A 41,613-nucleotide genomic window follows, 5' to 3' on the forward strand; every position below is an offset into this window, starting at 1 on the left:
GAATTACGTGTTCACTCTTGAGACTTGGTATTCATTTTTCGTCTTGCGACGTCAAGAATCCGTATCTTCGAGTGCCCACACAGATTGTCTGATAAATTGTTAAAGAGCAGTTGCGACGCGGTTTTCAGCTCACTGTCGCGAGGTGGCGTATATTACGCTTTCCTCTTTCAGAGTCAACCCTGAATTTCAGGATTTTTCTCTTTGTTGTTACGACTATCTTGTGAAGTGTTTCACGTTGTCGTCTCAACGGAGGCGCATTATAGGGATCCCAATTTTTTGCACAAGTACTTTTTTGATCTTTTTTTCTGTTTGTTGTTTTTTCACCCTTTTTGCTGCATTCGCACACAAAACGGTGCTTTTTTGCATACTAAAAGACTTGCACAAGGCCAATAATGTACCCAAAGTCATTAGTAAATCATTTATTGTTGAGGTGAGTATGTCTGAGGTTTTACGCCCATACCGCGATCTTTTTCCACAAATCGGTCAGCGCGTAATGATCGACGATAGCAGCGTCGTGATTGGTGACGTTCGTCTGGCTGATGATGTGGGGATCTGGCCGCTCGTTGTGATTCGTGGAGATGTACATTATGTACAGATCGGAGCACGCACCAATATCCAGGATGGCAGTATGTTGCACGTCACTCATAAATCCTCGTACAACCCAGCTGGCAACCCATTAACCATTGGCGAAGATGTCACTATTGGTCACAAGGTGATGCTCCACGGCTGCACCATTGGCAATCGAGTTTTGGTTGGGATGGGCTCAATTTTACTTGATGGCGCAATAGTAGAAGATGATGTGATGATTGGTGCAGGTAGCCTGGTCCCACAAAATAAACGGCTGGAGAGCGGATATCTGTATCTCGGTAGCCCCGTCAAACAGATCCGCCCGTTAAGTGATGAAGAGAAGGCTGGGTTACGCTATTCCGCAAATAACTACGTGAAATGGAAGGACGAATATATGGATCAGGGTAACCACACCCAACCTTGATCATCTTCACTTTGTTCCTGAATTAAGTTTTCCGCTTCTTCTTCCAGGTCCCAGCGATGCTGACGAAAACTCTCTAACCACTGTTCTGGTGTATCTCCAGTAAAGCGATACGCCAGACTCTCGCCAGAGATCGCACATGTCAGTTGCATACCATTCACGAGAGCGGGAAAACATACACATTTTTTATTCTCGTCCCACTCTTCCCTATCCGGAAACTGGATGGCCTGATTCACGCTGACAACTCCTGTTGCAATAGTTTGATGACCGGTTCTACATCAGGCAGAACGCCATGCCAAAGAAGGAAGGCATGAGCCGCTTGTGCCACCAGCATTCCTAAACCATCAGCAGTACGCTTTGAGCCTCGCTGCTCACACCATGCCAGAAAAGGAGTTTTTCCTTTCTGATAGAACATGTCATAGCAATAAATGCCTGGATGAATGAGCGATGACGGGATCGCCGGAATATCACCACTGATGCCACTGGATGTTGCATTAATAATGAGATCAAACTCATGACCTTCCAGTTCGTGCATACCCAACGCGTGAATACTGCCAGTGTGCGCAAACAATTTAGCCAACTCTTCCGCGCGGGATACCGTCCGATTAGTGATTGTCACCGCACAGTCCAGGGAAAGGAGTGGCAGTAGTACGCCGCGAGATGCTCCACCAGCGCCGATGAGCAAAATACGTAAACCAGGACGGATAAAAGACAGACGTTCCAGATCGCTTAACAAACCTATACCATCGGTATTGTCACCCAGCAAGCGTCCATCTTCTAACCGCTTGAGGGTATTAACAGCACCAGCCAACGCTGCCCGTTCAGTAAGCTCATCCGCTCTGGCAAAAGCCTCTTCTTTAAAAGGCACCGTCACATTCGCACCTTTACCACCAGCACTAAAGAAAGTGTTCAGTGTGTTGATGAAATCATTGATGGGTGTCAACACACGCCCATAGGGATGTTCAATATTCAGTTGCTGAGCAAATTGCTGATGAATGAATGGCGATTTGCTGTGGGCTATCGGATTACCAAAAACAGCATAGGTTTCCATTATGTTACCCCTGTCGAAACAGTTCACCCGTCAGGGCATCGCGGATTTCTGAAGGATTTAAACGCCCCCCCGTTTCACCAGGCACAACCGGGAACGCAGCGCCAAATTGTGCGCGAACTTCGTCTACTGTTCGACAAGGTGGCAATCCACTCAAGTTGGCACTGGTAGAAACCAGCGGTTTACCATAAGCCTGGCACAAAGCAACCACCAACGGATGGTCGGTGACTCGTACAGCAAGCGAATCAAAGCGGCCCGTCAACCAGCGCGGTGTTGTCGCAGGCGCGGGAAAGACAAAGGTTACAGGACCTGGCCAGCGGGAAAAAATGGTTTCACGCTGCGCGTCAGTCAGCATGGTGTCATCAATATAGGGTTTAAGCTGCTCGTAATTTGCCGCGATTAAAATCAGCCCCTTATCAACCGGACGCCGTTTTAACTCCAACAGTCTCATCACTGCTGTTTCGCTATCAGGATCGCACCCGACACCGAAAACGGCTTCCGTTGGATAGGCGATGACACGTTCTTCATTGAGGACATCTATCGCAGCTGCGATAGCGTCTCCTTGCAGGTTATTATTCACGTTATTATTCCGCCGAAATCGGCTTTCCACATTGTTTACTGGCACAAAAGTGTTTTACACCCTGCGCGGTTTTCTTTTCGATGAGTAGCGGATAATGGCACTCAGGGCATTCTCCAGCTATGGGTTTGAAGTTAATGGCAAATTGACACTCCGGGTAGCGATCACAGGAGTGAAATGTTTTGCCATAACGGGAGCGGCGCTGAACCAGATGGCCCGTCCGGCATTGGGGGCATGTAATTGCTGTTTCGTCCGGTTTATCGATAAGTTCGGTATGTTCGCATTCAGGGTAGTTACTGCAACCAATAAACATACCAAAGCGTCCCTGGCGTAATACCAGATTTGCGCCACATGCAGGGCAAACCTGCCCCTCCAGAACTTTGACAATATGTCCATCCGCTGAAGATTTCAGAGGACGGACGTAGCCACATGCCGGATACTGTGAGCATCCAAGAAACGGACCGTGTTTCCCGGATCGAATAACTAGTTCAGCCCCGCACTTTGGGCAGGACTCATTATTACGCACCGTGAACAGTGCTGATTTCGCCATAACAACTTATGCTGAATTAAAGAAATGATTAATGCAGCATACCTTCATTCACTTCAAAGAGTAATTCTTCCATTTGCTGGTACGCATTTTCGCAACCCGGAATATTGAACAACACCATCAGGATTACCCATTTCAGGTCTTCCAGGTCGAACTCTGCGGTATCCAGCGCGAGCACTCGCTCTATCACCATTTCACGGGTTTCAAGGCTAAGCACCTGAATTTGCTCAAGGAAAAGCAAAAAACCACGACAGCTGGCATCCAGTCTTTCACACTCTTCAGGGGTATAAATACGCATGGAGAGTGGATCAGAGGCCAGTTGCATCGGTTCTGCCAGTCCTTCCTGATAATCCGCAAGCTTTTCCAGCCAAAGCAGGGCATTGTAGATATCTTCTCGATCAAATCCTGCGTCGGTAAGATCCTGTTCAAGTTTGTCTTGATCCACACGCAACTCAGCTTCTGTGTGAATATAGGTTTCAAACAAATACATTAGTACGTCGAACATGGCATGCCCTCCTCAATCGGACATAGCCGCCGGGTACAGCTGCGATCCATCCTGCTAACTCCAGTTCGAGTAGTTGAGTAACTACCTCTGGCACAGGTTGGCCGGCACGTTCAGCGACGACGTCAACAGGTGTTACCTCATCTCCTACGTTAGCCAGGAGCTCAGGAAATGGCAATGCCACGTCTTCCTGATCTGGTGAATAAAATGAATTTTCAGGGGCGTCTGGCAACCAGTGCAATCCAAATTGCAAGTTTTCCAGAATTTCTTCCGGTTCCGTCACAAGAATCGCACCTTGTTTTATTAACCAGTGAGGCCCTTCGCTTCCCGGATTCCCTATTGGACCTGGCAAAGCAAAAACTTCACGCCCCTGCTCAAGCGCACAACGTGCTGTCACCAGCGAACCACTGCGCAAAGCCGCTTCCACCACCAGTACACCCTTACTTAGACCACTGATAATGCGATTTCTTCGTGGGAAATTGTAAGCAAGGGGTGGAACATCGAGGGGAAATTCCGAGACGAGAGCACCACCTTGCTCAAGTAGACTGGCAGCCAGTGGAGCATGGCGGCGGGGATGAATGGTATTAAGTCCATTCCCCAATACAGCAATGCTAACGCCATTTACCTGTAAGGCCGCTTTATGCGCCACACCATCGATTCCACGCGCCAGTCCACTCGTAATTGTCACTCCACGCGTCGCCAGAGTTTCGCAAAATAATCGTCCCCATCGCTCGCCATACCATGAATGCGCCCGACTCCCCACTACGGCAAGCTGAAATGAATGCAACGCGTGCAGTTCTCCTTCAACAAACAGTGCGCCGGGGTAATCTGTCGTCGCCAGAAGTTGAGGAGGATAAAATTCGCTGTCCGCAGGGATTAAATGATGGTTGGGTTGCTCCAACCAACAAAGTGAGCTTTCGATACTCTTTCGCGGAAATGAAAGAAAGCGTTGTGCCTGCCGCAATGTAAGCCCTGTTTGCTGCAATACAACCGCATCAATATGCGACTGTTTTGCCAGCCAGTGAGCTATACGGACCATATCATCGCCATACAAGCTGCTGATGCTCATTAAACGCAGCCAAATTTCTGTATCGACCATCCTTATCTCCCTGCCATAAGCAGCCTTAGCAATCTTTGCGATTGGTCAGTGATGCTGTCAATCAGAGGGGGATTTGTCTAGAATAGAAGAAATAATCTTTCTAACTCCTGAACACATCTCTGGAGATTTATGTCAGTTTTGCAAGTGTTACATATTCCGGACGAGCGGCTTCGCAAAGTTGCTAAACCGGTAGAAGAAGTGAATGCAGAAATTCAGCGTATCGTCGATGATATGTTCGAGACGATGTACGCAGAAGAAGGTATTGGCCTGGCGGCAACCCAGGTTGATATCCATCAACGTATCATTGTAATTGATGTTTCGGAAAACCGTGACGAACGGCTGGTGTTAATCAATCCGGAGCTTTTAGAAAAAAGCGGCGAAACAGGCATTGAAGAAGGTTGCCTGTCGATCCCTGAACAACGTGCTTTAGTGCCACGCGCAGAGAAAGTTAAAATTCGCGCCCTGGACCGCGACGGTAAACCATTTGAACTGGAAGCAGACGGTCTGTTAGCCATCTGTATTCAGCATGAGATGGATCACCTGGTCGGCAAACTGTTTATGGATTATCTGTCACCGCTGAAACAACAACGTATTCGTCAGAAAGTTGAAAAACTGGATCGTCTGAAAGCCCGGGCTTAAGGATAAGAATTAACGTGTCAGAATCACTACGTATTATTTTTGCGGGTACACCTGACTTTGCAGCGCGTCATCTCGACGCGCTGTTGTCTTCTGGTCATAACATCGTTGGCGTGTTCACCCAGCCAGACCGACCGGCAGGACGCGGTAAAAAACTGATGCCCAGCCCGGTTAAAGTTCTGGCTGAGGACAAAGGTCTGCCCGTTTTTCAACCTGTTTCCCTGCGTCCACAAGAAAACCAGCAACTGGTCGCCGATCTGCAGGCTGATGTTATGGTCGTCGTCGCCTATGGTTTAATTCTGCCTAAAGCTGTGCTGGAGATGCCGCGTCTTGGCTGTATCAACGTTCATGGTTCACTGCTGCCACGCTGGCGCGGTGCAGCACCAATCCAACGCTCACTATGGGCGGGTGATGCAGAAACTGGTGTGACCATTATGCAAATGGATGTTGGTTTAGACACCGGTGACATGCTCTATAAGCTCTCCTGCCCGATTACTGCAGAAGATACCAGTGGTACGCTGTACGACAAGCTGGCAGAGCTTGGCCCACAAGGGCTTATCACCACGTTGAAACAACTGGCAGACGGCACGGCGAAACCAGAAGTTCAGGACGAAACTCTTGTCACTTACGCCGAAAAGTTGAGTAAAGAAGAAGCGCGTATTGACTGGTCACTTTCGGCAGCACAGCTTGAACGTTGCATTCGCGCTTTCAATCCATGGCCAATGAGCTGGCTGGAAATTGAAGGGCAGCCGGTTAAAGTCTGGAAAGCATCTGTCATCGATACGACAACAAAGGCTGCGCCAGGAACAATCCTTGAAGCCAATAAACAAGGCATTCAGGTAGCGACAGGTGATGGCATCCTGAATCTGCTCTCAATGCAACCTGCAGGTAAGAAAGCGATGAGCGTGCAAGACCTCCTGAATTCTCGTCGGGAATGGTTTGTACCGGGCAACCGTCTGGCCTGATAGTCCACTCTTCTAAGCCCGGTCTTACCGGGCATCTTTATATTTATACTTATGAAAAAACAACGTAATTTACGTAGCATGGCGGCCCAGGCCATTGAACAAGTCGTTGAGCAAGGGCAATCACTGAGCAACATTCTGCCACCGCTCCAGCAAAAAGTTTCCGATAAAGATAAAGCTCTTCTCCAGGAGTTATGCTTTGGCGTACTGCGTACGCTCTCACAGTTAGACTGGCTGATTAATAAGCTAATGGCCCGTCCGATGACAGGCAAACAGCGTACTGTTCATTACCTGATTATGGTTGGTTTGTATCAACTGCTTTATACCCGCATTCCACCTCATGCCGCGCTGGCTGAAACGGTTGAAGGCGCAGTTGCAATTAAGCGCCCGCAACTTAAGGGATTGATTAACGGTGTATTACGTCAGTTCCAGCGTCAGCAAGATGAGTTATTAGCCGAGTTTAATGCCAGTGATGCACGTTATCTGCATCCTTCCTGGTTGCTGAAGCGTCTGCAAAAGGCGTATCCCGAGCAGTGGCAATCCATCGTCGAAGCCAATAACCAGCGTCCGCCAATGTGGCTGCGCGTTAATCGTACGCATCATTCCCGCGACAGCTGGCTTGCATTGCTGGATGAAGCAGGAATGAAAGGTTTCCCGCATGCGGATTACCCTGATGCTGTACAGCTGGAAACACCTGCACCTGTTCATGCGCTACCCGGTTTTGAAGAAGGATGGGTTACCGTTCAGGATGCTTCAGCACAAGGTTGCATGACCTGGCTTGCTCCACAAAATGGTGAACACATTCTGGATCTTTGCGCCGCCCCAGGCGGTAAAACAACGCATATTCTTGAGGTTGCTCCAGAGGCGCAAGTTCTGGCGGTCGATATTGATGAGCAGCGCCTCTCTCGCGTTTACGACAATTTAAAACGCCTTGGTATGAAGGCGACCGTGAAACAAGGTGATGGCCGCAACCCTTCCCAATGGTGTGGCGAGCAACAGTTTGATCGCATTTTATTAGATGCGCCTTGTTCAGCAACGGGGGTGATTCGTCGCCATCCGGATATTAAATGGTTACGTCGTGATCGCGATATCCCGGAACTCGCGCAATTGCAGTCTGAAATACTCGATGCCATTTGGCCACATTTAAAATCCGGTGGAACCCTGGTCTATGCCACCTGTTCGGTGTTACCGGAAGAAAATAGCCTGCAGATTAAAGCCTTTTTGCAACGTACCGCTGATGCCGAACTTTGTGAAACAGGAACACCAGAGCAACCGGGTAAACAAAATTTGCCCGGTGCCGAAGAGGGCGACGGCTTCTTTTACGCTAAGCTAATCAAAAAGTGATGAGATAACGGGTCGCGACTGATGAAAATTATCATTCTGGGTGCCGGCCAGGTTGGCGGCACACTGGCGGAAAACCTGGTTGGCGAGAACAACGATATTACTGTTGTCGATACCAACGGTGAGCGTCTGCGGACCTTACAGGATAAATTTGACCTGCGGGTCGTGCAGGGGCATGGCTCTCATCCACGCGTATTGCGGGAGGCAGGTGCCGACGACGCCGATATGCTGGTTGCTGTAACCAGTTCAGATGAAACCAATATGGTTGCCTGCCAGGTAGCCTACTCACTTTTCAACACCCCTAATCGCATCGCTCGTATCCGCTCACCAGACTACGTGCGCGATGCCGATAAACTATTTCATTCAGATGCTGTACCGATTGATCATCTGATCGCACCAGAGCAGTTGGTTATCGATAATATTTACCGACTGATTGAGTATCCCGGCGCATTGCAGGTGGTGAACTTCGCTGAGGGTAAAGTCAGCCTGGCTGTGGTTAAAGCCTATTATGGCGGCCCGCTGATTGGTAATGCACTTTCGACCATGCGCGAACATATGCCACATATCGATACTCGTGTGGCAGCAATTTTCCGCCACGATCGCCCCATTCGTCCGCAAGGTTCGACCATTGTTGAAGCTGGTGATGAAGTGTTCTTTATTGCCGCTTCACAGCATATCCGTGCGGTGATGAGTGAATTACAGCGACTGGAAAAACCGTATAAGCGGATCATGCTGGTTGGTGGCGGTAATATCGGTGCAGGGCTGGCGCGTCGTCTGGAAAAAGATTACAGCGTTAAACTCATCGAACGTAATCAGCAGCGCGCTGCCGAACTGGCGGAAAAGTTGCAGAATACGATCGTCTTTTTTGGTGATGCGTCGGATCAAGAACTGCTGGCCGAAGAACATATCGATCAAGTTGATCTGTTTATTGCCGTCACCAACGATGACGAGGCCAATATCATGTCCGCCATGCTTGCCAAACGTATGGGTGCGAAAAAGGTGATGGTATTGATCCAACGTCGCGCTTATGTGGATCTGGTTCAGGGGAGCGTGATCGATATTGCGATTTCACCACAACAAGCAACTATTTCTGCGTTGCTTAGCCATGTGCGAAAAGCAGATATTGTTGGTGTTTCCTCATTACGCCGCGGCGTAGCAGAAGCTATTGAAGCCGTTGCTCACGGTGATGAAAGCACCTCACGCGTTGTCGGCAGAGTCATTGACGAAATCAAGCTACCGCCAGGAACGATTATTGGAGCGGTGGTACGTGGAAACGATGTGATGATTGCCAATGACAATCTGCGCATTGAGCAAGGCGATCACGTAATTATGTTCCTCACAGATAAAAAGTTTATTACCGACGTCGAAAGACTCTTCCAGCCAAGTCCTTTCTTCTTGTAATTAATAAGGCGTCTAATGACGCCTTATTATTTCCCTTTGATTATTAAGGATTAATTAAATCCATTCCTGGCAGGAAAATGGCTTAACATTTGTTAGACTTATGGTTGTCGGCTTCATAGGGAGAATAACATGAGCATTATTAAAGAATTTCGCGAATTTGCGATGCGCGGGAACGTGGTGGATTTGGCAGTGGGTGTCATTATCGGAGCGGCATTCGGGAAGATTGTATCTTCACTGGTTGCCGATATCATCATGCCACCTCTGGGCTTATTAATTGGCGGGATCGACTTTAAACAGTTTGCTGTCACGCTACGCGAGGCCCAAGGGGATATCCCTGCTGTTGTGATGCATTACGGTGTCTTCATTCAAAACGTCTTTGATTTTCTGATAGTGGCCTTTGCCATCTTTATGGCGATTAAGCTAATCAACAAACTGAATCGGAAAAAAGAAGAACCAGCAGCAGCAACACCTGCACCAACTAAAGAAGAAGTATTACTGACAGAAATTCGTGATTTGCTGAAAGAGCAGAATAACCGCTCTTAACAAGCGTCTGAAAGCAGAAGGCCAGTGGTAAAAAAGTGATTTACTTTCTTGCCACTGGCCTCCCAGTTCCCCCGATTGCCATGTTTTCCTTTTCGCATGTAACTGCCTTTCCCTTTCTTATTTTTCTCTACTCGCTGTCGGAATAAGGGATCATGTAGTAATGCTTCTATCGCATTATCCTTTATCTGCCCTTTAGTATGCTGATATCGGCTCATAAAAACTCCAATTGGTTATTTAACGGCGCGAGTGTAATCCTGCCAGTGCAAAAAATCAACAGCCACTCTTAACGCCACTCGCCCCTTGTTCAAGAGCTTCAAGAATCGAGCAATAAACACTGCTATGGGCGGTCCCACAACAGGTATCATTAAGGCGTTGCAAGGAACGCTGCATACTCTGCAACTCGGCTATACGAGCTTCGACTTCCTGCAATCTTTCCTGCACAATGCCTTTTGACTCCTGACAGGTATGGTGTTCAGGATCGATACGGATCGACAGCAACTCGCGGATCGACTCCAGACTGAAACCTAGTTGTCTGGCATGGCGGATAAATTTCAATCGCTGGAGATCGCTTTCGGTATACAGGCGAAACCCACCTTCGGTGCGTACTTCATGCTCCATCATCTGCTGCTTTTCGTAATAACGAATCGTGTCGGGTGTTACTTCCGCCATTTTTGCCAGCTCACCAATGCGATACATACATACTCCACTAGTTATCGTTGATTTTGTTCAACAACTTGTCAGCATAATCGCCGCGTAAAAAATCGGTACTCAATCCAGCTTGTCGCAGCTTCAATTCCAGTAATGACAATCGACGACTAACCTCTTGATATTGCGGATCATCATGACGGATACCTTTGAGAATATCCAGAAGCTGTATTGCTTCCCTCCTATGCTCAAGTTCTGGCGGTAAGCAACCAGCATTCTTCAGCAAGCGATACCCCGCACGTAATTCCGGTGGCACATGAGAATCATCATCCAGTATCAATGGTTCGCCGCTACCTACCAGGTTATCAAACTCACCTTTCGCTTGCGCTTCTGCTATATGACGCTCTGCCCACTGGTCAAGTAACCACATAAATACTCCAGGGGATGAACAAAAAGAGTACAGCTATTGTAGATAAGTGGGGATGCTACGGGTATAAAAAAACCCGCCGGGGCGGGTTTTTTTACGTTGCTTCAGATTACTCTGCAGCAGCTTCTGCTTTCTCTGAACGATCAACCAGCTCGATGTAAGCCATCGGCGCATTGTCGCCTGCACGGAAGCCACACTTCAGAATACGAGTGTAACCACCGGCACGGCTCGCGAAACGCGGGCCCAGTTCGTTAAACAGTTTTGCCACGATCTCGTTATCACGAGTACGGGCGAATGCCAGACGACGATTAGCAACGCTATCAGTCTTGGCAAGAGTAATCAGCGGCTCAACTACGCGGCGCAGCTCTTTCGCTTTAGGCAGAGTCGTCTTGATGATTTCATGACGAACCAGTGAACCTGCCATATTGCGGAACATAGCCTGGCGATGGCTGCTGTTGCGGTTCAGTTGACGACCACTCTTACGATGGCGCATGACCTTATCCTTCTCAGTAAAACCTTAACCTGTGATCCGGTTACTCGTCAGCGATGCTTGCCGGTGGCCAGTTTTCCAGGCGCATGCCCAGAGACAGTCCACGGGAAGCCAGCACGTCTTTAATCTCAGTAAGAGATTTTTTACCAAGGTTAGGCGTTTTAAGGAGCTCAACCTCGGTACGCTGTACCAGATCACCGATATAGTGGATAGCTTCTGCTTTAAGGCAGTTAGCAGAGCGGACAGTCAATTCCAGATCGTCAACAGGGCGCAGCAGGATCGGATCGAACTCTGGTTTCTCTTCTTTCACTTCAGGCTGACGTACATCACGTAAGTCAACGAAAGCTTCCAGTTGTTCAGCCAGAATGGTTGCCGCACGACGAATCGCCTCTTCAGGATCGATTGTGCCGTTGGTTTCCATTTCGATGACCAGCTTGTCCAGGTCGGTACGCTGTTCTACACGCGCTGCTTCAACATTGTAGGCAATACGCTCCACAGGGCTGTAGCATGCGTCGACCAGCAGACGGCCGATTGGGCGCTCATCTTCTTCCGAATGAATTCGGGTAGAAGCCGGCACATAACCACGACCGCGCTGAACTTTGATACGCATGCTAATAGACGCGTTCTCATCGGTCAGGTGGCAGATCACGTGCTGCGGCTTGACGATTTCGACATCACCGTCGTGGGTGATATCGGCTGCAGTCACAGGGCCAATGCCAGATTTATTCAAGGTAAGAATAACTTCATCTTTGCCCTGAACTCTCACCGCCAGCCCTTTCAGGTTGAGCAGGATTTCCAGGATATCTTCCTGAACGCCTTCTTTGGTGCTGTACTCATGTAGTACACCATCAATCTCAACCTCGGTCACCGCGCAACCCGGCATCGATGAGAGCAGAATACGGCGCAGTGCGTTACCCAGAGTATGGCCAAAGCCACGCTCTAAAGGCTCAAGGGTCACCTTGGCGTGCGTCGAACTCACTTGCTCGATATCAACCAGGCGCGGTTTTAGAAACTCTGTCACAGAACCCTGCATTGTGTCCTCTCTTTGGTACTAAGCTTTACTTGGAGTAAAGCTCGACGATCAGGTGTTCGTTAATGTCCGCAGACAGATCAGAACGCTCCGGCTTACGCTTAAACGTACCTTCCATCTTGCCAGCATCAACTTCCAGCCAGGTTGGCTTTTCACGCTGCTCAGCCAGCTCCAGAGCGGCTTTCACGCGAGACTGCTTCTTCGCTTTCTCACGAATGCTTACAACGTCATTCGGACTAACCTGATAAGAAGCGATGTTAACAACACGACCGTTTACCATAATTGCTTTATGGCTAACCAGCTGACGTGCTTCTGCACGAGTGGCACCGAAGCCCATACGGTATACAACGTTGTCCAGACGACCTTCCAGCAGAGCCAACAGGTTTTCACCGGTGTTGCCTTTCAGACGTGCTGCTTCTTTGTAGTAGTTACGGAACTGACGCTCCAGCACACCATAGATACGGCGAACTTTTTGCTTTTCACGCAACTGCACACCATAGTCAGACAGACGCGGTTTACGCGCACCGTGCTGGCCAGGAGCTTGTTCAATTTTACACTTGGTATCGATCGCGCGAACGCCAGACTTAAGGAATAAGTCGGTGCCCTCACGACGGCTCAGCTTGAGCTTAGGACCCAAATATCTTGCCATTTTCTTTCTCCAACAAACCTGGAAAACGAGGCGTTATACGCGACGTTTTTTCGGCGGACGACAACCGTTATGAGGGATCGGAGTCACATCAGTAATGTTAGTGATGCGGAAACCTGCGGCGTTCAGAGCACGAATAGTAGATTCGCGGCCTGGACCCGGACCTTTAACCATAACTTCCAGATTCTTGATGCCGTATTCTTTCACGACGTCAGCGCAACGCTCTGCTGCAACCTGTGCTGCAAACGGAGTGGATTTGCGAGAACCACGGAAACCGGAACCACCGGCTGTTGCCCAACCCAACGCGTTACCCTGACGATCAGTGATAGTCACGATGGTGTTGTTGAAAGAAGCATGGATATGAGCCACGCCGTCAGAGACTTGTTTTCTTACACGTTTACGTGCACGAATTGGTGCCTTTGCCATTATTCAATCACCCCGATTATTTCTTGATCGGTTTGCGCGGACCCTTACGGGTACGTGCGTTGGTCTTGGTACGCTGACCGCGAACCGGGAGACCACGACGATGACGCAAACCGCGATAGCAACCAAGATCCATCAGGCGCTTGATGCTCATGCTGATTTCACGGCGCAGATCACCTTCAACGACAAATTTGGCAACTTCGTCACGCAGCGTGTCGATTTGTCCTTCAGACAGCTCACTGATCTTAACATCTTCAGCGATACCCGCTGCAGCCAGGATGGCTTTAGAACGGGTCTTGCCGACGCCATAAATCGAAGTTAATGCGATTACGGCATGCTTATGATCAGGAATGTTAATGCCTGCTATACGGGCCACTATGCACTCCTACTATTTAATATGTACGTTCCATGCTGAAAAGCCCGTTTTCAGGATACTCAAATGGAAACGCACAGACATACAAAAGATTGGCTGGCTAATCTAGCCAGCTCAACCCAACTTTGCAAGAAAAATATGCGAAAAAATCAGCCTTGGCGCTGTTTATGCTTCGGCTCGGCACTGCAAATCACACGGATGACACCATCACGCTTAACGATTTTGCAGTTACGGCATAATTTCTTGACGGAAGCACGAACTTTCATTTTTACTCTCCGTAACTTCTCGGGCGACCAATTATCGGCCGTAGCCTTTCAGGTTCGCCTTCTTCAATGCAGACTCATACTGACTGGACATCATCAGAGTTTGCACTTGAGCCATAAAGTCCATAATCACGACAACAACGATAAGCAGTGAGGTCCCACCGAAGTAGAACGGTACTTTCATTGCATCACGCATGAACTCCGGGATCAGGCAGATAAAGGTAATGTACAGCGCACCAACCAAGGTCAGGCGGGTCATTACTTTATCGATATACTTCGCCGTTTGCTCTCCCGGACGAATTCCTGGTACAAATGCACCGGACTTCTTCAGGTTATCTGCTGTTTCACGCGGGTTGAAAACCAACGCCGTGTAGAAGAAACAGAAGAAGATGATTGCAGACGCATAGAGTAACACATAAAGCGGTTGCCCAGGCTGCAAATACAGCGAAATTGTTGTCAGCCAGTTCCAACCAGTACCGCCCCCGAACCATGACGCGATGGTCGCCGGGAACAGAATAATACTGGAAGCGAAGATTGCCGGGATTACCCCCGCCATATTCACTTTCAGCGGTAAATGTGTGCTCTGTGCAGCATAGACACGACGACCTTGCTGACGTTTCGCGTAGTTTACCACAATGCGGCGTTGACCACGCTCAACAAATACAACAAAGAACGTCACTGCAAATACTAATACTGCAACCAACAGCAACACGAGGAAGTGCAGGTCGCCTTGACGCGCTTGCTCGATAGTATGGGCAATGGCTGGCGGGAGTCCCGCGACAATACCGGCGAAGATAATGATTGAAATACCGTTGCCGATACCTCGTTCAGTGATCTGTTCGCCCAACCACATCAGGAACATGGTTCCTGTGACCAGACTTACAACAGCGGTGAAGTAGAATGCAAAGCCCGGGTTAATCACCAGGCCTTGCATACCAGGCATATTCGGCAGACCAGTAGCAATACCGATCGACTGGAATATTGCCAGCACCAGAGTACCGTAGCGGGTGTACTGGCTGATCTTACGACGACCAGACTCCCCTTCTTTCTTAATTTCTGCCAACGTTGGATGAACCACCGTCAGTAGCTGGATAATGATCGACGCCGAAATATACGGCATGATCCCCAGAGCAAAGATAGAAGCACGGCTGAGAGCACCACCAGAGAACATGTTAAACATCTCAATGATGGTGCCTCGCTGTTGCTCAAGCAGTTTGGCAAGTACAGCGGCATCAATACCAGGGATCGGAATAAAAGAGCCAATACGGAACACAATCAGCGCACCGATAACAAACAGCAGTCTGCGTTTCAGCTCGCCTAAGCCACCTTTGGCACTTTGAAAATCTAATCCCGGTTGTTTAGCCATCTGCTACTTATTCCTCGATTTTACCGCCAGCAGCTTCGATAGCAGCACGAGCGCCTTTAGTAACACGCAGGCCACGAACAGTTACCGGAGTCGTTACTTCGCCAGCCAGGATCACTTTCGCGAACTCGATCTGGATACCGATAATGTTAGCCGCTTTCAGCGTGTTCAGGTCTACAACACCGCCTTCTACTTTAGCCAGGTCAGACAGACGAACTTCGGCTGTAATCGCTGCTTTACGAGAAGTGAAGCCGAATTTCGGCAGACGACGGTACAGAGGCATCTGACCACCCTCGAAACCGCGACGTACGCCACCGCCAGAACGAGATTTCTGACCTTTGTGACCACGACCACCGGTTTTACCGAGGCCAGAACCGATACCACGACCCAGGCGTTTACCCGCCTTTTTGGAGCCTTCGGCCGGAGACAGAGTATTTAAACGCATCTCTTACTCCTCAACTTTAACCATGAAGGAAACCGCGTTGATCATACCGCGAATAGCAGGAGTATCCTCGCGCTCTACGGTGTGACCAATACGACGCAGACCCAGGCCAAGCAGCGTTGCCTTGTGTTTCGGCAGACGACCGATTGCACTGCGGGTTTGAGTAATTTTAATAGTCTTTGCCATGGTTTATTTCCCCAGAATTTCTTCAACGGATTTACCACGCTTGGCAGCGACCATTTCTGGAGAATTCATATTTTCCAGGCCATCGATAGTTGCACGAACCACGTTAATCGGGTTGGTGGAACCATACGCTTTAGCCAGAACGTTATGAACCCCAGCGACTTCCAGAACGGCGCGCATTGCACCACCGGCGATGATACCGGTACCCTCGGAAGCCGGCTGCATGAATACGCGAGAACCCGTGTGAACACCTTTAACAGGGTGTTGCAGAGTGCCGTTATTCAGCGCGACGTTAATCATATTGCGACGGGCTTTTTCCATCGCTTTCTGGATCGCTGCTGGAACTTCACGCGCTTTACCGTAACCAAAACCAACGCGACCGTTACCATCGCCAACTACAGTCAGAGCTGTGAAGGAGAAAATACGACCACCTTTAACGGTTTTAGATACGCGGTTTACCGCGATCAGCTTTTCCTGCAGTTCGCCAGCTTGTTTTTCGATGTGAGCCATCTTACACCTCTACCTTAGAACTGAAGGCCAGCTTCACGGGCAGCATCTGCCAGTGCCTGGACACGACCATGATATTGGAACCCGGAACGGTCAAAGGATACATCTTTGATGCCTTTTTCCAGAGCGCGTTCAGCGACAGCTTTACCCACAGCTGCAGCCGCGTCTTTGTTACCGGTGTACTTCAGTTGTTCAGCGATAGCTTTTTCTACAGTAGAAGCAGCTACCAGAACTTCAGAACCGTTCGGTGCAATTACCTGTGCGTAAATGTGACGCGGGGTACGATGTACCACCAGGCGAGTTGCGCCCAGCTCCTGGAGCTTGCGGCGTGCGCGGGTCGCACGACGGATACGAGCAGATTTCTTATCCATAGTGTTACCTTACTTCTTCTTAGCCTCTTTGGTACGCACGACTTCGTCGGCGTAACGAACACCCTTGCCTTTGTAAGGCTCAGGACGACGGTAGGCGCGCAGATCCGCTGCAACCTGGCCGATCACCTGCTTATCAGCGCCTTTCAGCACGATTTCAGTCTGAGTCGGACATTCAGCAGTGATACCCGCAGGCAGCTGATGGTCAACAGGATGAGAGAAACCCAGAGACAGGTTAATCACATTGCCTTTAACCGCTGCACGGTAACCTACACCAACCAGCTGCAGCTTCTTAGTGAAGCCTTCGGTAACACCGATAACCATTGAGTTCAGCAGGGCACGCGCGGTACCAGCCTGTGCCCAACCGTCTGCGTAACCATCACGCGGACCGAAGGTCAGGGTATTATCTGCATGTTTAACTTCAACAGCATCGTTGAGAGTACGAGTCAGCTCGCCGTTTTTACCTTTGATCGTAATAACCTGACCGTTGATTTTTACGTCAACGCCGGCAGGAACAACGACCGGTGCTTTAGCAACACGAGACATTTTTTCCTCCGATTAGGCTACGTAGCAGATAATTTCGCCACCAAGACCAGCCTGGCGCGCTGCACGATCAGTCATAACACCTTTAGAGGTAGAAACAACTGCGATACCCAGACCCGCCATAACTTTCGGCAGCTCATCTTTACGTTTATAGATGCGCAGACCTGGGCGGCTGACACGCTGAATGCTTTCTACAACAGCTTTGCCCTGGAAATACTTCAGAGTAAGTTCCAGTTCAGGCTTGGTGTCGCCTTCAACTTTAAAATCTTCAATAAAACCTTCTTCCTTCAGCACGTTGGCGATTGCCACTTTCAGCTTGGAGGAAGGCATGGTGACCGCAGCTTTGTTCGCGGCCTGACCGTTACGGATACGGGTCAGCATATCCGCGATCGGATCTTGCATGCTCATCTGTCTTTACTCCCGTGATTCAATTGGTGACAATTACCAGCTAGCCTTTTTCAGACCCGGGATTTCACCGCGCATAGCGGCTTCACGGACCTTAATACGGCTCAACCCGAACTTCCGCAGGAAACCATGCGGACGACCTGTTTGACGGCAGCGGTTACGCTGACGAGACGGGCTGGAATCACGCGGCAGAGTCTGCAGCTTGAGAACAGCGTTCCAACGATCTTCGTCGGAAGCGTTCACATCAGAGATGATCGCTTTCAGTTCAGCGCGTTTCGCGAAGTATTTATCAGCTAAAGCTACGCGTTTTACTTCGCGTGCTTTCATTGATTGCTTAGCCATTTAGTAACCCTACCTTACTTGCGGAACGGGAAGTCAAAGGCAGCCAGCAGAGCGCGGCCTTCTTCGTCAGATTTCGCAGTAGTGGTAATGGTAATATCCAAACCACGAACGCGGTCGACTTTATCGTAGTCGATTTCTGGGAAGATGATCTGCTCACGGACACCCATGCTGTAGTTACCACGACCGTCGAAAGACTTAGCGGACAGGCCACGGAAGTCACGGATACGAGGTACAGCAATAGTGATCAGGCGCTCAAAGAACTCCCACATGCGTTCGCCACGCAGAGTTACTTTACAGCCGATCGGATAGCCCTGACGGATTTTGAAGCCTGCAACAGATTTGCGTGCTTTGGTGATCAGCGGTTTTTGACCGGAGATTGCTGCCAGGTCTGCTGCTGCGTTATCCAGCAGTTTTTTGTCAGCGATCGCTTCACCAACACCCATGTTCAGGGTGATCTTCTCGACCCGAGGGACTTGCATGACAGAATTGTAGTTAAACTCAGTCATGAGTTTTTTAACTACTTCGTCTTTGTAGTAATCATGCAGTTTCGCCATCGTACTACTCCAAATTACTTGATAGTTTCGCTGTTAGACTTGAAGAAACGGACTTTTTTACCGTCTTCGAATCTAAAGCCTACACGGTCAGCCTTGCCGGTTGTCGCATTGAAGATTGCTACGTTGGAAACCTGAATAGCGGCTTCTTTTTCAACGATGCCACCCGGTTGGTTCAGGGCCGGAACCGGCTTCTGATGTTTCTTAACCAGATTGATACCTTCAACAATGACCTTGCCGGAAGACAGGACATTCTTAACTTTACCGCGTTTACCTTTATCTTTACCGGTTAACACGATAACTTCGTCATCACGACGGATTTTCGCTGCCATGATTCGCTCCTTAGAGTACTTCTGGTGCCAGAGAGATAATTTTCATGAACTTCTCACTACGAAGCTCACGAGTTACCGGCCCAAAAATACGCGTACCGATAGGCTGCTCGCTGTTGTTGTTCAGAAGAACACAAGCATTACCATCGAAGCGAATGACAGAACCGTCCGGGCGACGAACACCCTTCTTGGTGCGCACCACTACCGCCTTCAGCACATCACCTTTTTTGACCTTACCACGCGGAATTGCTTCTTTGATGGTGATCTTGATGATATCGCCTACGCCTGCGTAGCGACGGTGCGAGCCACCCAGAACCTTGATACACATTACGCGACGTGCACCGGAGTTGTCGGCGACGTTCAGCATAGTCTGTTCTTGGATCATTTTAGTGCTCCGCTAATGTCAACTACTACTGAGACCCGAAAATCAGGTCGTTAAAAATCCCCATATCGAGGGCGCGGCATTATAACACCGCTTCAAGGATATGGGTAGAAAAAATAAACGGCTCATTTCTGAGCCGTTTATTCGTATCGAGAGAGTGTACTGTATTACAGAACCGCTTTCTCTACAACGCGAACCAGCGTCCAGGATTTAGTCTTGGACAGCGGACGGCATTCGCGGATTTCAACCACGTCACCGATACCGCATTCGTTGTTCTCGTCATGTACGTGCAGTTTGGTCGTACGCTTGATGAATTTACCGTAGATCGGGTGTTTCACAAAACGTTCGATAGCAACAACAATGGATTTCTCCATTTTGTCGCTAACAACGCGACCTTGCAGAGTACGGATTTTATCGGTCATTACGCACCCGCCTTCTCGTTCAGTAAAGTCTTAACGCGTGCGACATCGCGACGCACTTGCTTCAACAGGTGAGACTGTTGCAGCTGGCCACTTGCAGCCTGCATACGCAGGTTGAACTGCTCACGCAGCAGGTTCAGCAGCTCGGTGTTCAGCTCTTCAACGCTCTTCTCACGCAGCTCTTTTGCTTTCATTACATCACCGTCTTAGTTACAAAGGTGGTTTTAATCGGCAGTTTCGCTGCTGCCAGCTTGAATGCTTCACGGGCCAGCTCTTCCGGAACACCGTCCATTTCATACAGGACTTTACCCGGCTGAATCAAGGCAACCCAATACTCCACGTTACCTTTACCTTTACCCATACGCACTGCCAGCGGCTTTTCAGTGATCGGTTTGTCCGGGAACACACGGATCCAGATCTTACCTTGACGCTTAACTGCACGGGTCATAGCACGACGTGCTGCTTCGATCTGACGTGCAGTCAGACGACCACGGCCAACAGCTTTCAGACCGAAGCTGCCGAAGCTAACATCCGTACCCTGCGCCAGACCGCGGTTACGGCCTTTGTGCATTTTACGGAATTTTGTACGCTTTGGTTGTAACATCAGCGACGCTCCTTATTTACGGCCTTTACGCTGCTGCTTTTTAGGCTGAGCAGCCGGTTTTTCCGGTTGTTCAACAGCAGCCATACCACCCAGGATCTCGCCTTTGAAGATCCACACTTTAACGCCGATTACACCGTAAGTGGTGTGCGCTTCAGAGGTGTTGTAGTCGATGTCAGCACGCAGAGTGTGCAGCGGTACGCGACCTTCGCGGTACCATTCGGTACGTGCGATTTCCGCGCCGCCCAGACGGCCGCTAACTTCAACTTTAATACCTTTAGCGCCCAGACGCATTGCGTTCTGTACAGCACGCTTCATAGCACGACGGAACATAACGCGACGTTCCAGCTGAGAAGTGATGCTGTCAGCAACCAGTTTTGCGTCCAGTTCAGGCTTACGAACTTCGGCGATGTTGATCTGTGCAGGAACGCCAGCGATGTCCGCTACGACCTTACGCAGTTTTTCTACGTCTTCACCTTTTTTACCGATAACGATACCCGGGCGAGCAGTGTGAATGGTTACACGGATGCTCTTAGCCGGACGCTCGATAACGATACGAGATACGGACGCTTTAGCCAGTTCCTTAGTCAGGTACTGACGTACTTTAAAATCGCTGTCCAGGTTGTCAGCGAATTCTTTGGTGTTCGCAAACCAGGTAGAGTTCCATGGTTTTACAATACCCAGGCGAATACCATTAGGATGTACTTTCTGACCCATTGCTAGTCTCCAGAGTCTCAGCGATCGGACACAACCACAGTGATGTGGCTGGTGCGCTTCAGGATGCGATCTGCACGACCTTTTGCACGCGGCATAATGCGCTTCATGCTCGGGCCTTCGTCTACGAAAATTTTCGTAACTTTCAGATCGTCAATGTCAGCGCCATCGTTGTGTTCAGCGTTAGCAATGGCAGATTCCAGAACTTTCTTGACCAGTACAGCTGCTTTCTTGTTGGTGTAGGTCAAAATATCCAGAGCCTGCGACACTTTCTTACCGCGAATCAGGTCAGCAACAAGGCGAACCTTCTGAGCAGAAGAACGAGCATGGCGATGTTTAGCGATAGTTTCCATCTCTTCCTCCTACCTTATTTCTTCTTCGCTTTTTTATCAGCAGCGTGGCCGCGATAAGTACGAGTCGGTGCGAATTCACCCAGTTTGTGACCGACCATTTCGTCGGTTACAAATACCGGAACGTGCTGACGACCATTATGGACAGCGATGGTCAAACCGATCATGTTAGGAAAGATCGTTGAACGACGGGACCAAGTGCGCAGGGGCTTCTTGTCTCCGCTTTCCACCGCTTTCTCTACCTTCTTCAGCAAGTGCAGGTCAATAAAAGGACCTTTCTTGAGAGAACGTGGCATGGCTTATCCTCTAAAATTATTTGCTACGGCGACGTACGATGAATTTATCAGTACGCTTGTTGCTGCGGGTCTTCTTACCTTTGGTCTGAACGCCCCACGGAGTTACCGGGTGCTTACCAAAGTTACGACCTTCACCACCACCATGTGGGTGGTCTACCGGGTTCATCGCGGTACCGCGAACGGTCGGACGAACACCACGCCAGCGTGCAGCACCTGCTTTACCCAGAACGCGCAGCATATGCTCAGCATTGCCAACTTCGCCCAGAGTTGCACGGCAGTCTGCTTCTACTTTACGCATTTCACCAGAACGCAGACGCAGGGTGACATAAGCACCATCACGAGCAACGATCTGAACGTAAGTACCAGCGGAACGTGCCAGCTGACCGCCTTTACCTGGTTTCATTTCTACGTTATGAACAGTAGAACCAACCGGGATGTTGCGCATCGGCAGGGTGTTACCTGGTTTGATTGCAGCATCAACGCCAGACTGAATCTGGTCGCCAGCTTTCAGGCCTTTAGGGGCCAGGATGTAACGGCGTTCACCGTCTTTGTACAGAACCAGCGCGATGTTCGCGGAACGGTTCGGATCGTACTCAAGACGTTCAACAACTGCCGGGATACCGTCTTTGTTGCGTTTGAAGTCAACAATACGGTAAGCCTGCTTGTGGCCACCACCGATATGACGAGTGGTGATACGGCCATTGTTGTTACGACCACCGGATTTGCTGTTTTTTTCCAGCAACGGAGCAAAAGGTTTGCCCTTGTGCAGCTCAGGGTTAACCACTTTAACTACGTGGCGACGACCCGGAGATGTCGGTTTACATTTAACAACTGCCATTGTATTACTCCTCCGACTTACTCAGCGCCGCCAACGAAGTCCAGATTCTGGCCTTCTTTCAGGGTGACGTAAGCTTTTTTCCAGTCGCTACGACGACCGATACGCTGTCCGTGACGTTTAACTTTCCCTTTAACTACCAGGGTGTTAACGACTTCGACTTCGACTTCAAACAGTTTCTGCACAGCAGCTTTGATTTCTGCTTTGGTCGCGTCTTTAGCAACTTTGAGTACGATGGTGTTGGATTTTTCCATCGCAGTAGACGCTTTTTCAGAAACGTGCGGTGCACGCAGCACCTTCAGCAGACGTTCTTCACGAATCATGCCAGCATCTCCTCAACTTGCTTAACAGCATCAGCAGTCATTACGACTTTGTCGAAGGCGATCAGGCTAACCGGGTCGATACCAGTTGCATCGCGTACGTCAACCTTGTGCAGGTTGCGCGCAGCCAGGAACAGGTTCTCGTCCAGCTCACCGGTGATGATCAGCACATCTTCCAGAGCCATGTCTTTCAGTTTCTGTGCCAGCAGCTTAGTTTTCGGCGCTTCTACAGAGAACTTCTCGACAACGATCAGACGATCCTGACGTACCAGTTCGGACAGGATGCTTTTCAGCGCGCCGCGGTACATCTTCTTGTTAACTTTTTGACTGTGGTCCTGCGGACGAGCAGCAAAGGTCACGCCACCAGAACGCCAGATCGGGCTCTTGATAGAACCAGAACGCGCACGGCCGGTGCCTTTCTGGCGCCACGGTTTTTTACCGGAACCAGTTACTTCAGCACGAGTCTTCTGAGCACGAGTACCCTGACGAGCACCAGCTGCATAAGCAACAACAACCTGGTGAACCAGCGCTTCGTTGAAATCACGACCGAAGGTAGTTTCGGAAACAGTCAGCGCGCTCTGCGCGTCTTTCAATACTAATTCCATTGCTATCTCCTTACGCCTTCACAGCTGGTTTAACGATCAGGTCGCTACCGGTTGCACCCGGGACAGCGCCTTTAACCAGCAGCAGGTTGCGCTCAGCGTCAACGCGTACTACGTCAAGGCTCTGAACGGTTACACGTTCGTTACCCATCTGACCTGCCATTTTCTTGCCTTTGAACACTTTGCCCGGAGTCTGGTTCTGACCGATAGAACCCGGAACGCGGTGAGACAAGGAGTTACCGTGAGTAGCGTCCTGGGTACGGAAGTTCCAGCGCTTAACGGTACCTGCGAAACCTTTACCTTTAGAGGTGCCAGTTACGTCAACTTTTTTAACGTCAGCAAACAGTTCAACGCTAATGCTCTGACCTACAGTGAACTCTTCGCCTTCAGCCAGGCGGAATTCCCACAGACCACGGCCAGCTTCTACGCCAGCTTTAGCGAAGTGGCCAGCTTCAGGCTTGGTCACACGGTTAGCTTTTTTAGCACCGGTGGTCACCTGAATAGCACGGTAGCCATCGTTAGCCAGGTCTTTAACCTGAGTAACGCGGTTTGCTTCAACTTCGATTACGGTTACTGGGATAGAAACGCCGTCTTCTGTGAAGATACGGGTCATACCCACTTTTTTACCGACTAAACCAATCATTGTTTCAACCTCTCAATCGCTCAATGACCTGATTAACCCAGGCTGATCTGCACGTCTACACCGGCAGCCAGATCCAGACGCATCAGAGCATCAACGGTTTTCTCGGTTGGCTCAACGATGTCAACCAGACGCAAGTGAGTACGGATTTCGTACTGATCGCGCGCGTCTTTGTTGACGTGCGGGGAGATCAGAACAGTGAAGCGCTCTTTGCGTGTCGGCAGCGGGATCGGACCACGGACCTGCGCACCAGTGCGCTTAGCAGTCTCGACGATTTCCGCGGTTGCTTGATCGATCAGACGATGATCAAACGCTTTCAGGCGGATACGGATTCTTTGGTTCTGCATGAGACCAGAGCTCCAATTATTTTATAAACGAAAATGATTACTCCTCAGACCCATTACGATTGATGGGAGAGTGTAACCGTTCTTACGTAGCTCCCCGATTGGGAGCATTGTTAGGTAGCCAAATTCGGCTAACTGAGGTTCAGATTGAACCTGCTGTCAACTACGACAAGCCCGCGCATTATACATACTTAACCACCGAACGCAAGCGTATTGCTAGTAAAGTAAACAGCCTTTGGGTTATCTCTCAAGTTCGTTCAGCGCATTTTTGACACGCTCTCTTAAACCGGCTTTCTCGTCGCTTTCTTCTACAGTATTGTCTTCGTCTTCAGAAGAAGAGGGGGCATTCTCAACCGCGACTCCTGGGTCATCTTCCTCCTCGACGGATTCGACGACGGGGAGTGGCTGTTTTTTGAAAAAATAGTGTTGTGTTGATTGTTTAAAAGCGGGCGTTTCAGCATCTACAGTGACTTCTGCTTTTACTATCCAAAGTGCCCATAGCTGCCGGGCATACCCACCAACCAACACCATTCCTGCAAACCACAGGCAAATCAGCAATAAACAAATGACATATATTATGGTGCTGTGTTTTTGTCGGGAGAAGATACCAGGGTGACCTGTTTCTTTCTGCTCACGCGCGGCGATATAGAATTCAAACATGTCATTTCCCCTTCACTGTTGTTTCCGGGGAAATATTTGCTTCATCCCGATATAAGTAGGCACTCTCCCCTGCCACCTGCCAGAGATGCACTAACGTTGAAAAGCCAACAACACCGTCAGTTTTCAAGTGATGGCTTTTTTGAAATTGCTTTATTTTTTCTACCAACAAGGGACGCCACTCTGCCGAAGATTCTGTCGAAATATGCAATGCGCGGTTTAACATCGTTTCCAGCCAGAGAATCTCTTCCTCGCTGCTATCACGCGTAATGGTACTCTCTCCTTCCGGCGACATTTTCCACAACAGAAGATAATCACCCGTCCATACCAACTCAAACCATTTATGTGTCAGCGTCCAGGTTTGCTGCCCTACGAGTACATCAACGGTAGCATCACCGACGCGAACGACCACAACAGGCAATTTTTTGTCCCCGACTTTAAGCGATGCGATCCAGGGCAAATTCTGATCTACCAATGTTTGTAAAGAAGCATTCCCACTTTTACATACCAGCCCCGCTCTTACTGCCTGATCGCACCAGGCCGAATCGGCTGGGACCTCGTACCCCCATACGCCGTATAACACGCTTAGCGCCTCACTATCGCGCATCACCACATGGGCAATATCCTTAGTCATATCTTGTTTAACTACTGGCGTTACGGGTATCAGCCACGCAGGAACGGGTAACGGAGCTGTGAAAGAGGGCAGCAGTAGCCAACCACAGGTAAGTGCGATAATGGTTCCACTCATCACCACGGCAAGCTGCATTTTCCGGGGGCGGTTATCACCTAATACGCGGTAAATCATTCGCCATTGTTTTGCAGTGAAAACGCAGGTCTGCTCGGCTTGCTGTAATAAGCTAATTGTTTCGCCGGCAAGCGCCAGCTTTCTGCGATCTCCCCGACATAATAAAGCTATCCGTTTCAGAACTCTGGCGGTTAAAAGGAGATCGGGCTGGTCAATATTCTGACCTTCAAGGATGCTTGCCTTAAGCTCGTGCTCCGTCAGACGACCTGTCGAGACAAGTTCAATGCCCTGTTTTTTAAAATCACGTTCGACTTTTCGATCGGGTCTGCCGATCAGCAAAAATTGACCGTCAGGAATAAGAGATATCGCGCGTTGGAGATCATCAAGTATGCGGCGGTGATTCAGGTGAGCATTTTCAATAATAATAAGAGGGCAGCGACTATCAGTTCGATGAAGTGCATGCAGTAATTGACCCGCCATCTCATCTCGCGTCCAGGCGCTGTCACGGCAGCCCTGTTCAGCCGCATTATCGTCGGTAACGATCCATGCGGCCTTACCTTGCCAGGAAACAACGAGGCTTAAAGTAATCACACGGCGATGTTTATCTTTTTGTAGTTGCTGCGCCAGCCGGGTTTTTCCACTTCCAGCCTCACCCAACAAATAGCACAGACGCCAGGTCTGATGCTTCTCACGCAACCAGGAAAGAATGACTTCTCTTCTCGTAGACATAGAACTTCCTGTTTTAATTATTGATTATCCTTAATCATAAAAATAATGTATGTATTTATTAATTAAATACATATTACTAATATAAATAAATTTTGCTTGATTCATGCAAGCGGCATTAATACTATTTATACTAACGTCAATATACAACCCACCCAATCTATTTTATTAGAACATACATCGTGCCCACACTACCTTTCCCCTTCCATCTGGCGAATCATAATAAAGATGCTGCCATCAATATATTGATTACATTTATAAGCATAGGGCTGATTATTTTTAATGTGAATTATTTCCATACAACTATAGTTAAAAATGAACAGATCATTAATCAACCAACAAATGCATTTCAGTCTGAATTCAGCCTTGCCGCTTTATGGCGCAACGAAAATCATACTGGGGTAAAAGATGCAAATCCCGTGGCAGTTAATCAGGAAACACCTAAGCTCTCTATAGCGCTTAATGGCATTGTACTCACATCGAATGATGAGACTTCTTTTGTCTTAATTAATGAGGGGAACGAACAAAAGCGATACTCCCTCAACGAAGCCCTTGAGTCAGCGCCGGGAACGTTTATTAGAAAAATAAATAAAACCAGCGTTGTGTTTGAAACTCACGGGCATTACGAAAAAGTAACTCTCCATCCAGGGCTACCTGACATCATCAAGCAGCCTGATTCGGAAAATCAAAATGTACTCGCCGATTATATTATCGCCACACCTATACGTGATGGAGAACAGATATACGGTCTTCGATTGAATCCTCGTAAGGGTCTCAATGCATTTACCACCAGTTTGCTGCAACCTGGGGATATCGCCCTCAGGATCAATAATCTTTCGCTGACCCACCCTGATGAGATTTCACAGGCATTAAGTTTACTGCTAACTCAACAAAGTGCTCAGTTTACAATTCGTCGCAACGGCGTACCCCGCTTGATAAATGTTTCCGTCGCGGAACTTACAGGAATGAATGGACAGCGCAATGAAGGGACTCAATAAAATCACCTGCTGCTTGCTGGCAGCATTACTCATGCCTTGTGCAGGACACGCTGAGAACGAACAATACGGCGCTAACTTCAATAACGCCGATATCCGCCAGTTCGTGGAAATAGTGGGTCAGCATCTTGGCAAAACGATCCTGATCGACCCTTCGGTACAGGGAACCATTTCCGTACGCAGTAATGATACGTTTAGCCAACAGGAGTACTACCAGTTCTTTTTAAGTATTCTTGATCTTTACGGTTATTCCGTGATCACGCTGGACAATGGTTTTCTGAAAGTGGTGCGCTCAGCTAATGTAAAAACATCGCCAGGGATGATTGCTGACAGTTCTCGTCCAGGCGTAGGTGATGAGTTGGTCACCCGAATCGTACCGCTTGAGAACGTTCCTGCTCGTGACCTGGCTCCCCTGCTCCGCCAGATGATGGATGCGGGTAGCGTCGGTAATGTTGTGCATTATGAACCCTCCAACGTTCTTATTCTGACCGGTCGTGCCTCCACCATTAATAAACTGATTGAAGTCATAAAGCGCGTTGATGTCATCGGCACAGAGAAGCAGCAAATTATTCATCTGGAATATGCATCAGCGGAAGATCTCGCCGAGATTCTTAATCAATTAATCAGCGAAAGCCACGGTAAAAGCCAGATGCCTGCCCTCCTTTCCGCGAAGATTGTGGCGGATAAGCGAACCAACTCTCTTATCATCAGCGGACCGGAAAAAGCACGCCAGCGCATAACTTCATTACTGAAAAGCCTTGATGTAGAAGAGAGCGAGGAAGGAAATACCCGGGTCTATTACCTGAAATATGCTAAAGCCACGAATCTGGTGGAAGTGCTAACCGGTGTTTCCGAAAAGCTGAAAGATGAAAAAGGGAATTCGCGTAAGCCTTCTTCTACTTCTGCGATGGATAATGTGGCCATTACCGCCGATGAACAGACCAACTCGTTGGTCATTACCGCTGACCAGTCCGTCCAGGAGAAACTCGCCACGGTAATTGCGCGTCTGGATATTCGCCGTGCACAGGTGCTGGTTGAGGCAATCATCGTCGAAGTTCAGGATGGAAATGGACTCAACCTCGGCGTGCAATGGGCGAATAAAAACGTTGGCGCACAGCAATTTACCAATACGGGATTACCGGTTTTTAACGCTGCGCAAGGTGTAGCTGATTATAAAAAGAATGGCGGGATCACCAGCGCGAATCCTGCCTGGGATATGTTTAGCGCCTACAATGGCATGGCTGCAGGCTTCTTCAATGGCGACTGGGGCGTATTGTTGACTGCGCTGGCCAGTAACAATAAAAATGACATCCTCGCCACCCCGAGCATCGTAACGCTGGATAATAAACTCGCGTCCTTCAACGTTGGTCAGGATGTGCCGGTGCTATCCGGCTCTCAGACCACTTCTGGGGATAACGTCTTTAATACTGTCGAACGCAAAACGGTGGGCACAAAACTCAAAGTCACTCCGCAGGTCAATGAAGGCGACGCGGTACTGCTCGAAATAGAACAGGAGGTTTCCAGCGTTGACTCTTCGTCTAATTCGACGCTCGGCCCGACATTTAACACCCGTACTATTCAAAACGCCGTGCTGGTTAAAACCGGTGAAACGGTGGTCCTGGGCGGATTGCTGGATGATTTTTCTAAAGAGCAAGTGTCAAAGGTTCCTCTGCTTGGCGATATTCCTTTAGTGGGACAACTCTTCCGCTATACCTCGACCGAGCGCGCTAAACGCAACCTGATGGTATTCATCCGCCCGACGATTATCCGTGACGATGATGTTTATCGCTCACTGTCAAAAGAGAAATACACCCGCTACCGTCAGGAGCAACAGCTGCGAATCGACGGGAAATCAAAAGCGCTGGTTGGCTCGGAAGATTTGCCGGTGCTGAATGAGAACACGTTCAACAGTCACGCCCCTGCGCCATCGTCACGGTGAGGCATTCTTATGAGAATTCACTCACCGTACCCCGCCAGTTGGGCGCTGGCACAACGAATTGGTTATCTCTATTCAGAGGGCGAGATTATTTATCTCGCCGATACGCCATTCGAACGGTTACTCGATATTCAACGTCAAGTTGGTCAGTGCCAGACCATGACCAGCTTGTCACAGGCTGATTTTGAAGCCCGACTGGAAGCGGTGTTCCATCAGAATACCGGTGAGTCGCAACAGATTGCGCAGGATATCGATCAATCCGTCGATCTTCTCTCGCTTTCGGAAGAGATGCCCGCAAATGAAGATCTCCTGAATGAAGATTCAGCGGCACCGGTTATCCGCTTGATCAATGCTATTTTGAGTGAGGCCATCAAAGAAACCGCCTCCGATATCCACATTGAAACCTATGAAAAAACAATGTCGATCCGTTTTCGCATCGACGGCGTTTTGCGGACAATTTTACAGCCCAACAAAAAACTGGCGGCACTGCTTATCTCCCGAATTAAGGTCATGGCTCGTCTTGATATCGCCGAAAAACGTATTCCACAGGATGGAAGGATCAGTTTGCGTATCGGGCGACGTAACATAGATGTCCGCGTATCCACACTGCCATCCATCTATGGTGAACGCGCTGTGCTCCGTCTGCTGGATAAAAACAGCCTCCAGCTTTCATTGAACAACCTGGGGATGACGGCAGCGGATAAACAGGATTTAGAAAATCTCATTCAGCTTCCGCACGGTATTATCCTGGTGACAGGGCCGACAGGCTCCGGTAAAAGCACCACGCTCTACGCCATCCTTTCGGCGCTTAATATCCCTGGCCGTAATATTCTGACGGTAGAAGATCCCGTGGAATATGAGCTGGAAGGCATTGGACAAACGCAGGTGAATACCCGTGTGGATATGTCTTTCGCTCGCGGCCTGCGCGCCATACTTCGCCAGGACCCGGATGTCGTCATGGTGGGGGAAATTCGTGATACAGAAACCGCGCAAATTGCGGTTCAGGCCTCGCTCACAGGCCATCTGGTACTCTCAACACTCCACACTAACAGTGCATCAGGCGCAGTCACCCGGCTACGCGACATGGGCGTCGAATCATTCCTGCTTTCATCTTCACTGGCAGGGATTATCGCGCAACGTCTGGTTCGTCGTCTGTGTCCGCAATGCCGACAATTCACGCCCGTATCGCCCCAGCAAGCGCAGATGTTTAAATATCATCAGCTCGCGGTGACAACAATTGGCACTCCCGTAGGTTGCCCTCATTGCCATCAATCCGGTTATCAGGGGCGCATGGCGATCCACGAAATGATGGTGGTGACGCCGGAATTGCGGGCCGCTATTCATGAAAATGTGGATGAACAAGCACTGGAGCGACTGGTCCGGCAACAACACAATGCCTTAATCAAAAATGGCCTGCAAACAGTGATACGCGGTGACACCTCCTGGGATGAGGTTATGCGCGTCGCCAGTGCTACGCTGGAGAACAAAGCATGAATTATCGCTATCGCGCCATGACCCAGGATGGTCAAAAATTGCAGGGGATCATTGATGCTAACGATGAACGTCAGGCACGACTGCGGCTGCGTGAAGAAGGGCTTTTCCTGTTGGATATTCGCCCCCAAAAAAGTTCGGGAGTAAAAACACGTCGCCCGAGGATCAGCCATAGTGAACTGACGCTTTTCACCCGGCAGTTGGCAACCTTAAGCGCAGCGGCATTACCCCTGGAAGAGAGCCTTGCCGTAATTGGTCAACAAAGCAGTAATAAACGACTGGCTGACGTGTTAAATCAGGTACGCAGCGCCATCCTTGAAGGGCATCCCCTTTCAGATGCATTACAGCATTTCCCCACGCTTTTCGATTCGCTCTACCGTACCCTGGTAAAAGCGGGCGAAAAGAGCGGTCTGCTGGCCCCGGTGTTGGAAAAGCTGGCTGATTACAATGAAAACCGGCAGAAAATCCGCAGCAAGCTCATTCAGTCACTGATCTACCCCTGCATGCTCACTACGGTGGCGATTGTGGTCGTGATTATTCTCCTCACTGCTGTCGTGCCCAAAATTACCGAACAGTTCGTGCATATGAAGCAGCAACTGCCACTGAGTACACGCATTCTTTTAGGTCTGAGCGACACGTTGCAACGTACCGGCCCGACATTATTAGCGACAGTATTTATTGTCGCTGTGGGTTTCTGGCTCTGGTTAAAACGCGGCAATAACCGCCACCGTTTTCATGCCATGTTACTGCGCGTTGCGCTCATCGGCCCGCTGATTTGCGCCATTAACAGCGCACGCTATCTCCGCACTTTAAGTATTTTGCAATCCAGCGGCGTCCCTCTGCTGGATGGGATGAATTTGTCCACCGAAAGCCTCAACAACCTCGAAATTCGCCAGCGCCTGGCAAATGCGGCAGAAAACGTTCGCCAGGGTAACAGCATTCATCTTTCACTGGAACAAACCGCAATTTTCCCGCCGATGATGCTCTACATGGTGGCCTCTGGCGAAAAAAGCGGGCAACTCGGCACGTTAATGGTCAGAGCCGCAGATAACCAGGAGACACTCCAACAAAATCGGATCGCCTTAACGCTCTCCATCTTCGAGCCAGCACTCATTATTACGATGGCACTGATCGTCCTGTTTATTGTCGTGTCGGTACTCCAACCTCTTCTTCAACTTAACTCAATGATTAATTAAGGAAATCATATGCGCGCAACGGATAAGCAACGCGGTTTTACATTACTGGAAATTATGGTGGTAATTGTCATCATTGGCGTACTCGCCAGCCTGGTGGTTCCCAACCTGATGGGCAATAAAGAAAAGGCGGATAAACAAAAAGCCGTCAGCGATATTGTGGCGCTGGAAAACGCCCTGGATATGTACAAGCTCGACAATCATCGCTATCCAACCACAAATCAGGGGCTTGAATCCTTAGTAGAAGCGCCGACACTGCCACCGCTGGCCGCAAACTATAACAAGGAAGGTTATATCAAGCGTCTGCCTGCCGATCCCTGGGGCAATGATTATGTCCTCGTTAATCCTGGTGAACATGGTGCATACGATCTGCTTTCAGCAGGACCCGATGGTGAAATGGGAACCGAGGACGACATCACCAACTGGGGTTTGAGCAAGAAGAAAAAGTAAGTCAGCGATGAATCAGCAACGCGGGTTTACCCTGCTGGAGATGATGCTGGTGCTGGCGCTGGTCGCTATCACGGCAAGTGTGGTGCTCTTCACATATGGTCGGGAGGATGCCGCCAGCACTCGTGCGCGCGAAACAGCGGCGCGGTTTACCGCTGCACTTGAATTAGCCATCGACCGCGCCACGCTCAGTGGTCAGCCTGTCGGTATCCATTTCTCTGATTCAGCATGGCGCATTATGGTACCGGGCAAAACACCATCAGCCTGGCGCTGGGTTCCATTACAAGAAGATGCCGCAGACGAGAGCAAAAATGACTGGGGTGAAGAACTCTCAATTCAACTTCAGCCATTTAAACCTGATGACAGCAACCAACCGCAGGTGGTGATTCTGGCCGACGGACAAATCACGCCCTTCTCTTTGTTGATGGCTAATACCGGGACCGGTGAGCCGCTCCTGACGTTAGTCAGTTCAGGCTCATGGCCCCTGGATCAAACGCTCGCCAGAGATACCCGCCCATGAACAAACAATCAGGGATGACACTGCTTGAAGTCTTACTGGCGATGAGTATTTTCACCGCTGTTGCGCTGACTTTAATGAGCAGTATGCAAGGGCAACGAACTGCCATCGAGCGGATGCGTAACGAGACGCTGGCATTGTGGATAGCGGATAACCAGCTTCAGTCACAAGATTCATTCGACGAGGAAAACACGTCCAGTTCTGGCAAAGAGTTAATAAATGGCGAAGAGTGGAACTGGCGCAGCGATATCCACTCAAGCAAAGACGGCACGCTTCTGGAACGCACCATAACGGTGACATTACCCAGCGGCCAGACAACCTCGCTTACGCGCTATCAAAGCATCAATAATAAATCCGGGCAGGCACAAGATGATTAATCGCCAGCAGGGTTTCACATTGCTGGAAGTCATGGCGGCGCTGGCGATTTTCTCAATGCTTAGCGTGCTGGCGTTTATGATTTTTTCTCAAGCTTCCGAGTTGCATCAACGTTCACAGAAAGAAATCCAGCAGTTCAATCAGCTACAGCGCACCATCACCATTCTTGATAACGATCTCCTGCAACTGGTCGCCCGGCGGAATCGGAGTACGGACAAAATCATGGTGTTGGGTGAAGAAGCGATTTTTACCACGCAAAGTCGCGATCCGCTGGCCCCTCTCAGTGAAGCACAAACCTTACTCACTGTTCACTGGTATCTGCGAAATCATACGCTCTACCGTGCTGTTCGTACTTCTGTGGATGGCAGGAAGGATCAACCCGCCCAGGCGATGCTGGAACATGTCGAGAGCTTTCTTCTGGAAAGTAACAGCGGAGAAAGCCAGGAGCTTCCTCTCTCAGTCACGTTACATCTGAAGACTCAGCAATATGGGGCGTTACAGCGCCGTTTTGCATTACCTGAGCAGTTAGCGAGAGAAGAGTCGCCAGCTCAGACGCAGGCCGGGAATAATAACCATGAATAATGAACAACGCGGCGTAGCACTGCTCATTGTACTCATGTTACTGGCGCTCATGGCTGCTCTGGCTGCAGACATGACGATCAGTTTTCACGGCCAGCTTCATCGAACCCGCCAGGTAAACCATCATTTGCAACGGCAATATGATATTGAGCTGGCGGAGAAACTTGCGCTTGCCAGCCTCACCCAGGACGTTAAAGATAACGACAGACAAACCACGTTGCAGCAGTACTGGGCACAACCGCAACAGTTGCAGCTGGAAAATGGCAATACAGTGAAGTGGCAGTTACGCGATGCCCAGCACTGTTTTAATCTCAATGCCTTAGCAAAAATCTCTGACGCCCCGCTGGCTTCCCCTGATTTCCCCGCCCAGGTATTCAGTGCCCTGCTGATTAACGCCGGTATCGATCGCGGAAACACCGATGAGATCGTGCAATCAATCGCTGACTATATTGATGCCGATGATTCGCCACGCTTTCACGGCGCAGAAGATAACTTTTACCAAAGCCAAACGCCGCCTCGCCATAGCGCCAATCAAATGCTTTTTCTGACCGGTGAATTGCGTCAGATAAAAGGCATAACCGAAAACATCTATCAGCGGCTTATCCCGTATGTCTGCGTTCTCCCGACCTCGGAACTTAGCATCAATCTTAATATGCTAACGGAGAACGATATTCCGCTCTTCAGAGCATTATTCCTCAATAACATCACGGATGCTGACGCTCGGGTCTTATTACAAAAAAGGCCCAGGGAAGGCTGGCTAACCACAGATGCATTTCTTTACTGGGCGCAGCAGGATTTCTCCGGCGTGAAGCCCCTGGTTGCTCAGGTGAAAGGGCATCTCTTTCCCTATAGCCGCTATTTTACGCTGAGTACGGAAAGTATCAGCGACGAACAATCCCAGGGATGGCAAAGCCATATTTTTTTCAACCGTAAACAGCAGAGCGCCCAAATCTATCGGCGTACGCTGCAACTCTACTAATCATAAGGATCGTGATGCCTGAATCGTTGATGGTAATACGTTCTTTCTCGACGCTGCGTAAGCATTGGGAATGGATGACGTTCTCCGCAGATAGCGTATCTTCGGTACATACGCTCACAGACGATCTTCCGCTGGGGTCGCTGGCCGATCAGCCCGGTGCCGGAAATGTTCACCTTTTGATCCCACCTGAGGGTCTTTTATATCGTTCCCTCACGCTGCCCAACGCCAAATACAAACTCACCGCGCAAACATTACAGTGGTTGGCGGAGGAGACATTACCCGACGCCAGCCAAAATTGGCACTGGACGGTTGTCGATAAACAAAACGAAAGTGTCGAGGTGATAGGCATTCAGTCGGAGAAACTCAGTCGTTATCTTGAGCGTTTACATACTGCCGGACTCAACGTGACGCGGGTTTTGCCAGATGGCTGCTATCTTCCCTGGGAAGTAGATAGCTGGACTCTGGTTAACCAGCAAACAAGCTGGCTTATTCGCAGTGCCGCACATGCCTTCAACGAACTGGATGAACACTGGTTACAGCATCTTGCTAACCAGTTTCCGCCTGAGAATATGCGTTGTTATGGTGTAGCGCCTCACGGCGTTGCAGCGGCCAATCCACTTATCCAGCATCCTGAAATACCATCACTGAGTTTGTATTCTGCCGATATTGCATTCCAGCGCTATGACATGCTGCATGGTGTTTTTCGTAAACAGAAAACTGTAGGCAAATCGGGAAAATGGCTCACCCGCCTGGCAGTAAGCTGTCTCGTTCTCGCCATTCTTTCTTTTGTTGGCAGCCGGGGCATCGCGCTCTGGCAAACGCTTAAGATTGAAGATCAACTTCAGCAACAACAGCAAGAAACCTGGCAACGTTATTTCCCGCAGATCAAACACACCCACAACTTTCGTTTTTACTTTAAGCAGCAACTCGCTCAGCAATATCCTGAAGCTGTACCGTTGCTCTATCATTTACAAACACTTCTGCTTGAACACTCTGAACTGCAGTTAATGGAGGCGAACTATAGCCAGAGGCAAAAGTCGCTGACCTTAAAAATGAGTGCTAAGAGTGAAGCCAATATCGATCGTTTCTGTGAGTTAACACAGTCCTGGCTTCCGATGGAAAAAACAGAAAAAGATCCGGTCAGTGGTGTATGGACAGTAAGGAACTCAGGGAAATGATTAAATCATGGTGGGCAGAAAAATCCACATCGGAAAAACAGATCATTGCGGCACTGGCGGTTCTCTCGCTCGGCGTTTTTTGTTGGCTTGCGGTGATAAAACCGATAGATACCTACATTGAAGAGCATCAGTCCCACGCGCAAAAAATTAAGAAGGACATCAAATGGATGCAGGATCAAGCGAGCACCCATGGTTTACTCGGTCATCCAGCGCTTACGCAGCCCATCAAAAATATCCTTCTCGAAGAAGCAAAACGTGAGAATTTGACTATCACGCTGGAAAACGGTCCGGACAATACTCTGACAATTAATCCTGTCACAGCTCCCCTCGAAAACGTCTCCCGCTGGCTCACTACGGCACAGATAACATACGGTATTGTTATTGAAGACCTTCAGTTTACTCTTGCCGGAAACGAAGAGATCACCCTCAAGCATTTGTCCTTCAGGGAGCAACAATAATGACAATGTTACTGCCGCTCTTCATTCTGGTTGGTTTTATTGCAGGTTATTTTGTTAATGCCATGGCCTATCACCTCTCGCCTTTGGAGGATAAAACGGCGTTAACGTTTCGCCAGGTATTGGTTCATTTCTGGCAAAAAAATATGCCTGGCATGATACAGTGCCCCTGATACTTTGCGTTGCTGCTGCTATCGCCTGCGCCCTGGCACCTTTCACGCCCATCGTGACTGGCGCACTCTTTCTCTATTTCTGTTTCGCACTCACGCTCAGTGTTATTGATTTTCGCACTCAGCTCCTGCCCGACAAACTCACCTTACCGCTGCTCTGGCTTGGTATTTAATGCGCAGTCTGGATTAATTGATTTACATGATGCGGTTTACGGCGCGGTCGCTGGCTATGGGGTGCTGTGGTGTGTTTACTGGGGCGTCTGGTTAGTTTGTCACAAAGAGGGATTGGGCTACGGTGATTTCAAGCTACTGGCCGCTGCAGGCGCGTGGTGTGGCTGGCAAACGTTGCCAATGATACTGCTGATTGCCTCGCTGGGTGGCATTGGTTACGCCATCGTTTCACAACTTCTGCAACGCCGGACTATAACCACTATCGCATTCGGCCCGTGGCTTGCGCTCGGCAGCATGATAAACCTGGGATATCTGGCCTGGATCTCTTATTAACCGGGAGGGTTCTCCCTCCCGACACGGCTCAACCTTCTTCGCGAATCTGTGCTTGCAGATAATTTTGCAGTCCCATCTTCTGAATCAGATCAAGTTCCGTTTCCAGCCAGTCGATATGGCCTTCTTCATCGCGCAAAATTTCTATCATCATATCGCGGCTGACGTAATCATGAACGCTATCGGCATAACCAATTGCCTCACGCAAATTCTTCGCGCCATCCAGCTCAAGTGCCAGATCAGAACGCAGCATTTCCTCAACATCTTCACCAATGTTCAGTTTGCCCAGGTCCTGTAAGTTTGGAAGACCTTCCAGAAAAAGAATGCGCTCTATATAACGATCGGCGTGTTTCATCTCATCAATGGATTCATGATACTCCACATCATTGAGACGTTTGAGACCCCAGTTTTTAAACATCCGGGCATGAAGAAAGTACTGATTGATTGCGACAAGCTCATTTCCCAACAGTTTGTTGAGATAATTTATAACTTTAGTATCACCTTTCATTTTTTGACTCCTTCGCTTCCACTCTTTGAAGCGTAGAACGGCTTACGAGTAAGTCAAAAAACACACTCCGTTTATGCGGACTCCTTAAACTCCGGCAGTTGCATTAATTCATCCTCCATCACTTCACGCGCGGCCCGGACACATTTACCGCACTGATTGCCGACCGGAATGAATTTTTTTAATTGCTGGAACGAGTGGGGGGAAAACTGGCGCACAGCCTGACGAATTTTTTTATCGCTGATACCATTACAAAGACAAACGTACATAGAGACTCCCGTATACTTTCTTCAAAAGTAAATGAAAATAGTTCTTATTTCAATTGCAGGAAGACTCTTTTTTAAGCAAAGAATAGAAATATGAATAAAAATAATGGGCTACCAAAAGTAGCCCATTGACAAAAAATGCGGCGATACCGGAAGGTATCGCCAACACATTTATTGCTTAGTAAACGGCGCGAAGATTTCGCTAAATGCGTACTTCGGAGCCTGTTCTTTAGTCAGACCGTGGAATTCCGGAGACAGGTTAGTGCCGCCCGGCAGGTCGCGCGCGATTGACCAGATACCAACCATACCGAGATTACGCTTCTGCGCATCCTGCATGACCAGACGAGCATCAGAGAGATAGAACACCTCACCCTGAACGTCGTTCACGCCAACCATCGGCGTGGTACCCATCATGGCGTCAATTTCTGCATCACTCTTATTGCCATAGAGGCCTTTCAGCTGCGCATGCAGGTTGGCAATCGCAGACGTTGCACACTTACCGTGGATGTTTTGGCCTTCGGTGTTTGCAGACTGACAAATAGCGTTACCGTAGTCCATTGTCATCACGTTCACACCCGCCAGCTCAACACCTTTCGCTTTGGCATCGCTCAGGACATTCATCCCTTCCGGCGTCAGGCCTGTCGGCAGAATTGGCAAGGTATACCAGATAGCAATATCTTTGCCTTCTGACTTCCATTTATCCTGCACTTTCTTCACAGCAAGGTTACGACGTTCAATAGATGCCTGATCCGCAACCCAGGTGCCTTCGATATCGAAGTCCAGGACTCTGAGGTTCAGGTTATCAACGATGTCATAATAATGCTGCATTAGATCGTCAACGTTCTTACAGGAAGCTGCCAGCGGGGCATTATTAGCACCACCGATAGACAGCATCACATCACCGCCAGCCTCACGCAGCGCTTTGATTTTGCTGTACTGAGCGTAATTCTGCATACCGTAAGCGGTCCCCCATGTCGGCAGACAGGTGTTCGCATCTTTACTCACCACAAACGCCAGCGTGAAGTGGTTGACGTTATGATTCTTAGCCAGCGCAGCCAGATCCGGGATCGTATTCAGCGTAAAGTCGACATACGGTGCATAAACGTGTTTCGGCCACGCTTTCTTCGGCGTACCTACGCGCTCTTTGGTTCCGGTCCAGTCAACAAAGACACGCCACGGGTTGCTGTCAGAAGGAGAAACTTTCTGCACTTTACTCTGAGAAATGTAGTTCTCACCGTTAAAGCGAATCAGCGTATCACTGGCATAAAGCGTTTCTGGATTAAACTGCGGCGCATTATTCAGCTCTTCGTTGCTATAGCTCTGAGTCTTACCTAACGGCTTCCACGGGCGACTATTGCTACCGGTGGCGTTTTGGTTCGCAACCAGAGCAGGGTTGTCACTTTGCGTCCAGAACAGCGCTTCATAAGCCTGCCCATCAACAACAACGCGATCACCTTTCACGTACACGGTGGAAGCGGACCATGCTTTCGCCGGTTCGTATTTCTTCCACGGGTTATCGCCGCCGGGGACAAAGCCCCATGCGTCTTGATCGACAGAGGTTTTATAATGTGCATCGTTATAATCTACGATGCTGTTCGCGCTATACGCTTTGCTGGCCTGGAAACCATCCACAATAATGACGCCGCCATTATCAATTTCACAGGTAGTCGGGTTACCGTACTGACTCATTTCCGCAGCGGTAGCTGTACGCACGAGACGCCATGGGTTATTGGAGTTTTCTACACTGGTGCCACGCGGGCAATCTTCAGAACCAACCCACCAGGCATTCTGATAAACATTACCATTGAAGATAACATGGTAAATTTCGCTGCCTTCCTGGCCACTCCACGCCTGCAGTGAGTAATCGTTACTGCTATCCGCTGGTGTTGATGGCTCGTTGTTATCCGGAGTTGGAGTAACTGGAGTTTCCGGTGTTTCCGGAGTTGGATCAACCGGAGTCACAGCACCGCCATTATTATCCGGCTTAACGGAACAGGAGCCTGGGTTACCATACTGAGTGATTTCTGTTGCCGTTGCCGCGCGAACATAACGCCATGGGTTGCTGGCATCGTTTTCTTTCGCATCGCCTGGGCAATTTGCCGCGCCTACCCACCAGGCGTTCTTATAAATGCTGCCGTTGTAGATAACGTACCATGTAGAAGAACCTTCCTGACCTTTCCAGGCTACAACAGCATAGTTGTCGTTTGACTTATCAGCTGGGGCTGGCTGAACATCAGGGGCCGGTTTAACGTCCGGTGCCGGTTTCACATCCGGTGCAGGCTGTGGTGCTGAAGTACAAGACTGTGGATTACTGGTTTCTGAGATTTCCGTTGCCGTAGCGGCACGAACATAACGCCATGGGTTGCTGGCATCATTGCCTTTCGCATCACCCGGGCAGTTAGAAGAGGCTACCCACCAGGCATTTTTATATACCGCACCATTAAAGACGACATACCAGGTTTGACCGCCCTGCTGTTTATTCCAGGCAACTACAGAAGAATTAGACGGAACAGTGCCCTGTGCTGGTGTAGCCGAACCGCCATTAGCGGGCGTATTAGATGCTGGCGTATTTGAAGTTGAAGAAGATGAGCTTCCGCTCTTTTCGCAGGAAAGTGTATTGCCAAACTGACTAATTTCAGCAGCTGTTGCGGTACGCTTTAAACGCCACGGGTTAGTTGCATCATTTGCTTTCGCTTTTCCCGGGCAATTTGTAGAAGAAACCCACCAGGCATTTTCATAAATTTTGCCATCGAAAATAACCTGATATTTATTACCACCTTGTTGATTATTCCATGCTTCCATTGCCAATGCTGGCAGAGAGGAACACACCAGCCCCATACCAATCATAGATTTAGTAAATATATTTAATTTCATTATAATCCCTTGTAACGTAAAAACTGCAAAACAAAAGTCCTACGCAGGAATTATTTACGTTTTACGAGAACCCTTCAATATGAATTAAAGTGCGGCATTAAAAATAAGAAAAAAGCCTGACAAATGAAGCATTTTTAAAACAGAAACATTCATATTTAAAATATTAAATTGAATTGATATTTTAAATATGAATAAGTTATTCGTTCTGACAGTACGAATAAGATATGCAGTCAACAAATGCAAAAAGGGCGCCGAAGCGCCCTTTTCAATTCAAAACTAATTAACGTGTAATTAGCCCAGAACTTTAGCAACAACGCCCGCGCCAACGGTACGGCCGCCTTCACGGATTGCGAAACGCAGACCGTCGTCCATCGCGATCGGGTGGATCAGGGTAACAACCATTTTGATGTTGTCGCCCGGCATTACCATCTCTACGCCTTCCGGCAGTTCGATGGTACCAGTCACGTCAGTAGTACGGAAGTAGAACTGCGGACGGTAGCCTTTGAAGAACGGAGTATGACGACCGCCTTCATCTTTGGACAGAATG

At 49.3% G+C, this 41,613-nt stretch carries 60 protein-coding genes and 2 pseudogenes; 19 read left to right on the top strand and 43 right to left on the bottom strand.

Annotation, left to right across the window (positions count from 1 at the left end; genetic code table 11):
• Positions 1 to 436 precede the first annotated feature (436 nt).
• Entirely contained in the window at positions 437 to 991 is a 555-nt protein-coding gene (locus ACJHX4_RS25200; protein ID WP_000005712.1) for a gamma carbonic anhydrase family protein, read from the top strand.
• On the opposite strand, the gene ACJHX4_RS25205 is transcribed toward ACJHX4_RS25200, so the two are convergent.
• The 6 genes from ACJHX4_RS25205 to dprA are packed head-to-tail and all read right to left on the bottom strand — an operon-like array spanning position 967 to position 4,761.
• On the bottom strand, positions 967 to 1,224 hold the full coding sequence (locus ACJHX4_RS25205) for a DUF1488 domain-containing protein (RefSeq protein WP_001070565.1): 258 nt from the start codon (positions 1,222 to 1,224) through the stop codon (positions 967 to 969). The two genes, ACJHX4_RS25200 and ACJHX4_RS25205, sit on opposite strands and share 25 nt — an antisense overlap.
• Complete coding sequence (gene aroE, locus ACJHX4_RS25210) at positions 1,221 to 2,039, bottom strand: shikimate dehydrogenase (protein ID WP_000451255.1); 819 nt, start codon at positions 2,037 to 2,039, stop codon at positions 1,221 to 1,223. Before aroE ends, ACJHX4_RS25205 begins: the two co-directional genes overlap by 4 nt.
• Before the next feature lie 4 nt (positions 2,040 to 2,043).
• On the bottom strand, positions 2,044 to 2,616 hold the full coding sequence (gene tsaC / locus ACJHX4_RS25215; protein WP_001296460.1) for an L-threonylcarbamoyladenylate synthase type 1 TsaC: 573 nt from the start codon (positions 2,614 to 2,616) through the stop codon (positions 2,044 to 2,046).
• Positions 2,617 to 2,620: 4 nt separating this feature from the next.
• Positions 2,621 to 3,163 carry a type I DNA topoisomerase gene (locus ACJHX4_RS25220; protein WP_001296461.1) on the bottom strand — a complete coding sequence of 181 codons (543 nt, stop codon included), beginning with the start codon at positions 3,161 to 3,163 and terminating at the stop codon, positions 2,621 to 2,623.
• Between the two features lie 28 nt (positions 3,164 to 3,191).
• Complete coding sequence (gene smg / locus ACJHX4_RS25225; RefSeq protein ID WP_000460673.1) at positions 3,192 to 3,665, bottom strand: DUF494 family protein Smg; 474 nt, start codon at positions 3,663 to 3,665, stop codon at positions 3,192 to 3,194.
• Positions 3,637 to 4,761: a DNA-protecting protein DprA gene (gene dprA / locus ACJHX4_RS25230; RefSeq protein ID WP_000228517.1), complete on the bottom strand. Its 1,125-nt coding sequence runs from the start codon at positions 4,759 to 4,761 to the stop codon at positions 3,637 to 3,639. Before dprA ends, smg begins: the two co-directional genes overlap by 29 nt.
• Before the next feature lie 129 nt (positions 4,762 to 4,890).
• Between dprA and def the strand changes: the two genes are divergently transcribed.
• The 5 genes from def (at position 4,891) to mscL (ending at position 9,644) form a co-directional block, all read left to right on the top strand.
• Positions 4,891 to 5,400 (top strand): peptide deformylase, encoded by a 510-nt coding sequence (gene def, locus ACJHX4_RS25235; RefSeq protein WP_000114984.1) that lies wholly within the window; start codon positions 4,891 to 4,893, stop codon positions 5,398 to 5,400.
• Between the two features lie 14 nt (positions 5,401 to 5,414).
• Entirely contained in the window at positions 5,415 to 6,362 is a 948-nt protein-coding gene (gene fmt / locus ACJHX4_RS25240; RefSeq protein WP_000004421.1) for a methionyl-tRNA formyltransferase, read from the top strand.
• Positions 6,363 to 6,413: 51 nt separating this feature from the next.
• Positions 6,414 to 7,703, top strand: a complete 1,290-nt coding sequence (gene rsmB, locus ACJHX4_RS25245; RefSeq protein WP_000744765.1) for a 16S rRNA (cytosine(967)-C(5))-methyltransferase RsmB — start codon at positions 6,414 to 6,416, stop codon at positions 7,701 to 7,703.
• Between the two features lie 21 nt (positions 7,704 to 7,724).
• Positions 7,725 to 9,101 carry a Trk system potassium transporter TrkA gene (gene trkA, locus ACJHX4_RS25250; protein ID WP_000691382.1) on the top strand — a complete coding sequence of 459 codons (1,377 nt, stop codon included), beginning with the start codon at positions 7,725 to 7,727 and terminating at the stop codon, positions 9,099 to 9,101.
• 129 nt (positions 9,102 to 9,230) lie between these two features.
• Positions 9,231 to 9,644, top strand: a complete 414-nt coding sequence (gene mscL / locus ACJHX4_RS25255) for a large-conductance mechanosensitive channel protein MscL (protein WP_000022450.1) — start codon at positions 9,231 to 9,233, stop codon at positions 9,642 to 9,644.
• Here mscL and arfA read toward each other — a convergent pair.
• The 33 genes from arfA to gspA all read right to left on the bottom strand — a co-directional run bounded on the left by arfA (position 9,641) and on the right by gspA (position 26,608).
• The gene (gene arfA / locus ACJHX4_RS25260) at positions 9,641 to 9,859 is read right to left on the bottom strand and encodes an alternative ribosome-rescue factor ArfA (protein ID WP_000092695.1); all 219 of its coding nucleotides are present in this window, start codon (positions 9,857 to 9,859) and stop codon (positions 9,641 to 9,643) included. The genes mscL and arfA overlap by 4 nt on opposite strands.
• A 55-nt stretch (positions 9,860 to 9,914) precedes the next feature.
• The gene (gene zntR, locus ACJHX4_RS25265; protein WP_000285610.1) at positions 9,915 to 10,340 is read right to left on the bottom strand and encodes a Zn(2+)-responsive transcriptional regulator; all 426 of its coding nucleotides are present in this window, start codon (positions 10,338 to 10,340) and stop codon (positions 9,915 to 9,917) included.
• A gap of 10 nt (positions 10,341 to 10,350) precedes the next feature.
• The gene (locus tag ACJHX4_RS25270; RefSeq protein ID WP_000266504.1) at positions 10,351 to 10,719 is read right to left on the bottom strand and encodes a DUF1992 domain-containing protein; all 369 of its coding nucleotides are present in this window, start codon (positions 10,717 to 10,719) and stop codon (positions 10,351 to 10,353) included.
• A gap of 106 nt (positions 10,720 to 10,825) precedes the next feature.
• Complete coding sequence (gene rplQ / locus ACJHX4_RS25275; protein ID WP_001216368.1) at positions 10,826 to 11,209, bottom strand: 50S ribosomal protein L17; 384 nt, start codon at positions 11,207 to 11,209, stop codon at positions 10,826 to 10,828.
• 40 nt (positions 11,210 to 11,249) lie between these two features.
• Complete coding sequence (locus tag ACJHX4_RS25280; protein ID WP_001162094.1) at positions 11,250 to 12,239, bottom strand: DNA-directed RNA polymerase subunit alpha; 990 nt, start codon at positions 12,237 to 12,239, stop codon at positions 11,250 to 11,252.
• A 25-nt stretch (positions 12,240 to 12,264) separates the two neighbouring features.
• Positions 12,265 to 12,885 (bottom strand): 30S ribosomal protein S4, encoded by a 621-nt coding sequence (gene rpsD / locus ACJHX4_RS25285; protein ID WP_000135224.1) that lies wholly within the window; start codon positions 12,883 to 12,885, stop codon positions 12,265 to 12,267.
• 33 nt (positions 12,886 to 12,918) lie between these two features.
• Positions 12,919 to 13,308 carry a 30S ribosomal protein S11 gene (gene rpsK / locus ACJHX4_RS25290; protein ID WP_001029685.1) on the bottom strand — a complete coding sequence of 130 codons (390 nt, stop codon included), beginning with the start codon at positions 13,306 to 13,308 and terminating at the stop codon, positions 12,919 to 12,921.
• A gap of 16 nt (positions 13,309 to 13,324) precedes the next feature.
• Entirely contained in the window at positions 13,325 to 13,681 is a 357-nt protein-coding gene (rpsM, locus tag ACJHX4_RS25295) for a 30S ribosomal protein S13 (RefSeq protein ID WP_000090775.1), read from the bottom strand.
• A gap of 146 nt (positions 13,682 to 13,827) precedes the next feature.
• Entirely contained in the window at positions 13,828 to 13,944 is a 117-nt protein-coding gene (rpmJ, locus tag ACJHX4_RS25300; RefSeq protein WP_000868187.1) for a 50S ribosomal protein L36, read from the bottom strand.
• A gap of 31 nt (positions 13,945 to 13,975) precedes the next feature.
• Complete coding sequence (secY, locus tag ACJHX4_RS25305) at positions 13,976 to 15,307, bottom strand: preprotein translocase subunit SecY (RefSeq protein WP_001118861.1); 1,332 nt, start codon at positions 15,305 to 15,307, stop codon at positions 13,976 to 13,978.
• Positions 15,308 to 15,314: 7 nt separating this feature from the next.
• Positions 15,315 to 15,749 (bottom strand): 50S ribosomal protein L15, encoded by a 435-nt coding sequence (rplO, locus tag ACJHX4_RS25310; protein ID WP_001238917.1) that lies wholly within the window; start codon positions 15,747 to 15,749, stop codon positions 15,315 to 15,317.
• A gap of 3 nt (positions 15,750 to 15,752) precedes the next feature.
• On the bottom strand, positions 15,753 to 15,932 hold the full coding sequence (gene rpmD / locus ACJHX4_RS25315) for a 50S ribosomal protein L30 (RefSeq protein WP_001140433.1): 180 nt from the start codon (positions 15,930 to 15,932) through the stop codon (positions 15,753 to 15,755).
• Positions 15,933 to 15,935: 3 nt separating this feature from the next.
• A complete protein-coding gene (gene rpsE / locus ACJHX4_RS25320) occupies positions 15,936 to 16,439 on the bottom strand; it encodes a 30S ribosomal protein S5 (RefSeq protein WP_000940121.1) in 504 nt (167 codons plus the stop codon).
• Positions 16,440 to 16,453: 14 nt separating this feature from the next.
• Positions 16,454 to 16,807 carry a 50S ribosomal protein L18 gene (gene rplR / locus ACJHX4_RS25325; RefSeq protein ID WP_000358960.1) on the bottom strand — a complete coding sequence of 118 codons (354 nt, stop codon included), beginning with the start codon at positions 16,805 to 16,807 and terminating at the stop codon, positions 16,454 to 16,456.
• A 9-nt stretch (positions 16,808 to 16,816) separates the two neighbouring features.
• Positions 16,817 to 17,350, bottom strand: a complete 534-nt coding sequence (rplF, locus tag ACJHX4_RS25330; RefSeq protein ID WP_000091945.1) for a 50S ribosomal protein L6 — start codon at positions 17,348 to 17,350, stop codon at positions 16,817 to 16,819.
• Between the two features lie 12 nt (positions 17,351 to 17,362).
• The gene (rpsH, locus tag ACJHX4_RS25335) at positions 17,363 to 17,755 is read right to left on the bottom strand and encodes a 30S ribosomal protein S8 (protein ID WP_000062611.1); all 393 of its coding nucleotides are present in this window, start codon (positions 17,753 to 17,755) and stop codon (positions 17,363 to 17,365) included.
• Positions 17,756 to 17,788: 33 nt separating this feature from the next.
• Positions 17,789 to 18,094 carry a 30S ribosomal protein S14 gene (gene rpsN / locus ACJHX4_RS25340; protein WP_001118930.1) on the bottom strand — a complete coding sequence of 102 codons (306 nt, stop codon included), beginning with the start codon at positions 18,092 to 18,094 and terminating at the stop codon, positions 17,789 to 17,791.
• Between the two features lie 14 nt (positions 18,095 to 18,108).
• Complete coding sequence (rplE, locus tag ACJHX4_RS25345; protein ID WP_001096200.1) at positions 18,109 to 18,648, bottom strand: 50S ribosomal protein L5; 540 nt, start codon at positions 18,646 to 18,648, stop codon at positions 18,109 to 18,111.
• A 14-nt stretch (positions 18,649 to 18,662) separates the two neighbouring features.
• The gene (rplX, locus tag ACJHX4_RS25350) at positions 18,663 to 18,977 is read right to left on the bottom strand and encodes a 50S ribosomal protein L24 (RefSeq protein ID WP_000729186.1); all 315 of its coding nucleotides are present in this window, start codon (positions 18,975 to 18,977) and stop codon (positions 18,663 to 18,665) included.
• A gap of 10 nt (positions 18,978 to 18,987) precedes the next feature.
• The gene (gene rplN, locus ACJHX4_RS25355) at positions 18,988 to 19,359 is read right to left on the bottom strand and encodes a 50S ribosomal protein L14 (RefSeq protein WP_000613955.1); all 372 of its coding nucleotides are present in this window, start codon (positions 19,357 to 19,359) and stop codon (positions 18,988 to 18,990) included.
• A gap of 164 nt (positions 19,360 to 19,523) precedes the next feature.
• Complete coding sequence (rpsQ, locus tag ACJHX4_RS25360) at positions 19,524 to 19,778, bottom strand: 30S ribosomal protein S17 (protein WP_000130100.1); 255 nt, start codon at positions 19,776 to 19,778, stop codon at positions 19,524 to 19,526.
• The gene (gene rpmC / locus ACJHX4_RS25365; protein WP_000644741.1) at positions 19,778 to 19,969 is read right to left on the bottom strand and encodes a 50S ribosomal protein L29; all 192 of its coding nucleotides are present in this window, start codon (positions 19,967 to 19,969) and stop codon (positions 19,778 to 19,780) included. The genes rpsQ and rpmC overlap by 1 nt, the downstream gene beginning before the upstream one ends.
• Positions 19,969 to 20,379 carry a 50S ribosomal protein L16 gene (rplP, locus tag ACJHX4_RS25370; protein WP_000941212.1) on the bottom strand — a complete coding sequence of 137 codons (411 nt, stop codon included), beginning with the start codon at positions 20,377 to 20,379 and terminating at the stop codon, positions 19,969 to 19,971. Before rplP ends, rpmC begins: the two co-directional genes overlap by 1 nt.
• A gap of 12 nt (positions 20,380 to 20,391) precedes the next feature.
• Positions 20,392 to 21,093 (bottom strand): 30S ribosomal protein S3, encoded by a 702-nt coding sequence (rpsC, locus tag ACJHX4_RS25375; RefSeq protein ID WP_000529945.1) that lies wholly within the window; start codon positions 21,091 to 21,093, stop codon positions 20,392 to 20,394.
• Positions 21,094 to 21,110: 17 nt separating this feature from the next.
• Positions 21,111 to 21,443 carry a 50S ribosomal protein L22 gene (gene rplV / locus ACJHX4_RS25380; protein ID WP_000447529.1) on the bottom strand — a complete coding sequence of 111 codons (333 nt, stop codon included), beginning with the start codon at positions 21,441 to 21,443 and terminating at the stop codon, positions 21,111 to 21,113.
• 14 nt (positions 21,444 to 21,457) lie between these two features.
• Positions 21,458 to 21,736 carry a 30S ribosomal protein S19 gene (gene rpsS, locus ACJHX4_RS25385; protein WP_001138117.1) on the bottom strand — a complete coding sequence of 93 codons (279 nt, stop codon included), beginning with the start codon at positions 21,734 to 21,736 and terminating at the stop codon, positions 21,458 to 21,460.
• 16 nt (positions 21,737 to 21,752) lie between these two features.
• The gene (gene rplB, locus ACJHX4_RS25390; RefSeq protein ID WP_000301864.1) at positions 21,753 to 22,574 is read right to left on the bottom strand and encodes a 50S ribosomal protein L2; all 822 of its coding nucleotides are present in this window, start codon (positions 22,572 to 22,574) and stop codon (positions 21,753 to 21,755) included.
• Between the two features lie 17 nt (positions 22,575 to 22,591).
• On the bottom strand, positions 22,592 to 22,894 hold the full coding sequence (gene rplW / locus ACJHX4_RS25395; protein WP_000617544.1) for a 50S ribosomal protein L23: 303 nt from the start codon (positions 22,892 to 22,894) through the stop codon (positions 22,592 to 22,594).
• Entirely contained in the window at positions 22,891 to 23,496 is a 606-nt protein-coding gene (rplD, locus tag ACJHX4_RS25400) for a 50S ribosomal protein L4 (RefSeq protein ID WP_000424395.1), read from the bottom strand. Before rplD ends, rplW begins: the two co-directional genes overlap by 4 nt.
• A 10-nt stretch (positions 23,497 to 23,506) precedes the next feature.
• Positions 23,507 to 24,136 carry a 50S ribosomal protein L3 gene (gene rplC / locus ACJHX4_RS25405; RefSeq protein ID WP_000579833.1) on the bottom strand — a complete coding sequence of 210 codons (630 nt, stop codon included), beginning with the start codon at positions 24,134 to 24,136 and terminating at the stop codon, positions 23,507 to 23,509.
• A gap of 32 nt (positions 24,137 to 24,168) precedes the next feature.
• Positions 24,169 to 24,480, bottom strand: coding sequence for a 30S ribosomal protein S10 (rpsJ, locus tag ACJHX4_RS25410; RefSeq protein ID WP_001181004.1), 312 nt, complete (start codon positions 24,478 to 24,480; stop codon positions 24,169 to 24,171).
• A 237-nt stretch (positions 24,481 to 24,717) separates the two neighbouring features.
• Positions 24,718 to 25,137, bottom strand: a complete 420-nt coding sequence (gene gspB, locus ACJHX4_RS25415) for a putative general secretion pathway protein GspB (RefSeq protein ID WP_000461439.1) — start codon at positions 25,135 to 25,137, stop codon at positions 24,718 to 24,720.
• A gap of 1 nt (position 25,138) precedes the next feature.
• Positions 25,139 to 26,608 (bottom strand): type II secretion system protein GspA, encoded by a 1,470-nt coding sequence (gspA, locus tag ACJHX4_RS25420; RefSeq protein WP_000107579.1) that lies wholly within the window; start codon positions 26,606 to 26,608, stop codon positions 25,139 to 25,141.
• 179 nt (positions 26,609 to 26,787) lie between these two features.
• Here gspA and gspC point away from each other — a divergent pair, with 179 nt between their 5' ends.
• The 13 genes and pseudogenes from gspC to ACJHX4_RS25485 all read left to right on the top strand — a co-directional run bounded on the left by gspC (position 26,788) and on the right by ACJHX4_RS25485 (position 37,424).
• Positions 26,788 to 27,603: a type II secretion system protein GspC gene (gspC, locus tag ACJHX4_RS25425; protein ID WP_001142680.1), complete on the top strand. Its 816-nt coding sequence runs from the start codon at positions 26,788 to 26,790 to the stop codon at positions 27,601 to 27,603.
• A complete protein-coding gene (gene gspD / locus ACJHX4_RS25430) occupies positions 27,587 to 29,539 on the top strand; it encodes a type II secretion system secretin GspD (RefSeq protein WP_001525807.1) in 1,953 nt (650 codons plus the stop codon). The genes gspC and gspD overlap by 17 nt, the downstream gene beginning before the upstream one ends.
• A 9-nt stretch (positions 29,540 to 29,548) precedes the next feature.
• Positions 29,549 to 31,030, top strand: coding sequence for a type II secretion system ATPase GspE (gene gspE / locus ACJHX4_RS25435; protein WP_001219886.1), 1,482 nt, complete (start codon positions 29,549 to 29,551; stop codon positions 31,028 to 31,030).
• A complete protein-coding gene (gspF, locus tag ACJHX4_RS25440; RefSeq protein WP_001109564.1) occupies positions 31,027 to 32,223 on the top strand; it encodes a type II secretion system inner membrane protein GspF in 1,197 nt (398 codons plus the stop codon). The genes gspE and gspF overlap by 4 nt, the downstream gene beginning before the upstream one ends.
• A 9-nt stretch (positions 32,224 to 32,232) precedes the next feature.
• Positions 32,233 to 32,670 carry a type II secretion system major pseudopilin GspG gene (gene gspG / locus ACJHX4_RS25445; RefSeq protein WP_001202877.1) on the top strand — a complete coding sequence of 146 codons (438 nt, stop codon included), beginning with the start codon at positions 32,233 to 32,235 and terminating at the stop codon, positions 32,668 to 32,670.
• A gap of 7 nt (positions 32,671 to 32,677) precedes the next feature.
• The gene (gspH, locus tag ACJHX4_RS25450) at positions 32,678 to 33,187 is read left to right on the top strand and encodes a type II secretion system minor pseudopilin GspH (protein ID WP_001076039.1); all 510 of its coding nucleotides are present in this window, start codon (positions 32,678 to 32,680) and stop codon (positions 33,185 to 33,187) included.
• Positions 33,184 to 33,561, top strand: coding sequence for a type II secretion system minor pseudopilin GspI (gene gspI / locus ACJHX4_RS25455; protein ID WP_001041749.1), 378 nt, complete (start codon positions 33,184 to 33,186; stop codon positions 33,559 to 33,561). The genes gspH and gspI overlap by 4 nt, the downstream gene beginning before the upstream one ends.
• A complete protein-coding gene (gspJ, locus tag ACJHX4_RS25460; protein ID WP_000610632.1) occupies positions 33,554 to 34,141 on the top strand; it encodes a type II secretion system minor pseudopilin GspJ in 588 nt (195 codons plus the stop codon). Before gspI ends, gspJ begins: the two co-directional genes overlap by 8 nt.
• Entirely contained in the window at positions 34,134 to 35,117 is a 984-nt protein-coding gene (gene gspK / locus ACJHX4_RS25465) for a type II secretion system minor pseudopilin GspK (protein WP_001058509.1), read from the top strand. Before gspJ ends, gspK begins: the two co-directional genes overlap by 8 nt.
• Before the next feature lie 14 nt (positions 35,118 to 35,131).
• The gene (gene gspL, locus ACJHX4_RS25470; protein WP_001296464.1) at positions 35,132 to 36,295 is read left to right on the top strand and encodes a type II secretion system protein GspL; all 1,164 of its coding nucleotides are present in this window, start codon (positions 35,132 to 35,134) and stop codon (positions 36,293 to 36,295) included.
• Positions 36,292 to 36,753, top strand: a complete 462-nt coding sequence (gene gspM, locus ACJHX4_RS25475; RefSeq protein ID WP_001296465.1) for a type II secretion system protein GspM — start codon at positions 36,292 to 36,294, stop codon at positions 36,751 to 36,753. Before gspL ends, gspM begins: the two co-directional genes overlap by 4 nt.
• Positions 36,753 to 36,923, top strand: coding sequence for a hypothetical protein (locus ACJHX4_RS25480; protein ID WP_061092009.1), 171 nt, complete (start codon positions 36,753 to 36,755; stop codon positions 36,921 to 36,923). The genes gspM and ACJHX4_RS25480 overlap by 1 nt, the downstream gene beginning before the upstream one ends.
• Positions 36,924 to 36,976: 53 nt before the next feature.
• Positions 36,977 to 37,424, top strand: a pseudogene (locus tag ACJHX4_RS25485) (prepilin peptidase).
• 28 nt (positions 37,425 to 37,452) lie between these two features.
• Here the strand turns inward: ACJHX4_RS25485 and bfr are convergent.
• The 4 genes and pseudogenes from bfr to tuf form a co-directional block, all read right to left on the bottom strand.
• Positions 37,453 to 37,929 (bottom strand): bacterioferritin, encoded by a 477-nt coding sequence (gene bfr, locus ACJHX4_RS25490; RefSeq protein WP_000675504.1) that lies wholly within the window; start codon positions 37,927 to 37,929, stop codon positions 37,453 to 37,455.
• A 71-nt stretch (positions 37,930 to 38,000) separates the two neighbouring features.
• Positions 38,001 to 38,195 carry a bacterioferritin-associated ferredoxin gene (gene bfd, locus ACJHX4_RS25495; RefSeq protein WP_000289085.1) on the bottom strand — a complete coding sequence of 65 codons (195 nt, stop codon included), beginning with the start codon at positions 38,193 to 38,195 and terminating at the stop codon, positions 38,001 to 38,003.
• 168 nt (positions 38,196 to 38,363) lie between these two features.
• A complete protein-coding gene (chiA, locus tag ACJHX4_RS25500; RefSeq protein WP_000773180.1) occupies positions 38,364 to 41,066 on the bottom strand; it encodes a bifunctional chitinase/lysozyme in 2,703 nt (900 codons plus the stop codon).
• Between the two features lie 291 nt (positions 41,067 to 41,357).
• Positions 41,358 to 41,613: pseudogene (tuf, locus tag ACJHX4_RS25505) on the bottom strand (elongation factor Tu); the annotation flags it as partial.

This window comes from Escherichia sp. WS2035, from assembly GCF_046487065.1.
Taxonomy (GTDB): Bacteria; Pseudomonadota; Gammaproteobacteria; order Enterobacterales; family Enterobacteriaceae; genus Escherichia; species Escherichia coli.

Excerpts from the sequence above, each read along its gene's own strand:
- ACJHX4_RS25200 (WP_000005712.1), top strand. The coding sequence starts at position 437 with ATGTCTGAGGTTTTACGCCCATACCGCGATCTTTTTCCACAAATCGGT.
- aroE (WP_000451255.1), bottom strand. The coding sequence starts at position 2,039 with ATGGAAACCTATGCTGTTTTTGGTAATCCGATAGCCCACAGCAAATCG.
- ACJHX4_RS25220 (WP_001296461.1), bottom strand. The coding sequence starts at position 3,163 with ATGGCGAAATCAGCACTGTTCACGGTGCGTAATAATGAGTCCTGCCCA.
- smg (WP_000460673.1), bottom strand. The coding sequence starts at position 3,665 with ATGTTCGACGTACTAATGTATTTGTTTGAAACCTATATTCACACAGAA.
- dprA (WP_000228517.1), bottom strand. The coding sequence starts at position 4,761 with ATGGTCGATACAGAAATTTGGCTGCGTTTAATGAGCATCAGCAGCTTG.
- def (WP_000114984.1), top strand. The coding sequence starts at position 4,891 with ATGTCAGTTTTGCAAGTGTTACATATTCCGGACGAGCGGCTTCGCAAA.
- rsmB (WP_000744765.1), top strand. The coding sequence starts at position 6,414 with ATGAAAAAACAACGTAATTTACGTAGCATGGCGGCCCAGGCCATTGAA.
- trkA (WP_000691382.1), top strand. The coding sequence starts at position 7,725 with ATGAAAATTATCATTCTGGGTGCCGGCCAGGTTGGCGGCACACTGGCG.
- mscL (WP_000022450.1), top strand. The coding sequence starts at position 9,231 with ATGAGCATTATTAAAGAATTTCGCGAATTTGCGATGCGCGGGAACGTG.
- arfA (WP_000092695.1), bottom strand. The coding sequence starts at position 9,859 with ATGAGCCGATATCAGCATACTAAAGGGCAGATAAAGGATAATGCGATA.
- zntR (WP_000285610.1), bottom strand. The coding sequence starts at position 10,340 with ATGTATCGCATTGGTGAGCTGGCAAAAATGGCGGAAGTAACACCCGAC.
- ACJHX4_RS25270 (WP_000266504.1), bottom strand. The coding sequence starts at position 10,719 with ATGTGGTTACTTGACCAGTGGGCAGAGCGTCATATAGCAGAAGCGCAA.
- rplQ (WP_001216368.1), bottom strand. The coding sequence starts at position 11,209 with ATGCGCCATCGTAAGAGTGGTCGTCAACTGAACCGCAACAGCAGCCAT.
- ACJHX4_RS25280 (WP_001162094.1), bottom strand. The coding sequence starts at position 12,239 with ATGCAGGGTTCTGTGACAGAGTTTCTAAAACCGCGCCTGGTTGATATC.
- rpsD (WP_000135224.1), bottom strand. The coding sequence starts at position 12,885 with ATGGCAAGATATTTGGGTCCTAAGCTCAAGCTGAGCCGTCGTGAGGGC.
- rpsK (WP_001029685.1), bottom strand. The coding sequence starts at position 13,308 with ATGGCAAAGGCACCAATTCGTGCACGTAAACGTGTAAGAAAACAAGTC.
- rpmJ (WP_000868187.1), bottom strand. The coding sequence starts at position 13,944 with ATGAAAGTTCGTGCTTCCGTCAAGAAATTATGCCGTAACTGCAAAATC.
- secY (WP_001118861.1), bottom strand. The coding sequence starts at position 15,307 with ATGGCTAAACAACCGGGATTAGATTTTCAAAGTGCCAAAGGTGGCTTA.
- rplO (WP_001238917.1), bottom strand. The coding sequence starts at position 15,749 with ATGCGTTTAAATACTCTGTCTCCGGCCGAAGGCTCCAAAAAGGCGGGT.
- rpmD (WP_001140433.1), bottom strand. The coding sequence starts at position 15,932 with ATGGCAAAGACTATTAAAATTACTCAAACCCGCAGTGCAATCGGTCGT.
- rpsE (WP_000940121.1), bottom strand. The coding sequence starts at position 16,439 with ATGGCTCACATCGAAAAACAAGCTGGCGAACTGCAGGAAAAGCTGATC.
- rplR (WP_000358960.1), bottom strand. The coding sequence starts at position 16,807 with ATGGATAAGAAATCTGCTCGTATCCGTCGTGCGACCCGCGCACGCCGC.
- rplF (WP_000091945.1), bottom strand. The coding sequence starts at position 17,350 with ATGTCTCGTGTTGCTAAAGCACCGGTCGTTGTTCCTGCCGGCGTTGAC.
- rpsH (WP_000062611.1), bottom strand. The coding sequence starts at position 17,755 with ATGAGCATGCAAGATCCGATCGCGGATATGCTGACCCGTATCCGTAAC.
- rpsN (WP_001118930.1), bottom strand. The coding sequence starts at position 18,094 with ATGGCTAAGCAATCAATGAAAGCACGCGAAGTAAAACGCGTAGCTTTA.
- rplE (WP_001096200.1), bottom strand. The coding sequence starts at position 18,648 with ATGGCGAAACTGCATGATTACTACAAAGACGAAGTAGTTAAAAAACTC.
- rplX (WP_000729186.1), bottom strand. The coding sequence starts at position 18,977 with ATGGCAGCGAAAATCCGTCGTGATGACGAAGTTATCGTGTTAACCGGT.
- rplN (WP_000613955.1), bottom strand. The coding sequence starts at position 19,359 with ATGATCCAAGAACAGACTATGCTGAACGTCGCCGACAACTCCGGTGCA.
- rpsQ (WP_000130100.1), bottom strand. The coding sequence starts at position 19,778 with ATGACCGATAAAATCCGTACTCTGCAAGGTCGCGTTGTTAGCGACAAA.
- rpmC (WP_000644741.1), bottom strand. The coding sequence starts at position 19,969 with ATGAAAGCAAAAGAGCTGCGTGAGAAGAGCGTTGAAGAGCTGAACACC.
- rplP (WP_000941212.1), bottom strand. The coding sequence starts at position 20,379 with ATGTTACAACCAAAGCGTACAAAATTCCGTAAAATGCACAAAGGCCGT.
- rpsC (WP_000529945.1), bottom strand. The coding sequence starts at position 21,093 with ATGGGTCAGAAAGTACATCCTAATGGTATTCGCCTGGGTATTGTAAAA.
- rplV (WP_000447529.1), bottom strand. The coding sequence starts at position 21,443 with ATGGAAACTATCGCTAAACATCGCCATGCTCGTTCTTCTGCTCAGAAG.
- rpsS (WP_001138117.1), bottom strand. The coding sequence starts at position 21,736 with ATGCCACGTTCTCTCAAGAAAGGTCCTTTTATTGACCTGCACTTGCTG.
- rplB (WP_000301864.1), bottom strand. The coding sequence starts at position 22,574 with ATGGCAGTTGTTAAATGTAAACCGACATCTCCGGGTCGTCGCCACGTA.
- rplW (WP_000617544.1), bottom strand. The coding sequence starts at position 22,894 with ATGATTCGTGAAGAACGTCTGCTGAAGGTGCTGCGTGCACCGCACGTT.
- rplD (WP_000424395.1), bottom strand. The coding sequence starts at position 23,496 with ATGGAATTAGTATTGAAAGACGCGCAGAGCGCGCTGACTGTTTCCGAA.
- rplC (WP_000579833.1), bottom strand. The coding sequence starts at position 24,136 with ATGATTGGTTTAGTCGGTAAAAAAGTGGGTATGACCCGTATCTTCACA.
- rpsJ (WP_001181004.1), bottom strand. The coding sequence starts at position 24,480 with ATGCAGAACCAAAGAATCCGTATCCGCCTGAAAGCGTTTGATCATCGT.
- gspB (WP_000461439.1), bottom strand. The coding sequence starts at position 25,137 with ATGTTTGAATTCTATATCGCCGCGCGTGAGCAGAAAGAAACAGGTCAC.
- gspA (WP_000107579.1), bottom strand. The coding sequence starts at position 26,608 with ATGTCTACGAGAAGAGAAGTCATTCTTTCCTGGTTGCGTGAGAAGCAT.
- gspD (WP_001525807.1), top strand. The coding sequence starts at position 27,587 with ATGAAGGGACTCAATAAAATCACCTGCTGCTTGCTGGCAGCATTACTC.
- gspE (WP_001219886.1), top strand. The coding sequence starts at position 29,549 with ATGAGAATTCACTCACCGTACCCCGCCAGTTGGGCGCTGGCACAACGA.
- gspF (WP_001109564.1), top strand. The coding sequence starts at position 31,027 with ATGAATTATCGCTATCGCGCCATGACCCAGGATGGTCAAAAATTGCAG.
- gspG (WP_001202877.1), top strand. The coding sequence starts at position 32,233 with ATGCGCGCAACGGATAAGCAACGCGGTTTTACATTACTGGAAATTATG.
- gspH (WP_001076039.1), top strand. The coding sequence starts at position 32,678 with ATGAATCAGCAACGCGGGTTTACCCTGCTGGAGATGATGCTGGTGCTG.
- gspI (WP_001041749.1), top strand. The coding sequence starts at position 33,184 with ATGAACAAACAATCAGGGATGACACTGCTTGAAGTCTTACTGGCGATG.
- gspJ (WP_000610632.1), top strand. The coding sequence starts at position 33,554 with ATGATTAATCGCCAGCAGGGTTTCACATTGCTGGAAGTCATGGCGGCG.
- gspK (WP_001058509.1), top strand. The coding sequence starts at position 34,134 with ATGAATAATGAACAACGCGGCGTAGCACTGCTCATTGTACTCATGTTA.
- gspL (WP_001296464.1), top strand. The coding sequence starts at position 35,132 with ATGCCTGAATCGTTGATGGTAATACGTTCTTTCTCGACGCTGCGTAAG.
- gspM (WP_001296465.1), top strand. The coding sequence starts at position 36,292 with ATGATTAAATCATGGTGGGCAGAAAAATCCACATCGGAAAAACAGATC.
- ACJHX4_RS25480 (WP_061092009.1), top strand. The coding sequence starts at position 36,753 with ATGACAATGTTACTGCCGCTCTTCATTCTGGTTGGTTTTATTGCAGGT.
- bfr (WP_000675504.1), bottom strand. The coding sequence starts at position 37,929 with ATGAAAGGTGATACTAAAGTTATAAATTATCTCAACAAACTGTTGGGA.
- bfd (WP_000289085.1), bottom strand. The coding sequence starts at position 38,195 with ATGTACGTTTGTCTTTGTAATGGTATCAGCGATAAAAAAATTCGTCAG.
- chiA (WP_000773180.1), bottom strand. The coding sequence starts at position 41,066 with ATGAAATTAAATATATTTACTAAATCTATGATTGGTATGGGGCTGGTG.